The sequence below is a fragment of the Oligella urethralis DSM 7531 genome (genome assembly GCF_000372065.1).
GTDB lineage: Bacteria > Pseudomonadota > Gammaproteobacteria > Burkholderiales > Burkholderiaceae_B > Oligella > Oligella urethralis.
The window spans coordinates 1-57,671 of record NZ_AQVB01000015.1 but is presented as its reverse complement, the minus strand read 5'-3'; the positions used below and the strand labels follow the sequence as shown (position 1 = coordinate 57,671).

The window sequence follows — 57,671 nt, the reverse complement described above, 5'->3', positions numbered from 1 at the left end:
GCCAACATGGCCAAAGGGTGAGTTAGGGGTGCAACACCCTCGGTGTCAATGCTTTTTAAGCTATTAAATAGCGTCAGTAGGGAGTTAAGGTCACCTTCGTACTGCTGTAATTCCTCAGCTGAAAGCTCAATTGCCGCCAGCTGGGCAATGTGTTTAACATCTTGATTAGATAAGGACATGATTGTTTATCGATAGTGTTTTTGAGGGCTAGTCAGGAGGTATCCTGGGCCCTGGGATTATAGCGTTAAGGGTATTATTATAAGTTATCTAGGGCATTGATGTGTTGAGAAGCTAGCTGATTGCGGCATTGCTTCTTGGCGCTTTGCGAGGATACGCCTAGCTTAAGCCATGAGCGTAATTTTCGTGTGGATAGCATCAACGATAGAACGCAGATTAAGCGGCTCATGCATCTGGAAATCATCGCTGAGATTAGCTGAGTAGGCTAGGCGCTCAGTCTAATGTTACATCTTCAGAATTGAGGCGCAATCCTGTCGATTCGCTATCATAATACGTTATCATATGTTAACTCTCAGATTAGTATGGGCAAATGGCTCGTATTGATGGGCAGGTTTTGACTTTAAGTCGTGCCTTTTATTCTGCTATTGCTACCTATAAAGGCATTTCTCGACGCACTAAACGCCTCTGTTTCACACCGTAGGCACGTTATTGTTTGTAATCGCAAAGACTCTTAATCATGTTTGGATTTCTCAGAAGTTATTTTTCAACGGATATGGCGATCGACCTCGGAACCGCCAATACTTTAATTTATGTACGGGGTAAGGGTATTGTCTTAGATGAGCCTTCGGTGGTGGCGATTCGTCACGAGGGTGGTCCCCACGGTCGTAAGATTATCCAGGCCGTCGGTCAGGCAGCTAAGCAGATGCTAGGCCGTGTTCCTGGCAATATTGAAGCCATTCGTCCGATGAAGGACGGTGTGATCGCCGATTTTACGGTGACTGAGCAGATGATTAAGCAGTTTATCCGTATGGTCAATCCGCGTAGCTTGATCTCTCCAAGCCCGCGCATTATTGTGTGCGTGCCTTGTGGTTCAACTCAAGTCGAACGTCGTGCTATCCGCGAGGCGGCCTTGGGTGCTGGTGCTAGTCAGGTGTATTTGATTGAAGAGCCCATGGCAGCAGCAATTGGTGCTGGGCTTAATGTCTCCGACGCCAGCGGTTCAATGGTAGTCGATATTGGGGGTGGCACCACTGAGGTTGCCGTGATTTCGCTAGGTGGTATGGTGTATAAGGGCTCCGTACGTGTCGGCGGTGATAAGTTTGACGAATCGATCATCAACTATATTCGTCGCAATAAAGGCATGCTGATTGGTGACCCGACAGCAGAACTGATTAAAAAAGAGATTGGTTCAGCTTTCCCCTCCACCGAAAATAAGGAGATTGAGGTCAAGGGTCGTAATATGACCGAGGGTGTTCCGCGCAGCTTTACCATCAGTTCCAAAGAGATTTTAGAGTCTTTAAGTGATCCTTTAAATCAGATTGTGTCAGCGGTCAAAATTGGTTTAGAGCAGACACCACCTGAGTTAGGTGCAGATATTACGGAAAAAGGCATTGCCTTAACCGGTGGGGGTGCCTTATTGCGCGACCTCGATCGTTTACTGCAAGAAGAGACAGGTATTCCAGTAGTGGTGGCCGAGGATCCACTGGCTTGTGTGGTTAATGGTTGCGGTGAGGCCTTAGAGCATTTAGAGCGTTTAGGCACTGTTTTTGTTAATGAGTAAGTGTTAGCCATCGCTCTTTTTCTCCGCTTTTACAATGTCGACTAAAAAGTCACCACATCTTTTTAGGCAGGGAATAGCTAGTGAGGTGAAGCTATTCTTTCTAGCCTTGCTATGTGTTGCTCTCATGATTGTTGATGCGAATTGGTCTGTTTTAGAACCCGTTCGACGCCTTTCTGCGACCTTAATTTATCCTTTTCAACGGGTGGCGATTTGGCCCAAGGATTTGGTTAGCAGCGTCTATGATTGGTCACGCTTTGTGACCCAGACCGAGGCGCAAATTCGCACGAGCGAAAGCGCTCGCATCGAAAATGCCCGCTTAAGTATGCGGGCGATGCAAATGGAGGCGGAAAATGTGCAGCTGCGCCGTCTTTTGGGGGTTAAGGCCTCAGTTGAAGTGCCTTCGGTGGCGGTGGAGGTCTTGTATACACCAGCGCATCCCTTTAAGGAAACCATTATCTTAAATAAAGGCAGTCATGACGGGATTCAACCGGGTATGCCGGTGATTGCCGAGGGCGGTATTGTTGGTCAAATTCGTCGCGTCACTGCACAGACCTCGGAAGCGGCCTTGGTTACCGATGATAAGACCTCAGTACCGGCACTATTACAAAGGAACGGCATCCGAGTATTGGTGTTTGGAAGCGGTAGACCGGGACAGATTGAAGTGCGTTATTTATCGCTCGATGTTGATATCAAGGTGGGCGATGAGTTAGTCAGTAGCGGGATTGGTGGTTATTATCCCGCCGGGCTGATGATAGGACGTATTACCTCCATCGAAACGAATAGTGCCCAAGGTTTTGTGCGGGCCATTGCTGAGCCTAGTGCTCACCCAGACCGTCATCGTCATTTTTTGGTGTTATTACATACACCCCCTGATGAGGTGGATGAAGAAGCACTGTTCAAGGAGCAATAGCGATGGTACGTAGAGAAAATGAGCGCGAGCAGGGTCGTCGTAATTTAGAGAGTCTACGTCCTTTACGCGCCGTGCAGTATACCTTTTACGCTAATCCTTATTATGTGTGGATCAGTATTTTCTTTGCTGCAATGGCCTCGCTTCTGCCTTGGAGAAATTGGGAGGGCTCACCCGATTTACTGCTCGTGGTGTTAGCCTTTTGGGGGGCGCATAGTGCAGCTGGCGTAGGTTTGGTAGCGGCTTTTATCTTTGGTTATTTGCTGGACGTGCATGATACGACCATCTTAGGCAGTAGTGCATTGACCTATGTGTTTACCATGTATTGCGTGGTTAAAATCCGCAAAGTGATGATGAATTTTGACGTCATCGGTCAAATGGTTTATATGCTACCGGTTTTTTTATTGGTGCCGATGCCGCAGCATATGATTCATGCCTGGGCCGCTGGTACCTGGAGCGGTTGGGGCTGGATGTTGGGGGGCTTTCTTAATGTATTTTTGTGGCTCTGTGTACATCTGGTATTGAAGCTACCTTGGCAGCTAGCAAATGATGAAGATGCGGTAGTGTAGTGGGCTGAACGATGTTTGAACAAAGACGACGGATCAAAATCGAGCGTAGCAGAAATCGCTTGCGTGTTGCAGTGGCGGCGGTTTTTGTGTTGGCTTGTTTTACGATTTTGATTTACCGTCTTTGGGTGTTGCAGGTAGAACGTTATCAGGGCTTTTCTGAACGGGCCGATAATAACCGTATCTCCTTGGTGCCGATCACGCCCAAACGGGGTAATATCTATGATCGCAATGGCGAAATTCTGGCGCATAGCTATAGAGATTACACCCTTGAGGTGGTGCCCGGACAGGTTAAAAATATTGATGCGCTGATCGAGGAAGTGTCGAACATCATCCCTATCTCGGCCTTGGATATACGTCGCTTTAAGCAGCGGATGGAGGCCAATACCCGCTATACCTCAATTATTCTGCGCAGTAATTTGACGGATGAAGAGGCAGCCACCTTTGCAGTGCGCGCTTTTAAGTATCCAGGTGTTAGCATTCGCGCGCGTTGGGTGCGAGAGTATCCGCAGGGTGAGTCGGCTGCGCATTTAATTGGATATATTGGTCGTATTTCTGAAAAAGACCGTGAGCGCATTGAGGAGGCAGGCTTAATTGGTGATTATCGGGGCACCGATGTAATTGGTAAAAAAGGGCTTGAGCTCAGCTATGAAAAGCAGTTGCACGGTAAGCCCGGTTGGGAGCAAGTTGAAATTGCCGCCTCTGGCCGTCCGGTACGGGTGTTAGAGCGTAGTGATCCCATTCCCGGCGATAACCTCAGACTTTCCATTGATATGGGACTACAGCGCATGATTGAGGGGGTATTTAATGATGAAAAAAATCCTCAACGTGGTGCGGTGGTTGCGATTGATCCGAGAAATGGCCAGGTTTTAGCTTATGTATCGGCCCCATCTTTTGATCCCAATTTATTTGTTGATGGGATTGATGTAGAGAATTGGCGTCGTTTATCGGATTCACCCGATCATCCTTTGATTGATCGACCGATTTACGGTACCTTTCCCATTGGCTCTACCTATAAGCCTTTTATTGCCTTAGCTGCCTTAACCCTCAATGCGCGCGATGCTAAAACCCGTATTCATGACCCCGGTTATTTTGAATTTGGCGGACAGCGTTTTAGAAACGCAGGTAGTGCGGTGTATGGTTCGTTGGATATGCACCGGGCCTTAGTGGTGTCCTCAGATACCTATTTCTTTGGCTTAGGACCGATTTTGGGGGTCGATGCTATCCATGATTTTGCCATTCAGTTTGGCTTTGGTAAGCAAACCGGCATTGATTTGCCACATGAGAAAAAAGGTATTTTACCGTCACGCGCATGGAAGCAAAGTGCCTTTAAAAATCCGAAGCAACAAAGTTGGTTCCCGGGTGAGACGATTTCAGTGGCGGTAGGGCAGGGTTATAACTCCTTTACCATTATGCAATTAGCCCAAGCCACGGCGACCTTGGCTGCCAACGGTGTTTATACGCGTCCGCATATTGTTAATTGGTTGGAAAATCCGAGTCAACGACGAGCTGAGCAGGTGGTGCGAGCGCCTGAATATAAAATCGATCTAAGGCAGGCAGATATTGATGTGATTAAAAGGGCTTTGGCGGAGGTGCCAACCCATGGTACGGCGCGCCGCGTGTTTCAACGCACAAATTATAAGTCGGCCGGTAAAACGGGTACTGCTCAGGTCTTCAGCTTACGTGGCTCCACTTATAACGCCCGTAATCTTAATAAGCGTTTACATGACCATGCGTTGTATATGGGCTACGCACCGGTTGAAAATCCCACCATTGCGGTGGCAGTGATCGTTGAAAATGGCGGCTGGGGCTCTACGGTCGCCGCACCGATTGCCAGAAAGGTCTTTGATTATTGGTTAGCCGATGATGTACAGCATCGCAATCAACAAAGCTATGTGCCGAATTTCTTGGAGGAGGGCGATCTCTCCGAAAGTGTGTCACCCGATATCGAAATTCCTGCGGCACCGACAAATCTTGAAGAAGAGGATGAACAGCAGCCATTACCGGAGATTGTCGGTAATCCCACTACGAATCAGCAAACGCGTCGCCGTGCTTTGACGCCAGCTGAGGGAGGCGTTGGCGGATGATGACTAAGCTGATGAATCTAATACTGCGTTCTTTACGCAGTTTTGACTGGCCGCTACTGCTTATTTTATTGGCCTTTTTCGGTCTAAGTATGTTGGTGATGCATTCAGCAGTCGGTAGTACCGACTATCGTTTTGCGGGCCAGCTCAGAAACTTTGCCGTGGCCTTTTTTGCGATGTGGTTTATGGCCATGGTTAAGCCGCCTCTATTGATGCGTTTGGCCGTGCCAGTCTATGGCTTGGGGCTGTTGTTGCTGCTTGCGGTATTATTATTTGGTACCACTCAAAAGGGGGCGACGCGTTGGCTGGATTTAGGGGTGCTTAGCTTACAACCCTCAGAGATAATGAAGCTTGCAATGCCGTTGATGTTGGCCTGGTATTTTGACCGTTATCGCAACAGTTTATCCTTAATGGATTTTATGGTGGCGACGCTGCTTTTATTAGTGCCATTTGCTTTGATTATTAAGCAGCCAGATTTAGGTACGGCCTTATTGGTCTTTGCTAGCGGTTTTTTTGTGATTTATTTTGCCGGCCTTTCATTTAAATTGATTTTGCCGGTGTTTGTGATTGGCGTGACCGCTTTGACCCTGATTATCACATTTCAAGAAACACTTTGTCAGCCGGAGTTTGACTGGGTGGTTTTACGTGAGTATCAAAAGCATCGCGTCTGCACCTTGATGGATCCAGCTAAAGACCCCTTGGGCAAGGGCTTCCACACGATTCAAGCGATGATCGCGATTGGTTCCGGTGGGGTTTATGGTAAAGGCTATATGCAAGGTACGCAAACGCATTTGGATTTTATTCCTGAGCGTACCACGGACTTTATTTTTGCGGTTTATGCTGAGGAATTTGGTTTATATGGCTGTATTTTATTACTGGCGCTATATACCATCTTGCTGTTGCGTGGCTTTATCATTGCCTTAAAGGCCAAAACCCAGTTTGGACGTTTGTTAGCCGGTGCCATTACCATGACATTTTTTGTCTATATTTTTGTCAATATGGGCATGGTCATGGGGATTTTGCCGGTGGTGGGCGTGCCCTTACCTTTTATGAGCTATGGTGGTACCGCTTTGGTGACCTTGGGGCTGGCTTGCGGTATGTTAATGAGTATTGCGAATTATGTACCGAGTAGCGAGGATAAACGCGAATATCTAGAGCGCTAGCTTGCGCTGTCACTCAGCTCACTTAGGGTGTCTAGTAAGCTGCTCACCGGCTTGGGTAAAGGCAGTGTTTGCCATTGACTGAGAGGGTAAAATTGGCGCTCAGCTTCAAAGCTCTGTAGTTGATTGACTTCCTTAATCCTAACTAAATACGCTTGAATATGCAGCTTAAAATGACTAAAAATATGCTCAAAAGCGGCGAGTTTAATTAGCTCTTTTTTGCTTGTTGGGGCTAAACCGCGATGTTGTAAATAACGCAGCAGTGTTTCTTCGTCAGCAAACTCGGGTAATGATAACAGCCCACCCCAAATCCCTGCTTGCGGTCGTTGCTCTAATAGTATCTGCCCCTCATGCACTAACATTAACATGACCGTATGGCGTGTGGGCGTAGACTTCTTCGCCTTGGGTGTCGGTAGTTGCTGTTGCATATGATGCATTTTGGCATAGCAGTCTGCAGCTAGTGGGCAACGCTCACACTGGGGCTTTGAGCGAGTGCAGATCAAGGATCCAAAGTCCATCAGGGCTTGCGTGTAGCAAGCCATATCAAGCGTGTGCTGGTTTTGCTTAAGCGCCGTTTGTAGTGTTGCTTCTGCTTGAGCCCATAACTGCTTTTCCACGGCAGCGCTAGTGGTGGGACCGATGATGCCAAAGTAGCGGGTAAATAGCCGTTTAACATTGCCATCCATAATGGGCGTAGGGGCGTTATAGCAAAAGGCCATGATGGCATGGGCGGTGGAGCGACCGATGCCCGGTAGCGCCATGATCTGTTCCGGTGTCTGTGGAAATACGCCCTGATACTCCGCCACCACAATCTGGGCGCAACGGTGTAGATTACGTGCTCGTGCATAGTAACCCAGGCCAGCCCAATAGCTTAAGACCTCGCTTTGTTCGGCAGCGGCAAGACTAAAAATATCAGGAAAGCGCTCTAGAAAGCGTTGATAGTAATCAATCACTGTCGTGACCTGCGTTTGCTGCAGCATAATTTCAGAAAGCCAGACTTTGTAGGGGTCCTGGCTTTGCCACGGTAAATTATGACGACCATGTGCTTGTTGCCAAGCACATAGCGTATGCACAAAACTAGTCATTAATAATTAAAACTTGCTGTGGCGAGTGACTGACCAACGCGCCGCAACCGCAGCAACGATCATGGCTAACACAATGCTAAAAATCAGCCAAAAAGTCTCGGGGAGTTGCACCATAAAGGGCTGTTCATAGGTCTGACTAATTACTTCTTGAATCGAGTTATTGAGTAGCATTAGCGCAAAACTGCTTAATAAAATAGCCACGATCCCAGCCACAAAGCCGACCACCGCCCCAAAGTATAAAAAAGGACGACGGACAAAGCTCTCGGTAGCGCCAACAAGACGGGCAACGGAGATCTCATCCCGTTGAACCAAGGCCTGCATCCGTACCGTATTAAAGACGGTTGCGATAACGACCACGGAGACCCCGATAGCCAATAATATTAAGACGACCTTAATAAAGGTCATGATGGCCTGTAACTTTTGTACCCATTCGCTATCGAATTGCACAAGATCAACCTCATCGTATCCTGCAAACTCATCGGCTAATGCCAGTACCCGTTCGGAATTCACAAAGTCCTGACCGGAATTGCTGAGGGTGACGATAATGGCGTGGGGTAGGGGGTTTTTAGGGAGCACACTGAGTGACTCGGACCAAGCTGGGGTGTTTTTTAAATCCTCTAAGGCCTTATTCTTATCAACCACCTCAATCATTTGGATCAGATCTGAACTATCTGCACGGATGCGTTGAGATAGCTCATTCGTCTCGTCTAGACTGAGCGTGTCCTTCATAAAGAGCGTGATGGCTGGATTAACCGACACCGTGCGCGTGACCGGTTCCAGAGAGACCAGCAAGGAGGCGGCAATCAAGGGTAGGGATAGCACAAAGGCAATCACTAAGATATTGGCCAAGGAAGAAAAAGGCGTTTGGATAATGCGACGTAATGCCACCTTAAGGGCATAGCCGTGTTGTCTAAGCCAACTACGCATAATGTACCCCCAAATCAACAAAGCGACCCGGTTCAACTAAAAGTGTGCGGTTAGCGTGCTGCTGTAATAAAGGCTTATCGTGGGAGGCAATGAGGGTAGTCACACCGACTTGATTAAAGTCCTTAAACACATCCAGAATTAAGCGTGCGTTTTCTTGATCTAAGTTAGCCGTAGGCTCATCAGCAATCAAAATGGCCGGACGATTAACAATGGCACGGGCAATGGCTAAGCGTTGCTGCTCACCGCCTGATAGCTCAATTGGATTCATACGCTCCTTGCCACCTAAACCGACCTTGTAAATGGCAGCACGTGCTCGGGCCTCGGCGCTTTGCGTGCTGTGTCCCATCACCGCCATCGGCAGCATCACATTTGCCAAGGCACTACGATCGTAGAGTAGGTGAGTATCTTGCAAAATAATCCCGACTCGACGACGTAAAAAGGGTCGTTCACGGGACTGCATCTTGTCAAGGCGCTGACCCTTGATAGAGATCATGCCGCGGCTAGGCTTCTCTAAGCCGCCGATAAGCTTCAATAGCGTGGACTTACCTGCACCTGAAGGTCCGGAGACAAAAATAAACTCACCGGCATTAATTTTAAAATTAAGATCGGCGAGGATATTCGGTCCCTGTCCATAGGATTTGAAAACGTGTTGGAATTCAATCATTGCTGCCTGAGAAAAAGCTGTATAAAACTATTGATAGCATGATTTTAACAGTAAAGAGGGTTTTTTAGCGTAGCCCATGCCTTGCTTTCTGCTAAACTCTAAAATTACTTATGGTTATTTATAAAAGGAAATATGATGGGTAGTTATGTTTCTGATGTGACTCAGTTTATCAAGCAATACAAAAAGGATCACCCTGAGACCGAGCAAAAGCAGCGTGAGGGTCGTCTACGCCTGTGGGATAAGGCCATCGATTTAGAGCTGCAGGAGCAGTATAAATCCGCTCGTGTTCCTCAAAAACCCTATGTCTACTACAATAAATAAGTCCTGTCGTTAGCGCATTAAGCTCATGCCTGTTGATGAGTCTCAACTAGCGCAGCTACATCTTCCTCAGCATGATAGTACACCGGATACGGTTGATCATGTGGCGCTTGCTCGTCTTTATGGTGAGCCTTTATTCAATGTGCCGCAGGATTTATATATCCCGCCTGATGCGCTACAGATCTTTTTAGAGGCCTTTGAGGGGCCGCTGGATCTTTTGCTTTATTTGATTCGTAAGCAAAACTTTAACGTACTCGATATTCCAATGGCAGAGCTCACGCGACAGTATCTAGGCTATGTGCAGCAGATTCGTGAGCATAATTTGGAACTGGCGGCAGAGTATTTGTTGATGGCAGCAATGCTGATTGAGATTAAGTCGCGCATGCTGTTGCCGGTTAAAAAGGCGGATTCAGATGAGGAAGTGGAGGATCCGCGCGCCGAGCTGGTACGACGCTTATTAGAGTACGAGAAGATGAAGTTGGCAGCGCGTCATTTGGATGAGTTGCCCCAAATTGGTCGGGATTTTCAGCGAGCCAAAGTGCATAAGGACGTGGTCGTGGCACAGCTTTTGCCCGAGGTTAGCGCTGAGGATCTGCGTGATGCTTGGGCAGAGATTATGCGTCGAGCCAGTTTAAATAAGCGTCACCATATTAGCCGTGAGCAGTTCTCGGTGCGTGAGCATATGGGTCATATTTTGCGCCGTTTGGGCGGGGTGCGCTTTATGGAGTTTAAGGAGCTTTTTATTGAGCGCATTGAGGCCGGAGAAGCGGCGGCGGTGGTAGTTGTTCATTTTTTAGCATTATTAGAGTTGGCTCGTGAAAGCTTGGTAGAAATTACGCAAGTCGAGCCCTATGCCCCGATTTATGTTCGTCTCGCATATATCAGCGTGACGGAGGTCATGGAGAATTAATTTGAAGGTTGTTCGCACAATTGAGGAACTAAGGCAGCAATTAAGCGGCCAATTGCGTACGGCTTATGTGCCGACCATGGGTAATTTGCACGAGGGGCATTTATCCCTGATGCGCATGGCGCGTCAATATGGTGATCCAGTGGTTGCCAGTATTTTCGTGAATCCCTTGCAATTCGGTCCTAATGAGGACTTCGATAAGTATCCGCGCACGCTTGAACAGGATATTGAAAAGTTAGAGGCCTTGCGCGATGTATACGTGCTGTTTGCGCCGACTCTCGATGAGATTTACCCAGAGCCACAGAGTTTTAGTGTACAAACACCAGATAATTTAGGGCATATTTTGGAAGGTGAGTCGCGCCCCGGCTTCTTTGAGGGAGTGTCGACCGTCTTAATGAAGTTTTTTTCCTGTGTGCAACCTAAAGTCGCTGTTTTTGGGAAAAAAGACTATCAGCAGCTGATGGTGGTGCGCCAAATGTGTCGTCAGTTTCAACTGCCAGTTGAGATTGTGGCTCATGAAACGGTGCGTGATGAGCATGGTTTAGCCCTGTCCTCCAGAAATCGTTATTTATCGGATGCGGAAAAAGCAGAGGCGATTCAGCTCTATCAAACACTCAAGCAAATGGAGGCTCGTTTAGCCGCTGGTGTGCTTGAAACTGAGCAAATCGAGCGTGAGGCCTGTGCCTATTTGAGTGAGCGTGGCTGGGTCGTAGACTATTTGAGCGTACGCCGTCAGCGTGACTTATGGCAACCCACCCCCGAAGAGCTCGCCAACAAGGAACCTTTAGTGGTGCTAGGTGCCGCTAAATTGGGTTCGACTCGATTAATTGATAACTTAGAAGTTAACTATTAAGAGGATGTATTGCCAATGAATTCATTATTGACTTATCCAAATATTCTTTGGGTTGCCTTGGTTCTGGTGGCTTTTTTGATCATTATTCACTTAGTGACGATGAAGATGCTAGCCAATCATTTTCGTAAAAAATACCCCGAAGCTTTTGATAACGATGGTAAGTTAAAAAAAGCGCAAGAGCAGGTGGCAGCAGTTGGTCCCGCAGCCGCAGTCAAATTGGCATCGGCAGAGGGTGAGAAAGCGGTAGCTGAAAGTGCTACTGAACAGAAGTAGTTGTAGGATGTTTGATGAAAAAATTTTTTAAGGCTAGTGTAGTTGCTTATGGTTTAAGTGCTTTATTCGGCGTTAATACTGTCGCTGCTAATGAGCAGTTGAGTGTTGCCGCCACCCCAGTGCCAGCAGCGGAGATTCTCGAGTTTATGACGGCACAAATGGCGGAGCAGGGCGTGGATCTAAAGGTGCATGTCTTTACCGACTTTATCCAGCCTAATCAACAGGTGGTGGAAAAGCAAATTGATGTCAACTGCTTTCAACATTTGCCGCACTTAGAGTCGTTTAATAAAAATGAGGGTCAGAATTTACAGCCCCAAGGCTACATGTATGTTCTGCCTTTAGGTGCTTATTCCACCAAGATTAGTTCGTTGGCTGAACTTAAAAAGGGCGCCACGGTAGCGATTCCCTCAGATACGACCAATGGTGCCAGAGCCTTATTGTTATTGCAAAAAGAGGGTTTAATTACGCTTAAGGATCCAGAGAATTTATTCGCCACTGCGCGTGATATTGCCGACAATCCCCAAAAATTAAAGTTTTTAGAATTAGAGGCGGCCACCATTCCTCGTGTGTTAAGCGATGTGGATTTAGCAGTGATCAATACCAATTATGCGCTAGATGCTGATTTAAATCCTAAACGTGATAGCTTATTTATGGAAGCGGCAGACTCTCCCTATGCCAATCTTTGCGCAAGTCGAGAAGATAATAAGGACAGCGCAGCCATTAAAAAGCTAAATCAGGTATGGCAAAGTGCTGAAACCGTGAAGTTTATTGAGGATAAGTATCAGGGTACGGTGATACCTGTTAAGGCGCCTTAAAACCTTTTTTCGTAACTCAAGCAGTTTTGTTTGGGACATTATGATCTTCCTAGTTGGAGCTTGAGTTTTGGCCCTTTTTAAATGCCCATACATACATCATGTTTGTATGGGCGTCTTGTTTTGCAGGATCTTGTGATTAGATTAGTTGACCGAAGCTACCTTTGATGACACCTAGTCCAATCAAAATTAAGGTAATAAAGCACATCCGTCTCATATTGTTAGGGCTTAGCGGCGGTGGAAATTTTTGCCCTATTACGGTAAAAATAGCCACACAAGGGATAGCCATTGTCGCAATATAAAGTGCTTCGGCAGGAAGTCCATAGGCTGTCGCTTCATATAGCGTTCGTGTAAATGAGGTGGCGCAAAACAGTAATAACAGCATATTACGCACCACCGCTATACTTAATGGTTGACGATACATATGGAAGATTAATGGTGGTCCCGGCATTCCAAATAAACCCCCACATAGTCCAGAAATAAAACCAACAATAAAGAAGGAACTGTCGCTAGAGATAGTTTCTCTTTGCTTTGGGCGAAGCGCAAAGCGCACGCCACTATAGACAATAATTACGCCAAGTAACAGCTCTAAGGCTGCACTTGCTTGATGACCTAAATAATCTAATAAAATCACCCCCAAGATGCTTGAAGGAATTATTCCCGCTAAACAAATAAAGGCGCTGCGCCATTGAATCTTATGTAAGTGTTTAGGCAGCGCAACGCCACTATTGACAATACTGATTAAACTGACAACAGTGGCAATAAAAGCTACCTCTGTGATTTGAAAGCCACTGACCACACCGATGACGATCATGGCTAATCCAAAGCCAGTAACCGTCTGAAAGTAAGTGGCTACGGCAACAATCAGTAAAAGTAAACTGACTATGCTCAAACTCATCACAGCACCATCCATTAAACGATTGATTTAGGATTTAGTTATTAACGCTTTGCGCTTGTAGTGAAGTTATCGCTATAACATAAAAGATATCATTCACATGACAGCCGCGAGATAGATCGTTGGCTGGCTTTTGTAAGCCTTGAAGTAAGGGACCGATCGCCGTCGCACCGCCAATACGTTCAGCAATTTTGTAGCTGATATTACCGGCATCTAGGTTTGGAAAAATAAACACGTTTGCCTGACCGTTAACACTGGAATGTTTGATTTTTTTAGCCGCAATGTCAGGTACAAAAGCCGCATCAAATTGTACCTCACCGTCAATGGCGATGTTGGGGAGCTTGTCTTTAATCAAGGTGGCTGCTTGTGTAACTTTATCGACAGCAGGATGTTTAGCACTTCCGGCAGTAGAAAAGCTCAACATTGCAATACGGGGATCAACATTCAAAAGATCCTTTGCGCTTTTTGAGGCAGCAATAGTAATCGCAGCTAACTCTTCGGCATCGGGATCAATGATTAGACCGCAATCACTAAAGATAACAGGTCTTTCTTGTGCGTCCGGCGACTGTTTTAAAAGCATCAAGAAAAAGCTCGACACAATCGCTGTATCAGGTCTTTTTCCTATCAATTGCAAAGCGTTTCTGACGACATCTGCGGTGCTATACACAGCGCCTGCCACTGAGCCTTGAGCTAAGTCACTGTGTACCATCATATTGGCAAAACATAAGGGATCGTCAAGCGCGTGTTCAGCTTGTGCCGCTGTCATACCCTTGTGGGCACGTTGTTTTACTAGGGCGGTCACAAGTTGTGGACGATTTTTTGAGCTTTTAGTATCTTCGATTTCGAGAAGAGAAATATCCAGCTCATATTCTTTTGCCTTATTTTGGATTTTATTCTCATCTCCCACTAAGATGATCTTTGCTATACCTTCATTTTGAGCTTTTAAGGCTGCATTTAAAATGCGAATATCTTCAGCCTCACATAGCGTAATGGTCGCAGGAGCTTGTTTGGCTCTGTTGATGATTTGTTGTAATATTGACACGAATAATCCCTAATCTCATTTAATGATACTATTTATATCGAATTTTATGATTATATGTAAAATCTACCGTTTATTAATATTTAAGTCAAGTTTTTATATTAAAATAATCTAATAACAAGGGATTGTTAAGGAGGATATTTGTTTTTATGGACAATTTATCAGATAGAAAATTTGTAGAGCAAATCAGTATTGCGGGCGATACGCCGACCTTGCGCTTGTTGAGCCTTCTAGAGTTGATTGCTAGTCAGGAGCAGAAGTTTTCCTTGCAAAGCTTGGTTGACAGTACCGATTTGCCTAAGCCCACCCTGCATCGTATGCTGCAACAGTTAGAAGCTTCAGGTATGTTGGCGCGAGAAGTTGATGGGCGTCATTATTGTATTGGTTCGCGCCTCCGGCGCATGGCAGAGGATCTGCTGATCAATGACACTCGCTATGGCGCACGCCATATGATTTTGCGTGCATTGGGGGAGGAATTGGGTGAAAATTGCAATCTGACGACACTGTCTGGGAATGAGGTCTTATATGTTGATCGCATTGAAAGTGATGAGCCCTTACGGTTTTATTTAAGGCCCGGATCTAGAGTGCCAGTACATTGTTCAGCGAGCGGTAAGGTTTTGTTATCTCAATTCTCTCCTTCGCAACGTAAGCGCATGCTGGGTAATGCTAATTTTAAGGCTTATACAAAGAATACGATTACGGAGCTCGATGCATTAAATAGCGAATTGTCCCGCGTTAAAGAACAGGGTTACGCTTTTGACAACGAGGAATTTTTACCTGGATTGTTTTGTGTAGCGGTTTTAGTGCCACGCCGTGATGGTAGCCGTTCAAATTTGGCAGTGGCAACGCAGGCACCGATCATGCGTATGACACCTGATAAGGCTTTGGCAGCATTGCCTGCCTTGCAACGTGCCGCAAAGTCTTTGATGATGGTCGAGGATGATTTTGAGCGCGGGCTTGCTTAATAAGCGCGCCTAAATGGGTTAAGGCTTTGTACAAAGTCATCTATAAAGTGATTGTCCAAGCCTTTCTCTAGATCAGCAATTAGACAGTTCCGATACAAATGCCCCAGGTCTAAGCCGATACCAATACCCCAAATCTCAATACCCAAGTGTTGTTGTTGAGCCAAAACATGTTGTAAGTGATGGACAAGGTATTTGTCATGATTGGCTAGTGCAGTGGCGCTATCCATTGGTTCTCCGTCAGAAATAACATATAACACCTTGCGTTTACTGTCTTGCTCTAATAGACGTTGTACAGCCCATATCACAGCCTCACCGTCCACACCTTCACGATACAAGTCTTGTTTTAGTAGTGCCATGATACTGCGATTGGCTTGTTGCCAATTCGTGGTAGCGTCTTTGAAGATTCGGAAGTCTATTTCATTTAAGCGGCCTGGGTTGGCTTTGCGACCGGTTGCTTGCCAACGGCGATAGGGACGACCGCCATTCCAAGCATTCGTAGAAAAGCCTAAAACCTCGGTTTTGGTACCAGTTTTTTCCAAGGCTTCAATCAAGATATCTATCATAAGAGTAAGTGTTTCTGCGTGATGCTTCATGGAGCCAGAGCAGTCGATCAAGAAACTGACGCTACATTCATTTCTCCATTGCGGTAGCATTTCTTTAAATAAGCGTCGCTCTGTTGGTGAACTGATGAGTTGACTTATTCGTCGTCCGTCAATCAAGCCTTCTTCACGATCCCATTCCCATTGTGTGGCGGTAGGTGTTAATAATACTTTACGTAGACGTTGAATCAGCAGGTGAAAAGAGATTTGTTGGTGCTGTCGACGTTGATTAATAAGTTCTCGATATTGCTCCAGTAGCTCTGGACGTATACCTTCCGCTACATAGGTAGTGGTGTCAAAATCACGCATAAAAACTTGGTAATCATGACTCACGCCATCGCTCAAAATGCGAGAGGTATTACTCTCATGTGTCGGTTCCTGCTCGGACTCATCAAAATCGTCCATGTCCAGGAGTAACGCAAAATGCTCCTCTTCGGTATCCTCCTTATCATCTATTGTTTGTTTTCCATGGTTTTGATGTGCATGTGCTACGGATGCGGCAATAAAATCGGCAATGGATAGCGCATAGGGGATGTAGTCAGCTTGACTGCTTTTAAAGCGTCTTAAACCAGCTAAATCTGCGCCTAAAGAGGCGCTTAACGCTGCTCTCGTTGACTCAATAAAATCTTCTGTTTCAGGATACACTGGTAAAGCTAGTAAGCGACTCCAGCACATTTGAGCAGTGGTGTAGAGTAGAATGCCGATCTCGGTTTGACTTTGGGCGGCATGATGAAAGCCCGCCGACCAATGATAAAAGCGTTGCTGAAGATTGTGTTTTACACCAGGTAAATTATCTGGCACCAGTGATTCGCAACGTAATGTTTCTAGCCAATCAAAGATAAGGCGAGCAATGGGTAATTCGGGGCGGTGCTTTTGATGCAGTTGTTTATCGCTATAGTTCAAGCGCAGTGACAAGCTGTCAGCCACACCACGCAAGGAGTCCGCTTCTTCTACTTCCTGCAAGCGTAAATGCGGACCGTAATTTAGCACGTGATTGCCCTGATAAAACTGCTGTTGTCGTATATGCACCTTGGGATCGGCTGTTAACGCTCTCGTTGTGGAGGCATTCAATTCACGCAGTCGTCGTTGTTGTCTTAACTGGTCGGTGGTGTTCATGACAATAACTCACTATTTATAACCGAGGTTTTAGCTGTAACTCCTCATTAAAACAACGCTGATAAAGTTCTGCTACCAAGGCGTGTTCAGATTCATCACATTTATTTAAAAATGACACCATAAAAGCATGCTGCTTATTTTTAAAAATCGTACAGTTTTCAGCCCAAGTGATGACGGTACGAGGCGACATAAGGGTGGATAGGTCGCCGACGGCAAAGGCATTGCGCGTGAGGTTGGCTAAAGCAACCATCGCATTAATATCTGCTAAGCCCTGTGCATGATTCTTGATGGGTACGCGAGCTGCCACAATGGCGACCTCTTCTTCAGGGCTTAAGTAGTTTAGGGTCGTCACAATATTCCAGCGGTCAAGTTGTGCATGGTTAAGGCTATGCGTGCCATGATATAAACCAGTGCTATCACCTAAGCCTACTGTATTAGCAGTAGCAAATATACGAAAATAGGGATGTGGTGTTAAGACACGATTTTGATCAAGTAAAGTAAATTGTCCATCATGTTCTAAGATTTGCTGAATAACAAACATCACATCGGGGCGCCCAGCATCATACTCATCCAGAATTAAGGCGACGGGTCGCTGTAACGCCCAAGGAATTACGCCTTCCTGAAAAGCTGTAATTTGTAGACCATCTTGAATACGAATCGTGTCCTTGCCCACTAGGTCCAAGCGACTGATGTGTCCGTCCAAATTTACTCTGATACATGGCCAATTTAAGCGCGCTGCGACTTGTTCAATATGCGTTGATTTACCGGTGCCGTGTCTGCCTTGAACCATAACGCGACGGTTGTTGTTGAAACCGGCCAGTATCGCCAAAGTGACCTCCGGATTAAAACGATAGGCCTCATCAATCGCAGGCACATACTCATTTCTTGCGCTAAACGCCTTAACTTTCAAAGCGTTATCTATACCAAACAAATCAGTTATTGATACATCCAGTTCTGGTTTTTCAAGAAAATCATTCATGTCTTACCCCAAATCAAATATTTGCATTAGTTTGTCTCGTTTATATTCATTATGAACGATTTTCATGGAATAAATCCTAGGGTTTTCCCGTTTTTCAATAAAAAATGGAATATTTTGTTCCTTTTTTTGATTTTATGTGTTAGTTTTGATTCTGAGTTGTATAAATATCACTTTTAAATCGCTTGGTGTTTCAAGCACATTAAACTTATGTGTTTTTAGTCTGTCCGCTTAAAGCGACAGGTTTTTTAGGAGACGAAAAAATGAGTCAAGAAATTGATAATCGCAAGCCTGTTACCGGTATGACAAAGATGACTCCTTCGGAGGCATTCGTTGAGACTTTGGTTGCTAACGGTGTTAGAGATATCTTCGGTATTATGGGTTCAGCGTTTATGGACGCAATGGATATTTTTGCACCAGCAGGCATCCGATTGATTCCTGTAGTTCATGAGCAGGGCGCAGCGCATATGGCGGATGGATATTCTAGAGTATCGGGTCGTCACGGTGTTGTGATTGGTCAAAACGGCCCTGGTATCAGTAACTGTGTGACTGGTATTGCTGCAGCCTACTGGGCTCATAGTCCTGTCGTGATGATTACCCCCGAAGCTGGTACCAACACCATGGGCTTAGGCGGTTTCCAAGAGTGTAATCAATTGCCGATGTTCCAAGAATTTACCAAGTATCAGGGTCATGTCACTAACCCAAGTCGTATGGCTGAGTATACAGCACGTTGTTTTGATCGCGCTAAGAGCGAAATGGGTCCTACACAGTTAAATATTCCACGTGACTACTTCTATGGTGAAATTACGTGTGAGATTCCATTGCCGCGCGAGATTGATCGTGGCTATGGTGGTGAGCAGTCGCTTCAAGAGGCGATTGAGCTTTTGAAAAATGCGAAGTTCCCAGTCATTATTTCTGGTGGCGGTGTGGTGATGGGTGATGCCGTCGAGGAGTGTATTGCTTTAGCTGAGCGCTTGGGTGCACCCGTTGTTAACAGCTATCAGCACAATGACTCATTCCCAGCCAGTCATCCTCAGTGGTGTGGTCCTTTAGGCTACCAAGGTTCTAAGGCAGGTATGAAGCTGATTTCTCAGGCTGATGTCGTGATTGCTTTAGGTTCACGTTTAGGGCCATTCGGTACCTTACCGCAGTATGGTATGGATTATTGGCCTGCCGATGCCAAAATCATTCAGATTGATGCGGATCACAAGGTGCTTGGTTTAGTTAAAAAGATTGCCGTCGGTATTTGCGGTGATGCCAAAGCAGTAGCGCAAGAATTGGTTAAACGTTTAGCTGATGAAAACTTAGCGAGCGATGCGACTAAAGAAGAGCGTGCCAAGAAAATTGCAGCTGAAAAAGCAGCGTGGGAAGAAGAGTTGGATAATTGGACTCATGAAACTGACCCGTATAGTTTGGACATGATCGCTGAAAACGCCAAGGAAAAAACGTTTAACGGTGGTGATTATCTCCACCCACGTCAAGTGTTACGTGAGTTAGAAAAGGCAATGCCAGAAAATGTGATGGTGTCGACTGATATCGGTAACATTAACTCGGTTGCACATAGTTACTTGCGTTTTGAAAAGCCGCGCAGCTTCTTTGCGCCGATGAGTTTTGGTAACTGCGGCTACGCTTTACCTACAATTATCGGTGCCAAGGCCGCCGCTCCTGATCGTCCTGCTATTGCCTATGCTGGCGATGGTGCTTGGGGGATGAGCATGATGGAAGTTATGACTGCGGTGCGTCATGATATTCCAGTGACTGCTGTGGTGTTCCACAACCGTCAATGGGGCGCAGAGAAGAAAAACCAAGTTGAGTTCTATAATCGTCGCTTTGTTGCGGGTGAACTTGATAACTCTTCTTTTGCAGAAATCGCTCGTTCAATGGGCGCTGAAGGCATCGTCGTTGATCGTCTCGAAGACGTTGGTCCAGCACTGAAAAAAGCGATCGATATGCAAATGAACGAGGGTAAGACTTGCGTTATCGAAATTATGTGTACTCGCGAATTAGGTGATCCGTTCCGTCGTGATGCGTTACGTAAGCCTGTGCGTCTATTAGACAAGTACAAAGATTACGTATAAGCTTATCGAGCGAATTTTTGGGCGAGTTAGTGGTGTTTCCACCTCGCCTAAAAAGTTCTCAAAAGGAGGTATATAGTGAGTAAGAATAAATTAGATATTTTAAGAGCCTACACCCAAGCTTGGAATGATCATGATATCGATACCATTATGAGCATGATGGCGGAGGATTGTGTTTTTTACACCATTGCCGGACCCACGGCGATGGGAACTGAACATCGTGGGACTGAACAAGTACGCGCTGCTTTTGAATCAGCGTGGAAAAATTTTCCGGATGCAGCTTGGTTAGATGGTCAGTTTTATCTACTTGATGAAAATAAAGCGATGTCTACTAGTCGATTTAAAGGAACTGATTTAAACGGTGCCAAACATGATGCTCAAATGGTCGATTTGTTTGAGTTTGACGGCGATAAAATTAAGGTCAAAAATGCGTTCCGTAAAAATCGTCCACCAATCAGCGGAGAGTAAGTTATGGTCATGCAGATAAATGAGGTGACCACTACCGAGAGTGCAACCCAGGCGCGGGTACCCTATGATCCAAGCTATGACCCTTTGATGGACAAGACGCCTGGACTGGGTCGAGACTATGCGCCCACCTATTGGATTGGTACGGCGGGTGAGCCACCGGCAGATGATGGTCCGGTGACTCAAACGATGGAAGTAGATGTAGCCATTATCGGTGCTGGCTTTACAGGGCTGACAGCAGCCATCTTTCTAGCTCAAGAATATGGTATCAAAGCAACTGTTTTAGAGGCTAATCGCACTGCTTGGGGATGTAGTACACGTAATGGCGGTCAAGCGCAATGTGCGTCAGGACGTTTAAAGCGTTCTCAGTGGATTCAACGTTGGGGTTTAGAAACGGCCAAGAAAATGCATCAGGAATGCGTTGATGGCATGGAAACTTTTAAGGAGTTAATCAAAGATATTGATTGCGATCCTCAGCCAGGCGGTCACTTCTATATCGCACACCGAGAAAGAATTATGTCAGCCCTAAGGCAGGAGGCGGAGTTGCTGCGTAATACTTTCGGCTATAACGCACAAATTATAGATGCCGCCACATTGCGCAATGAGTATGTCAATGATCATGAGGCTTGCGGTGCTATGCACGAGCCAGAAGGGATTGGTATTCATGCTGGTAAACTCGCTTTTGGCTATGTCAAAAAGGCACGAGCCTTAGGTGTAAAAGTGCACCCCTCCAGTCCAGTGCAATCCTGGGAAACCCGTGATGGTTATCACTTTTTGCATACGCCTGGTGGCGTAGTTAAAGCAAAAGCCGTTGGGGTGGCTACAGGTGGCTATACTAACAACAGTTTACATAAGGAGTTTAAAAATCGGTTATTGCCAATTTTATCCAACTCCGTAGTGACTCGCCCCTTAACAGCTGATGAAATTGAGGCGTGCCGCTTTTATACGCATCAAGTTTTGACGGATACACGAGTGCTTCGTCATTACTATCGATTATTGCCCGATAATCGATTGCAGATTGGTAGCCGTAGCGCAATTACAGGTCGTGTAGCGCCTGAGCAAAAGTATGAAGACTTGCTTAGAGCTTCAATTAAACGTAAATTCCCCGAACTAGGAGATATTCCATTGGAATACTCATGGTGGGGTTGGGTTGATGTTAGTCATGACATGATGCCACGCATTACACAGCCCGATCCTAAGCAGAGCATTTATTATGCCTTAGGATATGGCGGTAACGGGGTCATGTATTCAGCGCAAGCTGGTAAGCGCTTAGCTCAGTGGATCGCTGGTCATGGATCGGAATTGGATCTACCAATTTTCAATAGTCGACTGCCTTTTCCTAACCTATTTGAAAGAGTGGAGTCTGAAACTTTTGCGCCATTCCGCCGACTTGGTCAACGCTTTCTTTATCGTTGGTATCACCTTAAAGACGAGGTGTTGTAGTCAGTAGACGGTGCAGTTTAAATAAATAATAACTATAGTTACTTAACATAGTACATAGTACGGAGACAGAAAATGAAACTTAATAAACTATTCAAAAAAACCGTGGTCGGTGCTTTCGGCTTTTTTCTAGCAACTGCGGTAAGCGCAGCGACATTTAAAGTCGCAATCGGTGATGCGGCTGGCGGTACCCAACACGAATTGGGTAAGGCATTTGCGGCTAGCCTTAAAGAAAAAACTGATGGCAAATACACCGCAGACCTATTTCCTAATAGCCAACTAGGTGACGAGCAAGACACAGTAAATGATGCGGCCATGGGTTTACTTGATTTCTCGATTTTGGCCATCAATAATATCACGCCATTTTCACCCTCCGTTGCTATTTTAACGCTACCTTACATGATTCAAAGTTTGGAAGATGCTAAGCAATTAACACAAGGGGATGTTGGTAAGGAGTTGACGGAAAATACCATCCGTGATGCGGGTGTGCGCATTATCGGTTGGTCTTATTCAGGCTTCCGTGTGTTAACAAACTCCAAGCGCCCGGTTAAAACGTTAGATGATCTAAAGGGCATGGTTATCCGAGTTCCTAAAAATGAATTAATGATTGCAACCTATAAGTCTTGGGGTATTAATCCCAGCCCCTTAGCCTGGAATGAGACCTTTACAGCATTACAACAGCGTGTCGTGGATGGTCAGGATAATCCGTACATCACCGTTGCTGCAATGAAGTTTGATGAAGTCCAAAAGTACATCACCAATATTCGTTATTTATTCTCCTTAGAGCCCTTAATTGTGAGCGAACAAGTGTTCCAGTCACAATCACCAGAAGTTCAGCAGGCAATTTTAGATGCCGGTATGGAGGCTACTGAGCATAGCTATCAGTTTTTGCAAGACACTGAGCAAAAGATTAAAGAAGAATTAGTGGCTAAGGGCATGGAAATCAACGATCCTGCCAATGATGAAAAAGAATGGATCGAGGCGGCGACTAACCAAGTGTGGCCTAAATTCTACGACCAAGTGGGTGGTAAAGAGCGCTTAGATAAAATTCTGAAATCGTTAGGCCGTTAATTAAATCAATTAATTTTCCGGTAAAGCTGTCCGACCGCATCATGTGGTTTTCGGTCGGACGGTGGTCGCCTAAATAGCGGCAACTGATTATCAGCGTAGCTATTTTAAGACGGAGATTTCAATGAGTTTTAAAAAGTTCTTTCTGCATCTTGTTAATCACATCGAAGAGTATGTTTGCGGTCTGCTTCTCTCAACTTTTGTGATTATTCTTTTCGCGCAAATTGTCATGCGCTTTTTCTTTGCGTATTCCATCCCTTGGGCCGAAGAAGTTTCGACCTATATGTTTGTCTGGTTCGCTTATTTGGGTGCGGTGGTTGCCGCCAAAATGTCAGCGCATAATCGTGTAACTGTGCAATTTAAGCTATTCCCACCCATTGTTAAAAAAGTGGTGGAAACGTTTGCCGATTTATTATGGGTAGCTTTTAATATTTTCTTTACCTATTTAAGTTATGACTTCGTCTTTAATCGCATGAATATGTTTTGGAAGTCTCAGACAACCGGTATCCCCATGAAGTATTTCTTTATGGTATTGCCCTTGGCTTTTGCTTTAATGTCCATCCGTATTTTATGGAATAACTATCTTACTTGGTTTAAGCACGTTGAAATCATCGATCCTGAGGCGCAGGAACTCGCCAAGATTCAAGAGGAAGCATCTAAAAATCAACTGGTTAAAGGGGCGTAACGATGGAACAACAAATTGTCTTATTGCTATTTGGTGGCTTTATTTTCTTGCTGCTGATAGGCGCACCGATTACGGTCTCCTTAGCCGGTGCAGCGATGGTGGCATATCTGGTTTTGGACAAAAATCCTATCTCATTTGTACAAATTGCTTTTACCTCCGTAGGTAATTTCCCCTTAATGGCTTTGCCGGCCTTTATATTGGCCGGTGCGCTCATGGAAGCGGCGGGCATTTCTCGGCGTTTAGTCGATATTGCAGAAAGTCTTGCTGGACCGATTACCGGTGGTTTGGGTCTTGCAACAGTAATAGCGTGTTTGTTTTTTGGTGCCATTTCCGGTTCGGGTCCGGCTACCACAGCCGCAGTGGGTATGTTAATGATTCCAGCCATGACCAAGCGTAATTATAATTTAAGCTATGCTTCGGCGATTACAGCTTCGTCTGGCGGTTTAGGCATTATTATTCCGCCATCGATTCCCATGGTGATTTTCGGTATTTCTGCGCTTGGCTTAAGACCGCCGGCTGAGGCCGTTACACTACACGGAGAGTTTGCCAGTGTTTCCATTTCGAAATTATTTATCGCCGGCGTTATTCCTGGTCTGATTATGGCTTCTAGTATTATGGTGATGAATTATTTTATCTCACGCAAGCATGGCTATAAGGGTATGGATAGCGGTTGGAACGGTGCTGGTTTACGACGTTCACTGGTACAAGGGGTTTGGTCTTTATTAGCTCCGCTCTTTATTTTGGGCGGTATTTATGCCGGTTTTTTCACGCCGACAGAATCAGCGGTTGTTGCGATTTTCTACACATTATTCGTTGGTATTTTTATCCACCGGGAAATAACTTTCAAAAAAGTCTTTAACTCCTTGCGTACGACAACTTGGATTACTGGTCGTGTTTTGTTAATTTTATTTGCTGCTACCGTTTTCGGTCGCTTGTTAGTGGAGCAGAAAATTCCTGCTCACATTGCCGAGACCTTGATTAATTTGACGGATAATATGTACCTTATCTGGACTTTATTGATTCTGTTTTTGCTCTTTGTCGGCATGTTTATGGAAACCTTAGCAGCGATTATGATTCTGGTGCCAGTTTTGTTACCAGTGACTTATATGTTGGGTGCGGATCCGACACACGTGGGTATCGTGGTTATCTGCGCCTTATCGGTGGGCTTTATCACACCACCGTTAGGTGAAAATATCTTCGTTGCTTCGGGGATTGGAGGTGCATCTGTCGAGTCAATTGTGGTTAAGGTTCTACCGTTTATTCTGGTCCTAACGATTGCTATCTTTACTATTGCCTTCGTTCCTGGGTTGTCTTTGTGGTTGCCGAGTTTGATGGGGTACTAATATGACAAAGTTTACAAGAAAAGCGATGCTCGTCAGTGTCTTGGCATTGGCTTTCTCAACAGTAGCAACAGCTGAAAACTCGCCTGTGCAGGCTGAAAACGATACGGTTGATATTGTTAAATCCGAGGAGTCTACTCGGGCGCGTGTTGCTCAGTTATTGGACAAGGCTGTGGCGCATATTCAAGAAAATGGCTTAAGCGGCGTTAACGACTTTAATAATGACGAGCGTTTTACTGATCGAGACCTCTATGTGTTCAGTCTAAGTACGGAGGGGATCTTACTTTCCAGCGGCGGTTGGTCTGCTGGTATGGTTGGTGATAATGTGATTAATTACATTGATGCTCAAGGTGTTCCCTTGTTTCAACGTATTATTGATATTGCTAAAGCAGAGGGGGCCGGGGAGGTTGAGTATCTCTGGTACAGCATGAGCTTAGGTAGGGATGAAAACAAACTGACCCGTTTTAAAGTAGTCGATGATATTATCGTTGCCGTAGGCTATACGCCTCACGTTGCCACCGATTCGGAAGTTGTTGATTTGTTAAAACAGGCAGTGAGTGAATATCGTAAGAACCCGATTGCTGCCATGCGTAAGTTCCGTAATCATCAGAGCGGTTTTAGAAATCCAGATAAATATATTTTTGTGTTGGACACTAAAAGTCGACAGATCATTTTTGCCCCGAGTCAGCGTGATTTAGTTCATACTTCTCTAGATAAAGTGCTTGATGTCCAGGGGAAGCCCTTTTTAACAAAAATTGCTGATAGCGCTAACGCTGAAGAGATTCTAAATGAGGAGTACTGGTGGTTTAGTTCAAGGAATAAATCAGTAGAAAAAAGGCATGCCTACTATCAATTGGTAGATGACGACGTTGTCGTTGTTAGCGCTTTTGCAGCCGAACAATAAACTCTTGTTTTTAGTGAACCCGATATAAGACAGCGTTCTTATATCGGGTAATTTTATGGTGAATTTTCCTTTAAACGCTTTGTTTAAAGCCTACCAGTTTCAGAGTAATTTTCCTTGAGCGTAAGTCTTTCTTAAACGTGTATTGTTTCTTTGTGCGTCAAATGCAGAATGGCTCCTCGTCATAGATGGCGACTCTGGGCTCTTCATTTTGATACGCAAATGCCCTATACATACCACCAGAGTTAAAGGGCAAGCTGATATTGCCTTGACTATCAACAGCTATGAGGCCACCGACGCCGTTAATTGCTGTTAGCTTTTCAATCACTTTGTGTGCGGCGTCGTTAATGGTGAGCTGACAGTATTCAATAAGTGCAGAAATGTCATAGGCTGCAACAAGCTCAATAAAACGCTCTCCTTCACCAGTGCATGAGACTGCACAGGTTCTATTGTTAGCATACGTGCCAGCGCCGATGATGGGAGTATCACCTACTCGTCCTATTTGCTTGTTAGTAAGGCCGCCAGTTGAGGTTGCTGCGGCTAAATTACCATAGCTATCAAGAGCTACAGCTCCTACCGTGCCCATTTTGTTGTTTTCATCCAGAGGTGCCTTTCTCTTAGACGTTAATGTTTGAGCATTATGATCTAATACTGCTTTTTTAGTATTAGTTTTCTTTAAATGCAACAATTGCTCATATCTAAATTCAGTATTGAAAAAGTCAGGGCTTACCAACTCTAACCCATGTTCTTTAGCAAAACGATGAGCACCCTCACCAACAAAAAAAGCATGATGACTGTGTCGTAGCACTGCTCTTGCCGCTTGAACAGGATTCTTAATTCGGTTAACGATGCTTACGGCGCCAGTTTTTAATGTTAAGCCATCCATGATGGCTGCATCTAATTCATGTGTCTCGTCAGCGGTAAAAACTGAGCCCTTTCCAGCATTAAACAGCTCACAATCTTCAAGCAATGAAACAGCATGTGTGACGGCATCAACAGCACTGCCTCCGTTTTCGATTATCTCTATTCCCGCCTTAGCAATATTGGCTAAACTCTCGGTGTAATTTTTAGCCTGTTCAGTGGTGATTACTTCTTTTGAGATAGCGCCAGCTCCTCCGTGAATCACTAGAACAGGGCGAAAAGATTCAGTCATAAGTTTAAGCATCCTTAAAATTAAAATGGTCGTAGAAAGCTTGAGGCAATATGGTAGGCATGTTGATACAACCAGCTGTTAGTCGCATCCCTACGGGACAATCTGGTACCTTGATAGGCATAGGGTGTGCAGGTGTGGTAAACCAAACGCCTAAATCTACGTTTAATTTTCGTTCAAGCTCAAGTATGTTATCTTTTACATGCTTGCCTGCATAAAGCGGGTAACGCAAAAATGTGGGTCGACTATTGTTCACGACCAGTGGCTTTTCATAGCCATTGTTATCACACCATTGGTTCCAAAACCGTGTCGCCTTATCCCGTTGGCTTTGAAACTTCTCTAGTTTAGAGAATTGTTTTAAGAATAATGTAGCAATGGCTGGGCTCATTAATTCCTTGTAATGAGCTATGAATTTGCCTTCTAGCTCATCCGTAAACATTTGCGGGATAGCATGCTCTTTTTGTATGCTTAAGGGCAGGTTATTGTTTTGTTCATATAATAATAGAAAAGTTTCTAATAAACTTTTAGTCTTTTCTGTGGAGATTGTTGGTGATTGTCTTTTTAAGGCTAATAAAGACTCACTGATAGTGGGGTTGTCAGTAGAGCTAATACCACCATGGACCGTGTTGATGATTTTTGAACGCTCTGAACTGAAAATGGAGATATCTCCTAATGCACCGAGTTTCTGTCCTTCCCATTCAGCTCCTAAGGCATGGGCACAATCTTCAATGATCCATAAGTCGTTCTCCCTTGCCCAAGCTATAGTTTCTTTTATATCTTTAGGAATAAGACCAAAGGTATACTGCAGGAGTATTCCTTTGGTTCTAGCGCTTAACTTTTTGCGCACCTCTGTGATGGAGAGCCCATAACTCTGTTCTTCGATATCAGCATAAACAGGCACCACCTGCTGAAACTTGAAGGCATTAATCACGGCCTGACAGGTGAAAGCAGGCACAATAACTTCATCGCCAGGTTGAAGATTAAGTGCCTTAATCGAAGCATATAGGGCAGTTCTGCCACCAGTCCAAGCAATACTTGTATTAACGCCAAGCCATTTGGAGAATTCTGACTCTAGCTTTAAAACATCGTCCCCAACATGGGTCAGGGACTCAATCTTTGCTAAAAGCTCTTTAGCTAGCAGATAGTCATCTTCCTCAATAGTTGCAGAAAGAATGGGAACAGCTGGAAAAGCAAATTTTGACTCGTTAAATCCAGTCATTTTCTAAAGCCTCGCGAGTTTCTAAAACGCCTATTTGCCAAATTTTTTCCATACTGAGATCATCTTTTTGGTAGTCGCCACCATAATTACCATCTCCGCAATATTCCCGCACCTGTTTGGCACTTAAAAGCTTATTGGTTTTTAAATTAATCATAGGTTTTTGCACTGTAGGCATAGTTACGCCTTCTATACGGGTGATGGGAAAGTTTTCCATCCATGACGCATGCGATGCTATGGGATCTATCTCAGTGACTGTTGCCATAGTTTTTGGCGCTGCCCACCAATTATGAATTTTGACTTGCATCTCATCACGAGACTTTAGCCACTCTTGAATCTCAGCAGCGACAGGGCTGTTGCCACCATGTCCATTGACAAAGAGAATGCGTCGAAACCCCTGTAGTTGTAGGCTGTCAAGAATGTCCCTTATTAATGCAAAATAGGTGGCTGGTTTTAATGAAACGGTGCCTGGGTATGCACTAAAGTATGGTGTCATGCCAAATGCAACGCCAGGCATGACTGGGACGCCAAGGGGTTCTGCAGCTTCAAGAGAGATGTTCTCTGCTAGGAGTAGGTCTGTACACAAACTTAAATAAGCATGCTGTTCGGTGCTGCCTAGCGGAACAATGATGCGGTCATCTTTACTGAGGTATTCCTCAACTTGCATCCAATTCATATCTTTAATAAACATAACATCCTCCTTTAACTAGTCATGGATTGGTCTTTAAAGTGCCTTTCGACAACAGCTGCATTGACTGGTTTGGTTATTAGACTAATGGCAATAGCGACAATCATACCTAGCAGCCATGAGGCAACTAGAGAATCTAGCTTTAAAGCATAGAGAGAGCCATCTAAACCATTAAGCTTAAGATAAACATAATAGATTTCTGCAACGATAATACCTGCAATAACCCCAGCGGTTGAGACACGTCGCCAATACATGCCTAGAATGACAGCAATAGCCCAAATGCCTAAACCACCAAATGCAAAGCGCACAATAGCAAAAATGCCTGCGGGTTTATAGATACCAATAGCAATGCCGCACAGACCAACGATTACTGTAATGATGCGCGATAGCTTTAAGACGGTATCATTACTAGCGTTAGGGTTGATGAGTTTTTGGTATATATCTCGTGAGATTCCACCTGTTGCCACCACCATTAACGCAGAGACAGTTGACATTCCAGCAGAGACAATGCCAGCAATCATAATCGCTGCTAGAAGGTTAGGCAGGTTTTGTTGGATCAGAATAGGTACGACAAAATCCGCCTCGGAGCCTTTTAATCCTGGGATAGAAATATAGGCATTGACACCAGACCATTCAATAAGTGTGGCTGACACAAACATGCCCAAGGTGCCTAATAGAACCCCTTTGAACATGACTCTATAGTTCTTCATAGTGTAAAACTTGGTGAAAAGCGTTGGCTGTGCAATGCTGAAAAACGACCAGAGTAAAATCATAGAAACATATACGCCAAAGCCAAATCCGCCCTCTGCGCCAGGGTGGGTCAGGTGCGAAACACTGGTGTCAGCCAATTCTTGCGTGATCTTTTCTAAACCACCGCCAGCTTTTAAGGACATAATAAAGGTCATTATTGCTGTAAGAATCATTAGTCCGCCCTGCAACACATCGGTTAGCATAGCACCCCGCATACCTCCGAACATACAATATAGAATTACAATGACACCAGTAATGAGTACGCCGGTCCACTCAGGAAAACCAGTGAATGTTTTTACGATTACCCCAGCACCGACCATTTGGGCTCCCATCATCGCTATTAAGAAAACAACCATAATCACTGCGTGAGTTACCCGGATAAGGTTTGATTGATAGCGGTCACCTAGATAGTCGGTCATGGTAAAGAAATCATTTTTTTTGGATAATTGCATTAGCTTTTTGCCAACGATTAATGCTGGGATTAACATGGAGAAGGCAATGCCTGGAACTGAAATACTTAACCCTGCAAAGCCTTCTCTGTAGGCTATAGCGGGCACGCCCATAAAGGTGCTCACACTATACTGAGTGGCAAAATAAGCAATGCCTGAAACGATAAAACCCGCTTTACCTCCCATAACAAAGAAATCTTTAAGACTCTTTGTCTGTTTTGCGGCAATATATCCAATAGCTCCAATTAAGCCAAAGTAAATTAGCATAATGAAAATAAAGGAGCCCGCCATAGGCTGGATTAACTCATCAACAGTACTACTCATTTTTTTCTCCTAAGTTTTCAAAATAACTGTCTTGGTATTCAGGTCTTTGTAGACATTGATAAGCATAAATGGCGATAAGTGTGATTACTATAGCACCGTGAATCAGCCAGCCATAAACAAAAATTGGTACTCCAAACCAACCAGCAACATACTCCGTGTTGAAGTAGAAGGGTAGGGGTAGCATGATTAAGAAATAGCTGATTGCGAAAACAATCATCCATTTTTTTTGGAAATTATCTTTTTTGCGCATGATAGTTAACCTTTATAAAAGAGCGGATAAATAACCTCAGTTTGTCGTTTGAGTAAATCGTCTAACTCAGGGGTACGTAGTGCTAAAACATAAGAAATGGTCTCAATGATCGCAATCATTGCCACATTTGATGCATATAGCACTGGGTGTTCAGTGCCCACAAAAATACATTCATTGGCATAGGGAGCTATAGGTGAATGTATTGAGTCTGTTATCGCAATAATCGTACATTGTTTTTCTTGAACTGCTTTTGCTAAATCAACAATGGTTTGCGAATACCTCGGAATGGAGATTATGATCACCAAATCGTCGTTTGTTAAATGACTGATTTGCCTGAAGGCGCTTTCATAGCCGTAGAAACCAATTAACTCCTTGATATAGCTATCGGGCAAAAAAGGCTCAATAGCATTTGCTAAAAAAGAAGCAAGCATTGAGCTGACTCCTATGCCCGCAATAAAGACTCTTTTTTTTGTAAGTAATTGACTGCATAAGGAGTTAATTTTTTCTTGATTAAGCTCGTTTCTCGTTAAAGTAAGATTGTCCATTGCGTTATTAAAAGAAGTGTCGAGACTGGTAGCGACCTCATGTGGTCCTGTTCTTACTCTTTTGGCTTTTTCAATAGGCTCATGGATTTTGGAAAAATAGTCAGTTATAACTTTTTTAAATTCTAAAAAACCAGAAAATCCACAGCGTTTTGCGAATCGATTGACTGTGGCAATAGATACTTTAACCTCATCCGCTAGCTCATTAATGCTCATATGGGCAACCTTATAGGTATTGTCGAGCGTATACTGCGCAACTTTTTTTTCGCTGGCAGTCATCAGTTGACTCTTTTCTCTGATTTTAGGAAGAAGACTTAAATACTGTGATGAGTTAACCATCTATTTCCACTGGTAAGTAAATAGCTAAATATATACAAAGAGTAGCATAGCTGTTGATAGCTCTGTAAGAGTATTTACCCTAATGTAAATAAATTTACATAAAAGCGTAAAAAAAGCCACGATACCTAATGAATTAATGACATAGGTTCGTGGCTAGATAAATGTAAGAAATGGAGAGCAGGCTAAGTGATGAATTGTTGTGCAATCAGTGAGGCTAGGGCATGATCGTTTTCAAGGCTCAGACCGCTTATTCCAACAGCAGCGACGGTTTTACCATCTTTAAGCAAGGGGACTCCTCCTGGCAATGAGCATAGTTTGTCATCCATAAAATCAGATGTTGCCAGGCTCTCACGTTCTAATCTCTCTTTGAAGCTAATTGTGCTCATTGACATTCTCGCTGCTGTATAGGCCTTAGCTTGGGCAATGTTGATAGTTCGAGCTGGGGCCTCGTCCATTCTTGAAAACAAAAGAAGTTCGCCATTTGCATCACAGATGGCGATACATACGGGCGTTTTAAAAGCTTCGCTTGAGCGTTGCATTGCCCAATTCATAAGTTCTAAGCTTTCCTGAATGTTCATTACTAGTCCTTATATTAAGAAGAGGGATATTTGAGGAACAAATGAAATTATGATTAACGCTAAGATCATCATGAGTAAAAAGGGAATAGCAGCTTTTGCCACAGTCTCAATTTTGACTTTTGAGATACTACTTGCGACAAAAAGGTTCACACCAACTGGCGGCGTAATAAATCCAATGGCCAGAGCTGTAACCATCATGACACCGAAATGTATTGGGTCAATACCAATGCGTGTGGCTAAAGGTAGTAAAACAGGCGTTATGATGACAATAGCAGCTAGTGCCTCCATAAAGAGCCCTACGAGAAGCAGAAGAGCCAGCATAGAGAGAATAATAATAGCTTTGCTTTCAGTTAAGCTAAGAACACTGGCAGCTACAGTTTCAGGAATTTGTTCCAATGTCATTAAGTTACCGAAGATAGTAGCCATGGCCATTAAGACAATAATAATTGAGGAGGTTAAGGCTGCCTCTATGGTTGAGCTCCATAAGCGCGTCCAAGTCAACTCTTTGTAGACAAACATGCCTATAATGATGCCGTATAAGGCTGCTACGGCAGCAGATTCGGTAGGTGTCATAATGCCACCATAAATTCCACCCAAAATGATAACAGGTACAAGTAGGGCCCATTTCGCATCATAGGCCGCTTTCAGGATAGACTTAAGTGAGTTGTCTGTCTTTTCGCCTTTCCAACCATTCTTTTTTGAAATGAAGTATGTGGCTAGCATTAATAAGAAACCTATCAGAAAGCCAGGGATAATACCGGCAATGAATAGTTTTCCAATAGAGGCTTGAGCAGATACACCATAAACAACGAATGGATTGCTTGGTGGAATAATTACACCAATCGCGCCTGCGCTGGCCACGATCGCTGCGGCAAAGTATATGTTATAACCTCGACGTGCCATTGCTGGAATAGTGATAGCACCAATAGCAGCTACAGTCGCTGGTCCTGAACCACTAATTGCAGAGAAGAACATACAGGTCATGATGCTTGCAAGAGCAAGACCACCAGGTAATGAACCTACTAATTTATCGGCTACATTCAATAAGCGTTCAGATAAACCACCTGCCCCCATGTAAACGCCAGCTGCAATAAAGAAAGGAATTGCCATAATTGGAAAGGAGTCAATCGACACGAATGCAATCTGAGCGGTATAGTCGATGGGCAATGCTTGGGATACAACAATAGTTAATAGGCTTGCTAGGCCTAGTGAAAAAGCAATGGGTAAGCCGATAATAATAAAGATAGCAAAATAGCCAAAAAGCACTGCAGCAGTGCTAACAAAGTAATCTTGTAGTATCCAAGCGACGCCCACTAGGACGATGGCAATAACGATACCTAAAACTATTTCTCTAATTCTTGAGTTACGCATCACTTCAATTAAGCATTGAATTGTGCGAATAGCGATTAAGCTAAATCCTAAGGGTAGGATAAAGTATGGAATGGCGTAATTCAGTTTTAAAGAAGGAGTGGTTTGTTTAAACTCTAATTGCATCTGGAGATGCGAAAAACCAAGCCAGAATAGTGTTAATGCTAAAGCTAATGTCAATAAGTAGATTGTCACCCACAATGCGTTTTGGTTGCTAGGCTTCAACCAATTGTGGAAGGCATCAACTCTAATTAAGCCTTTATTTAGGATGGCGATTGGAACAGCTAAATAAGATATCCAGATAAAAATATATCGAGCAAGCTCTTCTGACCATACTGCCCATCCAATTTTAGCCTTTAAAGAAGCAAGAAAATACTCAGGATCAACAAAGGTAGATATCAATGAATGATTTGCTGGGTTAGAGGCAAATGATATCAATCCAGACATGAAGTACCTAAAAAAGGTTTGATAATTAATGACAAGAATCATTAATATCAAACCAATCACCAGCAGAGGCTTTTCTAGGTTGTTATACCATCGGGTTAAATGGGGATTTGTGCTAGATTCATTCATGATTTATACCTGCTCTTATAAATAAAGACAAGAGTCCCCGATCTTTGAGATAAGAAATCGGGGACTGCTTAAGCAATTAGTTGCGTGTTATTCTTGAGTAGCCCTTATAAGCTCGATAAGCTCGCTTGGTAACTGCGCAGCGTATGAGTCGTAAACAGGTTGGGTTAGCTTCTTGAATTCTGCTAGATCTTCTTCCGTAGCATCATGAATTTTTATCCCTTTTTCCTCAAAGCTTGCGCGTGCTTGTTTTTCATTTTCAGGCCACAAGACCTTGCGTTGGTGAGTAACAGCCTCTAATGCGGCCTCTTGAAGTACTCTGCGTGTATCAGGGTGTAAGCCGTCCCACCATTTTTTGTTTGCCATTGCTACCTGCATGCCGTAGTTATGAGCAGAGGTAATAGCGTATTTCAAGACCTCATCGTGTTTAGCTCCAGTTAGATGTGGGAAAGTGTTCCCCTCTGCGTCTACTGTGCGTTGTTGCAAGGCGGTATATACCTCTCCCCAAGCGATAGGTGCTGGATTTGTATTGAGAGCTTTAGCTACATCAATCTCAACGGGAGAGTCGGTGGTTCTCATTTTTAATCCCGCTAGATCAATTGCGCTATTTAATGGTTTATTGGCCGATACAAAATGGCGATAACCATATTCAGCATACATAATAGGTTGTAAACCAATCTTGTTCGACTCTGCCTCTAGATATTCATATATAGGACCACCAGGGTTAATAGCTTCATAGAGTTTGTTTTGGTTTTTGATTGATGTAATATAAGGCAAATCAAAGGTTTGAAACGCTTTAGAGAAGTTTGCTAGATTGGGTGTTGAGCTCACGCCAATCTCTAATGTCCCACGTTGTGCACCTTCGATTAGAACTCTATCGCTACCTAGAATTGCATTAGGTAAAACTTGAATTTGAATTTTATTATTAGATTTTTCTTTAGCTAGATCTGCGAACTTTTGATAGGCTAGGGTGATGTGATTACCAGGTGGCGCCGTATGAGCTAGTCTAAGCTTAAGTTTTGGTCCTTCATAATCAGCTAAGGCTAACGGTGCCATTAAAGATAGGCATCCTCCAACAATGGCCGTGAGTAACCTTTTAGTTGTCAAACCTCTCATCAAAATCTCCTTTAGTGAAACTATATGTATCAATTATTGATATTTAATCTAGTTTATTCAGATGGTATAAGAAGTAATAGTAGTAATTACCCCAAAGGGAAACAGTCAAGGTGGTTTAAATGTTTGCAGAGGGTTTAGATAGGAGAAACGTATTCTTAAAGTTTTTATTGTTTGTAGTATTTAGGTCTGGTGTAGGAGTTACTGTTAACAGTTACGATGGTTTAAGTCAGCCTGACTCAACAATCAAGTTATGAGTCAGGCTGCTACCAAGCTTAAATTTAACAATTTATGCGAGATTAGGTTTCAGAAGTATACCTTTAGCATCAGCTTTCTTAATAGACCATGCACTATACGCTGAGATGAGGCCCACCACAAAGACATAGGTCGCGATATACCAAGGTTTATGGTCATTAGCATGTAGTAGTGCAGTTGCGATCATTGGCGTGATTCCCGACGCGAATATACCTGAAAATTGATATACAAAAGAAATACCTGTATATCTAACATCCGTGTCGAATAACTCGCAGAACAAAGCTGCTTCAGGACCGTATACTGAAGCATATAAAATACCAAATGGGATAATAATGGATGTCCATACGATTAGGGTGCTATCAACATGCATTGTCATGAAAAATAGAGCGGGGAAAGCTGAAACACCAGTGATTAATGAGCCCAAAATATAGGTTTTAGCTCTGCCTACTTTATCAGATAGGGCTCCGAATAGTGGAATGAAAAAACACATGATAAAGGAAGCAATCAATACGCCCGTTAAGGCAGTTGTTCTATCCATATTAAGGTCATTACTCAAATAACTAATACTGAAGACACCAAAGACGTTGAAGATAACACCATCTATGTAACGTGCGCCCATTCCGCGAAGAATGTTTTTTGGATAGTTTTTGAGCATGGTGAAGAAAGGAATTTTTGTTTCTGCATTTCTAGCTTTCATTTTCTGGAATTCTGGGCTTTCTTTAATATGCGTGCGAATATACAAGCCCACGCATACCAACAAGGCTGAAAGAAGGAAGGCAATACGCCAGCCCCATGCGAAGAAGGCCTCAGGACTTAAAACAGCCGTTAATATAGCAACTACAGCTGATGCAAGGCAAAGACCTAGTGCTAAACCGATTTGTGGTAAGGAAGAATATAGGCCACGCTTATGCTTGGGGGCGTACTCATATGCCATCAATATTGCGCCACCCCATTCGCCTCCCATGCCGATACCCTGTAGAATACGCATCAATAAGAGTAGAATGGGTGCCCAGATGCCGATAGTTTCATAGGAAGGGATTAAACCGATAATAAAAGTGGCAACACCCATCAATAATAAAGTCGCTACTAGCGCCCCTTTACGGCTTACTTTGTCGCCAATGTGGCCGAAAATAATCCCTCCAAAAGGTCTCGCCAAGAAGCCGATTGCGAAAGTAGTGTAGGCTAACATGGTACTAACAAACTCATTGTCTGATGGGAAATAGAGTTTGTTGAAAACTAGTCCAGCCACAACACCGTATAGGAAAAAATCATACCACTCGATTGTGGCACCGATTAAAGATGCCCGTATGACCTGGTGCACCTCTTTCTTTTGTTCTTTAGTCATATTGCTCATTTTTGTCTCCTGGGTTTTTAACTATTTAGTTTTTAAGCGATAGATTTTTCTAGGTAGGATGTAGTTAACATACTCTCAGCATCATTGAGTATCATCTCAGAGGCTTTTTCGGCGATCATCACTACAGGTACGTTAGTGTTGCCGGAAACTAGCGTCGGCATAATGGATGCATCAACTACACGTAAGCCTTGGAAACCGTGGACTCTAAGTCTGTCATCCACTACCGCTGAGCTATCATTCGCAGAGCCCATTTTTGCAGTACCTGCTGGGTGGAAAATAGTGGCACCGTAGTTTCTGCAGAACTCTAAGATTTCGTCATCACTTTGCTGCTCAACACCAGGGCGGTGTTCTCTAATCAATAAGTCAGCTAGAGGGCCTGTTGTGGCGATGCGTCGAGCTAACTTAACTGAGGCAACAGCAGTGCGTCTGTCTAAGTCAGTGCTTAAATAATTTGGATGAATCGCTAATGGCGTGGAAGGGTCAGAGCTTCTGAGCTCCATATGACCTCTAGACTCTGGACGTAATTGACAAACAGAAATGGTGCAACCTGACCATGGGTGAACTGCACCACCTGCCTGATCGGCAGAAAGAGTGCCGAAGTGGAATTGTATATCTGGCGTTTTGGCTTCATCTGGTAGTGCATAGCAGAAAGCAGCTCCCTGGTTAATACCAATAGCTAAAGGACCAGATCTAGAAAGTAACCACTGTAGGCCAATTTTACTCTTGGTCCAGACGTTTTTTAATTGATCGTTATTAGTAATGGGTTTAGACACCTCGTAGATTAAACGTAACTGCAAGTGGTCTTGTAGGTTTTTACCTACCCCATCTAGATTCTTGAGCAAGGGAATGCCCTTGTCTTTTAAATGATCAGCGGGACCGATACCAGATAGCATCAATAGTTGGGGACTTTGAATAGCGCCAGCACTTAGAATTACTTCTTTATTGGCCTTAATAGTGTATTTGTTCTTGTTTTTATCGCTTACTTGAATGCCTACAGCACGATTGCCTTCAAATAAAACTCGATGCGCCAAGTGCTCGGTTTTAATGGTCAAATTGGTGCGCTCTTTTGCTGGGCGTAAATAAGCGACGGCCGTTGACTGACGCAGTCCATTCTTGGTGGTTAACTGGAAGTAACCAACACCGAACTGATCGCCTGAGTTGAAGTCATTAACGTGCGGAATTCCCTCTAATACTGCTGACTTAATAAAGGCTTCTACCAATTCATGTTTAGCAGGTATTGTTGTAGCGCTTAGGGGGCCATTTTTAGCGCGAGTTTCAGAAGTAGGTAAGTCATTGTTTTCTAATTTTCTGAAATAAGGCAAACACTCATACCAGCTCCAGCCTTTATTGCCTAATGTAGCCCAGTGGTCGTAGTCTTCCTTTTGGCCTCTAATATAGATTAGACCATTAATAGAACTACTGCCTCCTAAGGTCTTACCACGTGGCCAATAGAACTTGCGGTTGTTCATGGATGGGTCAGCCTCAGTTTCGAACTGCCAGTTTAGCTTTTTGTTAAACATGGTTTTCCCATAACCAATAGGAATATGGATCCAAATGTTTTTATCGGCAGGTCCAGCTTCTATTAAACAAACACTGTGCTTTCCATTTTCGCTAAGTCTATTCGCCAATACACAACCTGCGGAACCCCCGCCAACCACGATGTAGTCAAATTGCTCTTTCATTAAAGTCTCCTTTGTAATCAGTTGTTTAATCAATTTAAGACATGAAAAAATTTGACATCATAGGGTTTGTGCTAAAAAAACCATTTTTGACACAACAAATTGTTTTTTTGATTTATTTTCGGTTTATGGTGAGCGTGTTTTGCTGATCATCGTCGATTGAAGGATATAAATGTTGTGACTACAAATTCAGCAGCAACTAGAGCATTAATGATCGTTGAGGTACTTGCTAACTCAGAAGAACCGTTATCGCTAAATGCTTTATGCGCCAAGATAGCAATACCCCGAAGCACTTTAATGAGAAATTTAAACTCCCTATGTGAGGCGGGCTTTGTTGTTCGCTTGCCCGAACAGTTGGGTTACACGGTGGGCGCGAGAAGCGTGAGCTTTTGCGTTAATGCTTTGAGAACTACAAGATTTAGTGTTGCTGCTCGTTCGATTTTAAGGAGGACCGTCAGTAAGATTAATGAGACTTGCAATTTAACGGTATTAGATGAGGATTCGGTGCGTTACTTGGTTAGAGTAGAGAATACAGCGCCATGGAGTTTGCAATTGAATGTTAAGCCTAATACATCTGTGCCCTTGCATTGCACAGCGAGTGGTAAGCTGTTTTTGTCAAACTTATCTCATTTTGAACAAAGCACTTTTTTAAAAAATATCGAATTAACCGCTTTTACTGATAATACGATTACTGATTTAGAAGAGTTTAAAAAAGAGTTAGCAAAAACCAAGCGCCAAGGCTTCGGGCTTGATAAAGAGGAGTTTGTTACTGGCATGGTGGCATTAGCTGTGCCTGTTTATGATCCGTATCATAAATCGCGTATTATTGCCACCGTTGCTTGCCATGCCGTTACTGCGAGAACCTGCTTGAGTCGATTGTTGTCTTGCCGTGTAGTTATGGAGGAAGCGGCAGAGGAGGTGCGTGAGTTATTGGGATTTAACACCTAGAGCTGGTTTGGTAACTAGGATTGCTGCTGACTTGAGATCTTGTATTTACGACTTGATCTGACACGTCACTTAATAAAAGAGAGTTACCGCTTCAAAATACTAGATGTTTAAACCGTGTAAACCTGCTACATTATTCACACACCCTATTTTTAATAAGCGTAGCCCCTTATCAATCCTCTTTGCCTTTTCTCTGCGCCCTTGGATGGGCAGCATCATAAGCTTTAGCCAAATGTTGATAGTCTAAACGGGTGTAAATTTGTGTAGTGGAGATATTGCTGTGCCCTAACAGCTCTTGCACTGCCCGCAGGTCTTGTGCCGACTGCAGTAGATGACTAGCAAAGCTGTGTCGCATCATATGTGGGTGAATAGCACTGTCGGCGCCGGTTTTGAGCGCCATGGCCTTTAAGCGAAGTTGCACCGCCCGAGGGCTAATGCGACGACCTCTAGCACCTAAGAATAAGGCAGCCCTATCGCTTTCATTAGCCTGTGGTGCCAAGCTAGCCTCACGCATTGTCAACCAATGACGAATCGCCTCAGCAGCTTTTTCGCCCAAGGGAACAATGCGGGTTTTATTGCCCTTACCGACGACTTTAATCTCTTTTTCAGTTAAATCAATCCAACCGAGGGATTCATAACTCGCTGTTTTGACATAGTGGCAGTCAAGCTGCACTAATTCCGAGAGCCGTAAGCCACTGCTATAAAGCAATTCAAACATGGCCACATCGCATACATCCTTAGCCTCAGTGGCGTTGCTAAGCTGTTGACTACGGTCTAAAAAGGCGGTGGTCTGATCGACCGTCATCGCCTTGGGTAGCGGTCGGGGAACTTTGGGCGTCTTGAGATGCGCTGCGGGGTTACTTTTAAGTTCAACCCGCTCGCTAAGCCATTGATAAAAAGAGCGCCATGCGGCAACGATACGGGCGATGGAGCGAGGGCTGTAGCCGCTGGCATGCAAACGCGCCACCGCACGCCGCAATAAGTCATGACTGAGCGCTTGGAGATGGTGCTCAGGATAAAGTGCTATCAAAGCCATTAAATCCCGCCGATAAGCAGCTAAAGTATGCTCGGAGCAGCGACGTTGCTGCTGCATATAGTCGAGCCATTGATTTAACTGCTCACGGTTAAGCGCCTGATTCATGCTATTTATCACTCACTAAAGGGAGTAAATAACCATAGCCGGCCGCCTCCATCTCGGCTTTAGGGATAAACTTTAAGGCAGCGCCGTTAATGCAATAACGTAAGCCGCCACGATCGCGCGGACCGTCAGGAAAAACATGTCCTAAATGCGCGTCGGCAACGCGACTACGCGTTTCAATGCGCTGCATATTATAGGAAGTATCCAGATGCTCGGTAATCACTTCTGGCACAATGGGCTTGGTAAACGAGGGCCAACCGCAGCCGGAATCGTATTTATCGTCCGAACTAAAAAGAGGTTCACCGCTCACAATATCCACATAAATGCCCGCTTCAAATAAATGATCATAGGGGTGAGTAAAGGCACGCTCAGTGGCATTTTGTTGAGTCACCTGATAGGAAAGAGGACTTAGCGTTTTGCGTAGTTCCTCCTCCTTGGGTACATGATAGTCCGCAGGGTTCACTGTGATCGAGCTTTGTGCGTTATGCTCTTGCATAGCTTTAGTGTTACTGCCGTTTTGGAGATTCAATGGCGTTTTTTCCTCGGCTAATGGCTTATCAACTAGGTTTAAATCGATATGACAATAGCCATTAGGATTCTTAGCAAGATAGTCTTGATGATATTCCTCAGCCTCATCAAAAGCGATTAAGGGCTGATTTTCAACCACAATTGGGCGCTCCCATTTGCTTTGTTCACGTGCTAGCACGGCCGTAATGATGTCTTTATCGCTCGGCTCGCTGTAGTAAATACCAGTGCGGTACTGGGTGCCGCGGTCATTACCCTGACGATTTAAGCTGGTGGGATCGATGATGCGTAGATAGTGACGTAAAATCGTTTCTAAGTCGATACGCTCAGGATCGTAGACCACCTTCACCGTTTCAGCGTGACCGGTGTTCATATAGATGACTTGCTCATAGGTCGGCTGGCGGGTTTTGCCGTTAGCATAGCCAGAGACGGCATTGACAACCCCAGGGATACGTTCAAAATACGCTTCCACGCCCCAAAAGCAGCCGCCTGCTAGATAGATTTCCTTTGTTTTCATAAGATTTGCCTTGTCCTTTTGTTGCTGTGCCGTGTCCTTACTCGGTCGATAAAAATCGGGGATCTTGCGCTTAATTTCGTAGTCTTTATCCGCCACGAGCGCAAGTGCTTGCTCCTTGGTAATATGACCTTTTACCACACGTTGTAAACGACCCTCAGCATCAATTAAGCCCCAGCTAGGATAGGCCGAGATACCGATGGCACGAGTTAGTTCACCACCATCATTCACAATGACCGGTAAATTGTCAAAATTAACCCCGCGGTACCATTGTCTAAATTCCTTGGGGCTTTGCTCATTTAAATAGCCGGGGGAGGCGAGGCTGATGATATTGACCCCAGCAAAATCGGGATCCGGCCGCCAGTCACGGGTTTCTTCAAGCGTAGCTAAGCATAGCGGGCACCAACTGGCCCAAAACTTCACCAAGCTTGGCTGCCCTTTTTTAAGATAATCCGTCGCTGGTTTACCCTGGAAGTCTTTGAGCTTAGCAATGCGTTGACCTACATGTTGCTGGCTGCTTGCGCCGACGCTATGCGCTGAAAAACTAAAGAAACTGAGACTTAGAAATAACAAGGTGCTCAGAATACGAAAAAGTGTGTGCATGATAGTTCTCCCCGTCCGCGTGCTGTCGAATCACCATCGGTCCCTTAGTAGAACTTGGGCGCGGCTGGATCTGGGCGGGTTTTAAAACGTCTATGTACCCAGTAGTATTGACTCGGATCACGCAGGATGAGCTTTTCAATTAATTGATTAATAAAAAGGGTTGCTTCTTCGACTGATTGCTCCCCGGGAAAGTTCAGCAAAGGCGCTAATACTTCAACTTCATAATGACCGCTTTGTGGATCCCAATGGCTATAAATAGGGATAATGGTGGCTCCCCATTTCTCTGCCAGTACAGCGGTGGTGGGTAGGGTGGCGACAGGGATATCGAAAAAGGGCACAAAAATACTGCCTTTACGGCCAAAGTCCATGTCCGGTAAGTAGTACACGGGAAAGCCTTGCTTTAGGTAGCGTAACATGCCCCGCACACCCTCTTTGCGCTCAATCATATGCACCTTATTAAAGCGGGCACGACCATCACGGATAATGGCATCAATATGTGGGTTGCGCTGTGCTGAATAAATGGTTGCACTCTCCGGCACAATCATGGTCATGCGCGAAGCGGCCACATCCAATCCGATAAAATGCGGTGCTAAAAGAATAATCGACTCCTGATTATCCATGGCTTGTTGCAAGTAGTGAAAATTCTTCAGCTGAACCTGTGCTTTGATTTCTTCCTCTGGCCCATACCAAATTAACCCCCGGTCCACAATGCTTTGGCAAAGCGCACGAATATGTTGTTTTTGCCATTGGGCGCGCTCTGCTTCACTGGCCTTAGGAAAGCTTAATTCTAAATTTTTCTTAACAATCCTAATGCGTCGTCGCATCACCAAGGGTGCAATTAGACTTAAAAAAGCCCCCACACGTAAGCGATTTTTTAGGGAGAGTTGCCCTAAAAAATGAAATAACTGATTAAGTGCTTTATATTTAAAGGAATGCTTCATGAACACTGGAAATGCAGCGAATGGTCATCGTGCTAGGTTAAAAATAGCAGTATACAACAAGACGATTGATTAGATGCCAGCTGAATAAATTGCGCTGGATGTGCAAGCCTAAGTGAAGAGCTAAGCCATGGCAGTTAGGGCGCTACCACCATGCCTCAGCACCAATCAAGTGATAAGAAAAGCGCAATCCGCCCACTCTCAGCGCTATGGCTTTGTCAATTGGTATACAATACCAAATTAATTTTCTACTGTTTTTTTAAAAAATATAAGGACGCTACTTAAAATGGCGCATAACGATTTTTTATTTACGTCAGAATCTGTTTCTGAAGGCCATCCGGATAAAGTTGCCGACCAAATTTCTGATGCCGTGCTAGATGCTATCTTAGCGCAGGATCCTAATGCACGTGTCGCCGCTGAGACGCTTTGTAGTACTGGTTTAGTGGTCTTGGCCGGGGAAATTACCACCACGGCGAATGTGGATTATCAAGCAGTGGCGCGTGAGACACTAAAGCGTATCGGCTACGATAACCCCGAATATGGTATAGATTATAAAACATGTGCAGTGCTGGTGGCCTATGACCGCCAGTCACCTGATATTGCCCAAGGCGTTGATCGCAGCGAGGAGAACATCCTCGATCAGGGGGCGGGTGACCAGGGCTTGATGTTCGGCTTTGCGTGTGATGAGACTGAGGATTTACTGCCAGCACCGATTTGGTATGCTCATCGCATTATGCAGCGCCAGAGTGAGCTACGCAAGGATGGTCGTCTCCCATGGTTACGCCCTGACGCTAAGGCACAGCTAACCTTCCGCTATATCGATGGTAAGCCAGCCGAAGTAGATACGGTATTAGTTTCTACTCAACATCACCCGGATATCACGCAAGAAGCGCTTAAAGAGCAGGTTAAAAGCGAGATTATTTTACCGAGTATTCCGGCTGAACTAATTACACCGGATACGAAGTTTATTGTTAACCCTACCGGTAAGTTTGTGATTGGCGGTCCTCAGGGGGATGCGGGCCTAACTGGTCGTAAAATCATCGTGGATACCTACGGCGGTGCTTGCCCACATGGGGGTGGCGCTTTCTCTGGTAAGGATCCCTCTAAGGTCGACCGTTCTGCTGCTTATGCAGCGCGCTATGTCGCTAAAAATCTGGTGGCTGCCGGCTTGGCGCGCCAGTGCGAGGTACAAGTCAGCTATGCTATCGGTATTGCTGAGCCGATTAATATCACCGTCTATACTAAGGGTACCGGTGTGATGCCGGATGATGAGATTGCAAAGCTAGTGCGTAAGCACTTCGATCTCAGACCGCGCGGTATTGTCGAGATGCTTGATTTGCTACGTCCGATTTATAACAAAACAGCTGCTTACGGTCACTTCGGTCGTAATGAGCCTGAGTTTACTTGGGAGGCCTTAGACCGTGTGCCTGCCTTAAAAGCAGAGCTCTAATATAATCTGCTATAATTATCAATTACTTAGGCTGACGAGGGGCGTTGCGACAGATTGATTATCTGCCAGGCTCGTCAGCACTAAACCATCTTATTATCCTAACGGCGCTCACCATATCTCTAGATTCAGAGTTGGTGGGCGTTTTTGTGTCTACTGACTCTCAATTTTATTTTTTAAAAAATTCTTAGGAGTATCAAATGGCCGATCAACTGAGTGCCAATATCAAGGCCCAGGACTATGTGATTAAGGATATTAGCTTAGCCGACTGGGGGCGTCGTGAGTTATCCATTGCTGAAACAGAAATGCCAGGTTTAATGGCAACGCGTGAAGAATATGCAGCCAGTCAGCCACTAAAGGGTGCGCGTATTGCGGGTAGCTTACACATGACCATTCAGACCGGCGTGTTAATTGAGACTTTGGTTGCCTTAGGTGCCGAGGTGCGTTGGGCTTCGTGCAATATTTTTTCAACCCAAGACCATGCGGCTGCCGCGATTGCTGCTCAAAATATCCCGGTTTTTGCCATTAAGGGTGAGACCTTGGACGAGTATTGGGCTTATTGCCATGAAATCTTTAATTGGCCGGGCGGTGCCGATCAGCAGGCAAATATGATTCTAGACGACGGTGGCGATGCGACGCTGTTATTGCATTTAGGTGCTAAGGCCGAAAAGGACCCGTCGGTGTTGGATAATCCAAGCAGTGAAGAGGAAAAAGCCTTATTTGCTTCGATTAAAAAGAAATTAGCCGAGGACGCTTCTTGGTACTCAGTCCGCCTTGCTCAAATTAAGGGTGTGACCGAGGAGACGACTACTGGTGTTAATCGTCTTTATCAAATGTCTAAAAAGGGTGAGTTAGCCTTCCCAGCCATTAATGTGAATGACTCCGTAACCAAGTCTAAGTTCGATAATCTTTACGGCTGCCGTGAGTCCTTGGTCGACGGCATTAAGCGCGCAACCGATGTCATGATTGCCGGTAAAATCGCCGTGGTAGTTGGCTTTGGTGACGTCGGTAAGGGCTGCGCCCAAGCACTGCAGGCGCTAAGAGCCCAAGTATGGGTAACGGAAATTGACCCAATCTGCGCCCTGCAAGCCTCAATGGAGGGTTACAAAGTCGTGACCATGGAAGAAGCTGCCGCTAAAGCAGATATTTTTGTGACCGCTACCGGTAATTACCATGTGATTACGCGTGAGCATATGGAACAAATGAAAAACGAAGCGATTGTATGTAATATTGGCCACTTTGATAATGAAATCGATGTCGCTAGCTTAGAGTCGCTGGAGTGGGAAGAGATTAAACCGCAGGTGGATCATGTGATTTTCCCTGATGGTAAACGGATTATTCTACTCGCGCAGGGTCGCTTAGTAAATTTAGGGTGTGCTACCGGTCACCCATCCTTTGTGATGTCTGCTTCCTTTACCAACCAGACCATTGCGCAAATTGAGCTCTTTTGTCATGGTGATAAGTATGAAAATGGTCAAGTCTACGTGTTACCTAAGCATTTAGACGAAAAAGTGGCGCGCCTTCACTTACAAAAACTCGGTGTTCAACTCACCACACTGAGCCAAGAGCAAGCCGACTATATCGGCGTGTCGGTGGACGGACCGTATAAGCCTAACCACTATCGTTACTAATGGTATAGGAAATTTTTTTCCTAAGCGTTCATACTATCAATGATTTAAGGTGATCCTGATTGCAATGCAGTCGGGATCACTGTTTTAGATTTTTTTACTCAATCTGAGGATAGGAGCATACCATGGATTTTATTATTGTTTGGCTGTTAAATGCCTTTGCCTTGATGGCGGTAGCCTTTGTGCTCAAGGGCGTGCACGTTGAAAACTACTTCTCGGCCTTTATTGCTGCAGCCGTGTTGGCTTTGCTTAATACTTTGGTCAAACCGATTTTGGTGATTTTAACCATTCCCATCACCATCGTGACCTTGGGGCTGTTTTTATTGGTCATCAACGGTTTTTTATTTTGGTTAGGTAGTAAGTTTTTAAAAGGCTTTGAAGTACGAGGTGGAGTTGCCTTTTTCTTGGCGCCAATCCTATACTCCCTCTTTACTTCCATCCTCAGCTATATTTTTATGAGATAACAGCATGAATCGAATTGAGACTGAGGGCTCTCGTTTTTTTAGTTTGGAGTATTTCCCGCCGCGAGAGCAGCACGCTCGTGAGCGACTGGTAGAAACCACCAAGCAGCTACTTGAAATTGATCCAGCGTATATCAGCGTGACCTATGGTGCGGGTGGTTCCACCCGTGAAGGCACTGAGGATACTGTGCAGATGGTGTCGAACTTAGGCTGTGAGGCGGTACCACATTTAGCCTGTGTGGGCAGTCAGCCGGAGGCAATTAGGGAGATTCTCGATAGTTATCAGGCCAAAGGCATTCGTCGTATTGTGGCGTTGCGGGGGGATATGCCTTCCGGTATGGGTTTGGCCGATTCACCCTTGCGTAATGCCGTGGATCTGGTGCGTTTGATTAGGGAGCACAGTGGCGATTGGTTTAGTATCAAAGTGGCCGCCTATCCAGAGATGCATCCCCAGGCGGAAAGCTTTGATGAGGACCTCGATCATTTTGTGGCCAAGGTCAATGCTGGCGCCAATATGGCGATTACACAGTATTTTTATAATGCCGATGCCTATTGGGATTTTGTGGATAGAGCGCAGGCTAAGGGCGTAACCATCCCGATTGTGGCAGGAATTATGCCAATTACCAACTATAGCAAATTGGCGCGTTTCTCAAAAATGTGCGGTGCTGAAATCCCACGCTGGATTGCTAAGCGCCTAGAGAGCTATGGGGATGATGTGCAATCAATTCGTGACTTTGGTCATGAAGTGGTGAGCAGGCTATGTGATGATCTACGTCGTGGTGGTGCGCCGGGCATACACTTCTATACGCTCAATCAAGCAGAGCCAGTATTGAAAATTTGCCGTGCCTTGCAAGCCCAGTAGTAAAAATTAAGCCCTTAGGTCGCTTGTCCTAAGGGCTTAATTGATTGATTAAAAACCGAGGGGTGCTTTATTAAGCTCGGAGAGCTTATCATTAATGGCAAAGATTCGACCGCGGATATCCTTGATGCCGACCGCGGCTAGACGGGCTGAATGCATTTCCAAATACTTCTGGGCATTGTGTCGGCTATCGAATAAATAAATCCCGCCCGCTGACTTATCGGCTTGGTTCTCAGTCCAGATTTTCCAGATTAAGCCCGGTTCATTATTAATTGACTTTGCTAAATCCTGCATCGCCGTATACATGGCCTTATCCCACGGTCCATCAAATGGAAAATCTACTTGCAAAATATAATTCATAACATCTCTCCGCTAGTTATCTAGTGTCAGACCTTAGTCTAAAGCCTATAGCACCATCGCCGCAATCCAGCCAAATACTAAGAGCGGGATATTAAAGTGAATAAAGGTCGGGATCACTGAATCGTAGATATGGTTATGCTGACCGTCCACATTTAAACCCATGGTAGGCCCGAGGGTTGAGTCTGAAGCGGGTGAACCCGCATCACCGAGGGCGCCGGCGGTACCAATTAAGGCGACGGTAGCAGCGGTTGAAAAGCCCATGGCCATGCAGATCGGCACATAAATTGCCGCAATAATGGGTAGGGTGGAAAAGGAGCTGCCAATACCCATGGTCACCAATAAACCAACCAATAACATCGCTAGTGCAGCCATGCCTTTATTACCGGCAAAGAGCTCAGCCGAGGCACTAACCAGGCTATTGATTTCGCCGGTAGTTTTCATCACTTCGGCAAAGCCCTGAGCAGAAATCATAATAAAACCAATCATTGCCATCATGCGTAGGCCGTCATTAAACACGGCATCAGCATCACGCCAGCTGATAACACCGAAGGCAATAAAGATGGTAAAACCAATCATCGCACCTAATAGTAAGGAGCCGGTGCTGAGTTGAATCGCAAAGGAACCAATAATGGCGATTAAAGCAATTAGATTGTTGTAGCGCTGGCTTTTATTATTGCCACTTTCTTGCTTGTCATTACTGGTGTTAGTCAGAGGTTTATTTTCATAATGGCGTGGTTTACGATAGCTAATAAAGAGCGCAACCAATAGACCAAAAGCCATTCCAAGGGCAGGGATTGACATCACGCCCATGACATTTAGACCAGAGGTGTCCATGCCGGCTTTATCGATATTACCTAAAAGAATTTGCTTTAAGAAAATCTCACCGAAACCGTAAGGTAGGTACATATAGGTCGTCACTAAGCCAAAGGTGAGTACGCAAGCAATCGCGCGACGGTCGATATTTAAGCGATTAAATACCATAATTAACGGTGGAATAATCAAAGGAATAAAGGCAATGTGAATCGGTACTAAGTTTTGGCTCATCACACCCATAATCGCCAGAATAGCAATTAGCAACCACTTAACCCGAGCACCGGCACTTTGCGTTTTATCTAAGCTCTCAATAACACGATTGGCAATGGCACGTGGTAAACCAGAGTAGGCAATCGCCATCGCAAACGCCCCAAGCATCACATAAGAGAGGGCGATTTGAGCGCCGTTAGCTAGGCCGGTTTGAAAAGCTTCCAAGGTCGCTTTAAGACCTAGACCCGCTAGCAGTCCGCCTGATAAGGCACCGACTAATAAACTTAAAACAACGTGTACTCGAGCTAAGGATAGAATCAGCATAACAAGTACCGCGAGGACGACAGCATTCATGACATACTCCGTGAGTGTGTAATTCAAATTGTAAAGCTTGAATCATAACGTAAGCAAAGAAAGCTGTGTTTTAAACTGGCGCCTGTGGAGAAATTTTTGTCAAAGGCGCTGCCTGAGGGACGGCAGTTGTGCGCACATTGGCAGCGAGGTGATGCATTGCATCATTTGAATGGTGGTGAGGGGTGATATGAAGCACCCCTAGGGTGCTAGCAGTGAGAGGCTGAAAATACGGATGGCTGCAGCGCAAAACTTGCGACTCGCTATGCTAGTAGCGTTGAAGATCAGACCCGATTCCAGGGGGCTAACATCAACAGTCTGGCTAAACCGCAGAACCCGGTTAGACCAGCGACTAATAAACCCGCACCGGCAAAGGCGCTTAAAATGTACCAAGCTGGATTAATCCATGTACCTAAAACAACCCCTAAAATTACCATCAAACCCACAGCGATTTGAACTTGGCGCTGTAGCTCTAACGGTGCATTAGCGACGACTTCCACAGGAAGACCTTGCTTTTGCCAGCTGTCAATACCGCCCTCAAGAATGTAAAATGCCTTTGCTTGTTGTGCGGCGGCAGCTAGTTTATTTGCATTTGTGCGGGTACGCATACCGGATTGACATAAGAAAATCACAACGCGGTCAGCCGGTAGTTGGACGGTTGATAACTCGTCTACCGTGTGATTAATGGAGTCAGGAATATGGCGATTGCGATATTCAGCCGCTGAGCGAATATCAACTAAGATAGCGCCTTCTTTAACCAGTTGAGCAGCCTGCTCGGCAGTAATGAGTGCTAAAGTCATAGGTCAAATCAAAAATAAATAAGGTTAATGGTGTCCTAGTGCGGACTAGGGACAGAAAATCTCCTTGAGCGAAGTCACGATCTTAAACACACGCTCATCGATAATACGATAGTTAAGCGTTTGCGCCTGGCGACGGTAATCAATCAAACCCTCTTTGCGCATAATCGCAATATGTTGGGATAAGGCGGATTGGCTAAGACTCGAATACTGATGAATCTGACCAACACTCATCTCAGCATTTTCAGCGAGTAGACAGAGAATTAACAGTCGATGCGGATTACCTAGGGTTTTGATAAAATCCGCAGCGTCTTTGGATAAAGTTTCTAAATCTTTGGCTTCAATGTTCATATTATCTTTTGCTATTTTAGTATATTGTGAAATACAAATCAAGGTTAAAGGGAAAACTCCTAACAGCAACTCTAAATTATACTGTTTCTCAGGCTAATTCAGCGTCTTAACTGTCAATAGGATGCTTCAGTTTGTAAGCTTTTATAACCGCTTTAATACGCCAATCTGCGACTAAAGTATTAGGCTGGTTATAGCCACTACAGATTCTATCATTAGCAGCTGAAAATTTACAGATCAGATAAAGCACTAAGCATGATTTTTCGCATGCTTAATGCTTTTCTGAGATTGATGCCGATTTGTATGGCGGGAGGTTGGCTTAAATGAGTTTTTGTCTGAGCTTCATTGTCACCCACTCGCTCACGATCACCGTCGCAAAGATGACGATAAGAATCATCGTCACTTTAGGCCAAGCCAGTGTATTGAGGGCTGCATTCAGCTTTAAACCCATACCACCCGCACCGACTAGACCGAGTACGGTGGATTCACGGATATTAATATCCCAACGGAAAACGCAAATACCAGCTAGGGTAGGTGCGATTTGCGGAAACACGCCCCATGTAATCACCTGAGATGGTTTGGCACCCGTGGCGATAATTGCTTCCACTGGTTCTTGACGAATTTCCTCAATCGCCTCATACAGCAATTTACCGATAAAGCCGATCGAACGTAGTGCAATCGCAATGATGCCGGCTAGTACCCCGGGGCCTAAAATTGACACCAATAATAAAGCCCAAATTAATGAGTTAATCGAGCGTGAAGAGACGATAATCAGTAGCGCAAGGGGTCTTAATAGCGCTGCACTCGGTGTGGTGTTACGTGCTGCTAAAAAGGCCACAGGCACTGCCAAGATTGCGCCCAATAAGGTACCTAGGGTAGCGATATTTAAGGTCTCCCAGAGAGGCCACCAAAGCTCTTTCATGGACTGCCAGTTGGGCGGGAACATGCGACCACCAATATCCTGCATTTGGCGTGGCGCATCCATTACAAAGGCCCAAATCGTGTCTTTGGTCATTACTTGGAAGGTCCATAGCACAAAGGCAATGGTCACCAACCAAAGCATAAAAACAGTGGCATTTTGTACGGGAGTGCGCTTATGCCATTGGCGCATTGTTTGAGTATTAACACTTAAACTACTACTCATAACATTTTCCTACGAACAATACTGGAGCAGTATTCAGCAATCATGACGACCGCAATAATTAAGAGCAAAATCGCCGCAGCAGAGCTGTACTCATAGCGATCCATGGAGGTGCCCAAGGTACCACCAATACCGCCTGCACCGACAATACCAATGACCGCCGATTCGCGGAAATTAATATCGAGACGATACAGTGAGAGACCGACTAAGCGCGGCAGACATTGAGTCAATACGGCAAAGTCTAAGGTTTGTATGAAACTAGCACCCGTGGCTTCCATCGCTTCCAATTGAGAAGTTTGGATTTCTTCAATATCCTCTGCCAAGAGCTTGGCTAAAAAGCCGATAGTGGCAAAGCTTAGGGTTAGAAAACCCGCAAAAGCCCCAAAGCCAAATAAAGCCACCATAAAAATGGCCACGATAATTTCATTTAAGGTTCTGGAAATAGCGATAATGCCGCGGCATAATAGATAAATCCAGGTGGGGCTCAAGTTTTTTGCGGCACCGATGGCAATGGGAATAGAGATAATGATGCCGGCCGCGGTTGAGGTCAGCGCCATTGTTAAGCTCTCTACCATGCCTTGCCAAATATCGGCACTGCGGGTAGTGAAGTCAGGGCTTAAAAAGCCTTTAATAAAAATCCACGCACGCTCCCAACCTTGGCTTAAGCGGACCCAGTTAATCTCAAGGGAGCCGATACTTAAGGCCAAATAAATAACAGCCCCAAGCAGTAAGCCATAGCGAGTTAATGGATTACGAATAAAAGGTGGCTTTTTCCATTGGCTAGGATAGGCGGGCGGCATCAAGGAATTAGACGGATTATTCATCAATGTCAATCCTTTAAGCCGCAGAGACGGCAGCATCTTTTAGCGCCGTTGAGCTATCTTCGGTTTCAGAGTCAACGGTGCTTTGAGCAGCGATTTTCTTACAAATAGCGGTCCAGTCCTCATCGCCATAAATGGTACTGAGTACGGTGTCATTGAGCGCTTTAGCAGGCCCATCAAATACCACTGAACCGGCACGTAAACCGACGATGCGTGGCAAGAACTCGCTTGCTAGCACCACATCATGAATATTAATAATGGCAGCAAGGCCACGTTCACGACATAGTTCGATAATGAGACGCATGATTTGCCGCGAGGTCTTAGGGTCTAAGCTAGCAGTCGGTTCATCAATCAGTAATAGATCGGGGCGCTGAATTAAGGCACGGGCAATACCGACACGTTGACGCTGACCGCCGGACAGCTCATCAGCACGGTTGTTTTCTTTACCTTTTAGACCAACGCGGTCTAATAATTCATAGGCTTCGCTAATATCTTCTGGGTTAAAGCGACGAAACCAGCTATTCCAAAAGCCCATCTGTCCCAAGCGACCGGATAGGACATTTTCCATCACCGTTAGACGCTCAATCAAGGCATATTCTTGGAAGATCATGCCAATACGGCGACGTTCATGTCGCAGTTGCTTTTTGGATAATTTGTTGAGATCGTTACCTTGAAGCAAAATAGCGCCATTGCTGGGCTCGACTAAGCGATTAACACAACGGATAAGGGTTGATTTCCCTGCGCCTGAAGGTCCAATCAGGCCAATTACTTCACCTGATTGGACTTCAAGGTTGATCCCCTTAAGCACTGGTTCATTAGTGTTGTAGCGCTTTTCAAGGTCAACAAGTTTAAGCATTAATATACCTTTAAATTATTTGCAGTCGTAGCTGACGTTCATGGCGGCATCAATGTCACGCACAACTTTCCAGTGTTCTTTAAAGGAAATAGGCATGAATTTTTCCTGTGGTGGGTTCACATGGTTAAATTCCTTAGCTAAGCCTGTACCTTCCCAATTAAAGTTGAAGAATGCAGCTTTTACTTTTTCAGCTAACTCTGGCTTTAAGTTATACACATAGCCATAGCCTGTGGTTGGGAATGACTGCGATTTATAGATAGATACGAGCTGATCAGCTTTTACAACATCACGCTCAAGCATACGAGATAAGACGGAGTTGGCAATGGCAGCAGCAGGGTAGTCTTTATTGGCAACACCTAAGATAGAGTTATCGTGCTTACCGCTAAATACGGGTTCAAAGTCTTTGCCGGCCTCCATCTTAAACTCTTGTTTTAATAGCGCTGAGGGCGCTTTATAACCAGAGTTGGAAGTTTCTGAGGTAAAGGCTAGTTTTTTGCCACGAATATCTTCTACTTTTTCAATGCCGCTACCGGGGTAGGTTAGGATTTCCATTTCATAGCCATAACGGTCGTCGTTAGAAGCCATCATGGCAAACGGTACAAAACCAGCGCAGTTAACAGCTAATGGGTTAGAGCCAGTGTTAAAGCCCGCAACGTGTAAACGACCAGCGCGCATCGCCTCTAATTGAGCGGCATTGCTTTGTACTGGGAAGAATTGAACTTTTTTACCGGTTTCGGCAGCTAAGTGATCAATAAACTCTTTCCACACTTCAGCGTAAACAGCCGGATCCTCAACGGGTGTATAAGAAAATACTAAGGTCGCTGGGTCAATCCAATCTTTAGGATCGGTTGGCGCATCTGCCACTAAATCACCGTCCGCATCGGTAAAACGTGAGTCGAGGGCGTGGCTGCTAAAGGGTAAAACAGCAAGTAAGGTGGCTAGTGCCAGGTTTTTGAAGTTGAACATTCCGTGTCCTTTTCAGTTGGTTGTAAGTAAAGTGTCGATTAATGACATGATGTTAGCAATGTATTATTTCAGTTTCATGAATGGAAAAAGAGGAGTCCGGGAGAGCTCAGTGTCTTGATTCGAAACAGCAAGTTAAGGCTTTCGAATTTCAGCCGGTGTGCAGTGAAAATATTGTTTAAAAGCTTGAGTGAAATTAGAGACGTGCTTGTAACCGCATTCGTATGAGATTTCACTGATGCTGAGTGTGTTTTGCCTTTTATATGGTTTAGGAGTTTGGCAGCGCTATTTACGTGAGGCGAAAACTTCGATATTGATATGATGGGAGATTAATTCAAAACGGCGTGAATTAACTCACGCCGTTGATTGCTGTAAAAGGGATGAATGATTACGCCGCATCTCTATGGTAGTGGCGCAAAGCATGCTCTTTACGACGTCCCTCGCTAAAGGCTGAGATTCGTTTCAAGTAACCAATGACGCGGGAGCCGTAATCAATGTCCGTCGAGCCACAATGGCTGCAAGTCTGTAAGGTACGTTTATCAATGTGATTGCAGCTATTACAAATAGTGATTTTGACGTTAATGCAAAAGTAATTGCAACCTGTGCGAGCAGCAATATCAAAGAGTGATTTATAACCCTGTTGGCTTAGTGCTTCATCTAGGTTTAAATGTAGTGCTGAGCCACCATCTAGGTAATCGACTAACTCGCTACCATGCAGTAAAAATTTATCTAGCGCATTAAGCCGTTCATCCTCGACCGGATAAAAATAGGAGTTATAGCATTCGCGAGAAACTTTATAGCCGTCTTCGCTATCCCATTTGGCATTTTTAACACCTAAGTTTTCTGCTGGGACAAACTCCGTATTAAAGCGGACACCATAATGTGCCGATGCTTTTTTATTGGCTTCAAAAATTGTTTTTAAGCGGCTTTGTACAAAGTCAATATACTCGGGGTTATAGCTCGCTTTAATGCCTTGAGATTCTGCTGCCTCAACCATACCATTAATGCCAATCGTGAGAAACTGTTTGTCCATACTGATAAAACCGGCATCATAAACTGAGAGCATACCAGCTTTTAAATAGTCTTCCATTAATTGGCGGTAGGCGTATTGATAACGGTGGATTTTATCTATTTCAGTGGCAAGATCACGTCCATCTTGCTCTAGTCTATTCATATTAAGTGTGATGACGTTGATTGATCCGGTCGCAACACCACCTGCACCTAAGGTATAGGAAAAGGTGTGGTCTTCGATTTCGTTGCGTAAGCGGCAGCAAGAGGCTAATGAATCTGGGTTGTCGGAGAGGTAAATAAAAAAGGAATTACCTTCTGACAGCTCCTTTGCCAAGTGTTCGGCAAAGCTTTGATCTTTGCATTGACCGTTTCCTGTTAGCATGGCCGCTGTTACGACGGGAAAGGTCAGAATAGATTTTGTGCGCTCTTGATTAAACCACGTTAGGAAAAAGTCCTGCAAGCGCGAGACACTTTCCCAAACCGGTTTGCTGAAATCCGGAAACACAAAGTTGCCGAACATAGCATCAAAGTAGTATTTATCATAAATAGAGATATTCCAAAAAACACTTTGATAACCTCGTGCGGCAGCTGGTTGGTTGATACTATAAACAACATGCTGTAAGTGATTGGCTATTTCGTTGGAGTGTGTATCTAAGTAATTATCGCCATAATCTTGTCGAGCAAAATAGTCAAAATAGCTTAGAAACTCAACTGTGGCTACGGCACCGGCAAACTGTGCACTGATTGCGAAGACTAGATTGACAAATGAGCCACAAAAAGAATCTAAATGCTTTGGTGCTTTTGATTCACCGCCCAGTTTAGTTAAACCATCATGTAAAAATGGATAAAGCGTTACGGATACACAATAGGGCTTTAAGCTGGTTTCATCGTGCACATAAATTTCATGCGCTTCAATTTGGCGAATATATTCATCAGCCCATTCTTGGCCAAAAATCTCGTTGATTTTTGCACTCACCTGTGCACGATTAATTTGAATAAGAAAGTCTTTAAGTAGCTCACTTTCCATGGTAGCAATATTTTTATGGGTGACATTAGCATTGGCATCCATGGTTGAGCCGTCGGCCGCATTATGAGCGGCCATATAGTTCCGCATAAAATCGAGTTTAGCGCTGATTTGAGTGGGGCTGAGGCGTATCATTTTTAATATCCTTCCAATAAGTAGATGAGTGGGTAACTGACTATTTGTAAAATAAGTGATTTAGGAGCGTGCCGTTTTTTAAATCGATAAAGCGTTGGTTAGTGCTTGATTGATCTAGGCCACCAAGTTCCGGAATCCATGGCCCAGTTTTTAAATAATCTAATAGCGGCAGTAATTGCGCAGGTACTTGCTCTTTTTCTAAACCAGTATATAAACAAGTTTTTAAATTAGCTTGGCGGGACAAGGCTAAATAGACTGTTAATTCATCGGGGAGCCATTCGCCGCCCATAAATAAAACACAAGAGATTAAGTTACGATATTGCTGCAAGCGTCGACTGAAATGTTCAATGCTTAATATCTCACCTGAGTTCGCTTTCCAAGTGTCAGCGCTATGACACCCTTTGCAACGTAGTGGGCAGCCTGTAAACTGATAGGCGAGTGATACTTCACCAGGCACCTCAATCCACACAACCTCCTCATGTTGGTATCTTAAATTTCTCATATCACTATATATTGTGGTTGTTTATAAAAAATAACTATATGTAGTGTTTTAGTGATTATTACTAGGTGTATTGATAAAAACAAGCAAGGAAACTTTGGCTTGTTGACTCAGATCAAGATAAAATAAAAAGCCAGAAAAACACGAGATGATAAAAGTCTCAAAAGTACTTGTTTTAATTGAGAAAAAGGCTATACTAAAAGTGATTCATGGATGATGTGTGTGTTTTTACACAACAATAATTCAGCCACAAAAGCTAATACGCTTGACAGCATAAAATATATAGCTCATAATTCATATCTTTCCCAGTTAAGGGAGCTAGGGATAACCCCTAGCGAAGCAAAGTTTCAGTCAGATGCGGTGGCTTCAAAGCAACACGCTAAAATTTATTTTCAAATATTTTTTAAAAAAGTGTTGACAAATAGATTTAGATGATTCATAATTTAAATCTTTGTTGCTCACGAAGCAGCGCTGATGGCAACAAGCTAAGCGATTCGTTAGGATGGTTTAGCTGGTTGAAATCAACCAAGTGTTCTTTAACAATTTAAACAACCGATAAGTGTGGGCACTTAACATGGTGAGCGACCGCCGTTTCACGACGGTGAGCGAAATAAATTATGTTTTAAGTGCTTATGCTTAAGTTATGAAGAAATAGTAAGGTTATATCCTTGTGTGATATGANCTGTTTTATTTCTTTTGAGTACTAAAGTAATTAAGCGAAGATAGGTAGTTGCTACGGTGATTATCTATCGCAGTCAATGCAGAGATTAAACTGAAGAGTTTGATCCTGGCTCAGATTGA

At 44.5% G+C, this 57,671-nt stretch carries 56 protein-coding genes and 1 riboswitch (1 of these 57 running past the window's edge); of the genes, 23 read left to right on the top strand and 33 right to left on the bottom strand.

The genetic code is table 11. From position 1 onward, the window contains the following. Positions 1 to 179: the 5' portion of an Asp-tRNA(Asn)/Glu-tRNA(Gln) amidotransferase subunit GatC gene (gene gatC / locus A3GA_RS0108945; protein WP_018027064.1), read on the bottom strand. It extends 130 nt beyond the left edge of the window; only the first 179 of its 309 coding nucleotides appear in the window; it begins with the start codon at positions 177 to 179; the stop codon falls past the left edge of the window. A gap of 515 nt (positions 180 to 694) precedes the next feature. On the opposite strand from gatC, the gene A3GA_RS0108940 reads away from it, so the two are divergent. From A3GA_RS0108940 to rodA, 5 genes are read left to right on the top strand one after another with little or no spacing between them, the layout of a single operon-like run. Beyond that, the gene (locus A3GA_RS0108940) at positions 695 to 1,738 is read left to right on the top strand and encodes a rod shape-determining protein (protein ID WP_026156915.1); all 1,044 of its coding nucleotides are present in this window, start codon (positions 695 to 697) and stop codon (positions 1,736 to 1,738) included. A gap of 34 nt (positions 1,739 to 1,772) precedes the next feature. Then, complete coding sequence (gene mreC / locus A3GA_RS0108935; RefSeq protein WP_040614232.1) at positions 1,773 to 2,648, top strand: rod shape-determining protein MreC; 876 nt, start codon at positions 1,773 to 1,775, stop codon at positions 2,646 to 2,648. 2 nt (positions 2,649 to 2,650) lie between these two features. Further along, positions 2,651 to 3,214 (top strand): rod shape-determining protein MreD, encoded by a 564-nt coding sequence (mreD, locus tag A3GA_RS0108930; protein WP_018027061.1) that lies wholly within the window; start codon positions 2,651 to 2,653, stop codon positions 3,212 to 3,214. Between the two features lie 11 nt (positions 3,215 to 3,225). Continuing rightward, complete coding sequence (gene mrdA / locus A3GA_RS0108925; RefSeq protein ID WP_018027060.1) at positions 3,226 to 5,298, top strand: penicillin-binding protein 2; 2,073 nt, start codon at positions 3,226 to 3,228, stop codon at positions 5,296 to 5,298. Beyond that, complete coding sequence (gene rodA / locus A3GA_RS0108920) at positions 5,298 to 6,458, top strand: rod shape-determining protein RodA (RefSeq protein WP_026156914.1); 1,161 nt, start codon at positions 5,298 to 5,300, stop codon at positions 6,456 to 6,458. Before mrdA ends, rodA begins: the two co-directional genes overlap by 1 nt. Here the strand turns inward: rodA and mutY are convergent. Genes mutY through A3GA_RS0108905 form a run of 3 tightly spaced genes read right to left on the bottom strand, consistent with a single transcriptional unit; the run spans position 6,455 to position 9,131 of the window. After that, positions 6,455 to 7,540, bottom strand: a complete 1,086-nt coding sequence (gene mutY, locus A3GA_RS0108915; protein ID WP_018027058.1) for an A/G-specific adenine glycosylase — start codon at positions 7,538 to 7,540, stop codon at positions 6,455 to 6,457. The genes rodA and mutY overlap by 4 nt on opposite strands. Before the next feature lie 6 nt (positions 7,541 to 7,546). After that, on the bottom strand, positions 7,547 to 8,467 hold the full coding sequence (locus A3GA_RS0108910) for a cell division protein FtsX (RefSeq protein ID WP_018027057.1): 921 nt from the start codon (positions 8,465 to 8,467) through the stop codon (positions 7,547 to 7,549). Further along, on the bottom strand, positions 8,460 to 9,131 hold the full coding sequence (locus A3GA_RS0108905) for a cell division ATP-binding protein FtsE (protein WP_018027056.1): 672 nt from the start codon (positions 9,129 to 9,131) through the stop codon (positions 8,460 to 8,462). Before A3GA_RS0108905 ends, A3GA_RS0108910 begins: the two co-directional genes overlap by 8 nt. Positions 9,132 to 9,263: 132 nt before the next feature. On the opposite strand from A3GA_RS0108905, the gene A3GA_RS0108900 reads away from it, so the two are divergent. From A3GA_RS0108900 to A3GA_RS0108880, 5 genes are read left to right on the top strand one after another with little or no spacing between them, the layout of a single operon-like run. Then, entirely contained in the window at positions 9,264 to 9,452 is a 189-nt protein-coding gene (locus A3GA_RS0108900) for a DUF3460 family protein (protein WP_026156913.1), read from the top strand. Positions 9,453 to 9,477: 25 nt separating this feature from the next. Further along, entirely contained in the window at positions 9,478 to 10,359 is an 882-nt protein-coding gene (locus A3GA_RS0108895) for a segregation and condensation protein A (protein WP_018027054.1), read from the top strand. A 1-nt stretch (position 10,360) separates the two neighbouring features. After that, entirely contained in the window at positions 10,361 to 11,209 is an 849-nt protein-coding gene (gene panC / locus A3GA_RS0108890) for a pantoate--beta-alanine ligase (protein ID WP_018027053.1), read from the top strand. Between the two features lie 15 nt (positions 11,210 to 11,224). Beyond that, positions 11,225 to 11,482: a hypothetical protein gene (locus tag A3GA_RS0108885; RefSeq protein WP_018027052.1), complete on the top strand. Its 258-nt coding sequence runs from the start codon at positions 11,225 to 11,227 to the stop codon at positions 11,480 to 11,482. Positions 11,483 to 11,496: 14 nt separating this feature from the next. After that, complete coding sequence (locus A3GA_RS0108880) at positions 11,497 to 12,297, top strand: MetQ/NlpA family ABC transporter substrate-binding protein (RefSeq protein ID WP_018027051.1); 801 nt, start codon at positions 11,497 to 11,499, stop codon at positions 12,295 to 12,297. Positions 12,298 to 12,433: 136 nt separating this feature from the next. Here the strand turns inward: A3GA_RS0108880 and A3GA_RS0108875 are convergent, their stop codons facing one another. Both A3GA_RS0108875 and pta read right to left on the bottom strand, forming a co-directional pair. Then, complete coding sequence (locus A3GA_RS0108875) at positions 12,434 to 13,192, bottom strand: sulfite exporter TauE/SafE family protein (protein ID WP_026156912.1); 759 nt, start codon at positions 13,190 to 13,192, stop codon at positions 12,434 to 12,436. Between the two features lie 34 nt (positions 13,193 to 13,226). Further along, the gene (pta, locus tag A3GA_RS0108870; RefSeq protein ID WP_018027049.1) at positions 13,227 to 14,231 is read right to left on the bottom strand and encodes a phosphate acetyltransferase; all 1,005 of its coding nucleotides are present in this window, start codon (positions 14,229 to 14,231) and stop codon (positions 13,227 to 13,229) included. 146 nt (positions 14,232 to 14,377) lie between these two features. Here pta and A3GA_RS0108865 point away from each other — a divergent pair, with 146 nt between their 5' ends. Beyond that, entirely contained in the window at positions 14,378 to 15,193 is an 816-nt protein-coding gene (locus A3GA_RS0108865) for an IclR family transcriptional regulator (protein WP_018027048.1), read from the top strand. On the opposite strand, the gene A3GA_RS0108860 is transcribed toward A3GA_RS0108865, so the two are convergent. Together A3GA_RS0108860 and A3GA_RS0108855 are read right to left on the bottom strand one after the other, a co-directional pair. After that, entirely contained in the window at positions 15,190 to 16,908 is a 1,719-nt protein-coding gene (locus A3GA_RS0108860; protein ID WP_018027047.1) for a cobaltochelatase CobT-related protein, read from the bottom strand. The two genes, A3GA_RS0108865 and A3GA_RS0108860, sit on opposite strands and share 4 nt — an antisense overlap. Positions 16,909 to 16,924: 16 nt before the next feature. Then, a complete protein-coding gene (locus tag A3GA_RS0108855; protein WP_018027046.1) occupies positions 16,925 to 17,887 on the bottom strand; it encodes an AAA family ATPase in 963 nt (320 codons plus the stop codon). Between the two features lie 260 nt (positions 17,888 to 18,147). Here A3GA_RS0108855 and xsc point away from each other — a divergent pair, with 260 nt between their 5' ends. The 7 genes from xsc to A3GA_RS0108820 all read left to right on the top strand — a co-directional run bounded on the left by xsc (position 18,148) and on the right by A3GA_RS0108820 (position 25,861). Further along, on the top strand, positions 18,148 to 19,962 hold the full coding sequence (gene xsc / locus A3GA_RS0108850) for a sulfoacetaldehyde acetyltransferase (RefSeq protein WP_018027045.1): 1,815 nt from the start codon (positions 18,148 to 18,150) through the stop codon (positions 19,960 to 19,962). A gap of 75 nt (positions 19,963 to 20,037) precedes the next feature. Continuing rightward, entirely contained in the window at positions 20,038 to 20,427 is a 390-nt protein-coding gene (locus A3GA_RS0108845) for a nuclear transport factor 2 family protein (protein WP_018027044.1), read from the top strand. A gap of 3 nt (positions 20,428 to 20,430) precedes the next feature. After that, positions 20,431 to 21,867: an NAD(P)/FAD-dependent oxidoreductase gene (locus A3GA_RS0108840; RefSeq protein WP_018027043.1), complete on the top strand. Its 1,437-nt coding sequence runs from the start codon at positions 20,431 to 20,433 to the stop codon at positions 21,865 to 21,867. 72 nt (positions 21,868 to 21,939) lie between these two features. Continuing rightward, on the top strand, positions 21,940 to 22,935 hold the full coding sequence (locus A3GA_RS0108835; protein WP_018027042.1) for a TRAP transporter substrate-binding protein: 996 nt from the start codon (positions 21,940 to 21,942) through the stop codon (positions 22,933 to 22,935). Positions 22,936 to 23,056: 121 nt separating this feature from the next. Beyond that, positions 23,057 to 23,617 carry a TRAP transporter small permease gene (locus A3GA_RS0108830; protein WP_018027041.1) on the top strand — a complete coding sequence of 187 codons (561 nt, stop codon included), beginning with the start codon at positions 23,057 to 23,059 and terminating at the stop codon, positions 23,615 to 23,617. Between the two features lie 2 nt (positions 23,618 to 23,619). Continuing rightward, a complete protein-coding gene (locus A3GA_RS0108825; RefSeq protein ID WP_018027040.1) occupies positions 23,620 to 24,960 on the top strand; it encodes a TRAP transporter large permease in 1,341 nt (446 codons plus the stop codon). A 1-nt stretch (position 24,961) separates the two neighbouring features. Continuing rightward, positions 24,962 to 25,861 carry a cache domain-containing protein gene (locus tag A3GA_RS0108820; RefSeq protein ID WP_018027039.1) on the top strand — a complete coding sequence of 300 codons (900 nt, stop codon included), beginning with the start codon at positions 24,962 to 24,964 and terminating at the stop codon, positions 25,859 to 25,861. Positions 25,862 to 26,018: 157 nt separating this feature from the next. Here A3GA_RS0108820 and A3GA_RS0108815 read toward each other — a convergent pair whose 3' ends face one another. The 11 genes from A3GA_RS0108815 to A3GA_RS0108765 all read right to left on the bottom strand — a co-directional run bounded on the left by A3GA_RS0108815 (position 26,019) and on the right by A3GA_RS0108765 (position 38,486). Then, positions 26,019 to 27,011, bottom strand: coding sequence for an isoaspartyl peptidase/L-asparaginase family protein (locus tag A3GA_RS0108815; protein ID WP_018027038.1), 993 nt, complete (start codon positions 27,009 to 27,011; stop codon positions 26,019 to 26,021). Positions 27,012 to 27,015: 4 nt separating this feature from the next. Then, complete coding sequence (locus A3GA_RS11550) at positions 27,016 to 28,227, bottom strand: aminotransferase class I/II-fold pyridoxal phosphate-dependent enzyme (RefSeq protein ID WP_018027037.1); 1,212 nt, start codon at positions 28,225 to 28,227, stop codon at positions 27,016 to 27,018. Further along, positions 28,214 to 28,915 (bottom strand): creatininase family protein, encoded by a 702-nt coding sequence (locus A3GA_RS0108805; protein ID WP_018027036.1) that lies wholly within the window; start codon positions 28,913 to 28,915, stop codon positions 28,214 to 28,216. The genes A3GA_RS11550 and A3GA_RS0108805 overlap by 14 nt, the downstream gene beginning before the upstream one ends. Positions 28,916 to 28,926: 11 nt before the next feature. Further along, positions 28,927 to 30,435 carry a sodium:solute symporter family protein gene (locus tag A3GA_RS0108800; RefSeq protein ID WP_018027035.1) on the bottom strand — a complete coding sequence of 503 codons (1,509 nt, stop codon included), beginning with the start codon at positions 30,433 to 30,435 and terminating at the stop codon, positions 28,927 to 28,929. Then, positions 30,428 to 30,685, bottom strand: coding sequence for a hypothetical protein (locus A3GA_RS0108795; RefSeq protein ID WP_018027034.1), 258 nt, complete (start codon positions 30,683 to 30,685; stop codon positions 30,428 to 30,430). The genes A3GA_RS0108800 and A3GA_RS0108795 overlap by 8 nt, the downstream gene beginning before the upstream one ends. Positions 30,686 to 30,690: 5 nt before the next feature. Next, positions 30,691 to 31,566, bottom strand: a complete 876-nt coding sequence (locus tag A3GA_RS0108790) for a MurR/RpiR family transcriptional regulator (protein ID WP_081606607.1) — start codon at positions 31,564 to 31,566, stop codon at positions 30,691 to 30,693. Positions 31,567 to 31,748: 182 nt separating this feature from the next. Further along, the gene (locus A3GA_RS0108785) at positions 31,749 to 32,144 is read right to left on the bottom strand and encodes a GlcG/HbpS family heme-binding protein (RefSeq protein ID WP_018027032.1); all 396 of its coding nucleotides are present in this window, start codon (positions 32,142 to 32,144) and stop codon (positions 31,749 to 31,751) included. A 9-nt stretch (positions 32,145 to 32,153) separates the two neighbouring features. Next, positions 32,154 to 34,085: a TRAP transporter large permease gene (locus A3GA_RS0108780; protein ID WP_018027031.1), complete on the bottom strand. Its 1,932-nt coding sequence runs from the start codon at positions 34,083 to 34,085 to the stop codon at positions 32,154 to 32,156. 87 nt (positions 34,086 to 34,172) lie between these two features. After that, complete coding sequence (locus A3GA_RS0108775) at positions 34,173 to 35,198, bottom strand: TRAP transporter substrate-binding protein (protein WP_018027030.1); 1,026 nt, start codon at positions 35,196 to 35,198, stop codon at positions 34,173 to 34,175. Between the two features lie 286 nt (positions 35,199 to 35,484). Then, a complete protein-coding gene (locus A3GA_RS0108770; protein WP_026156910.1) occupies positions 35,485 to 36,795 on the bottom strand; it encodes an MFS transporter in 1,311 nt (436 codons plus the stop codon). A 41-nt stretch (positions 36,796 to 36,836) separates the two neighbouring features. Continuing rightward, positions 36,837 to 38,486 carry a GMC family oxidoreductase gene (locus A3GA_RS0108765; protein ID WP_018027028.1) on the bottom strand — a complete coding sequence of 550 codons (1,650 nt, stop codon included), beginning with the start codon at positions 38,484 to 38,486 and terminating at the stop codon, positions 36,837 to 36,839. Between the two features lie 156 nt (positions 38,487 to 38,642). On the opposite strand from A3GA_RS0108765, the gene A3GA_RS12045 reads away from it, so the two are divergent. Further along, entirely contained in the window at positions 38,643 to 39,431 is a 789-nt protein-coding gene (locus A3GA_RS12045; protein ID WP_026156909.1) for an IclR family transcriptional regulator, read from the top strand. Between the two features lie 169 nt (positions 39,432 to 39,600). Here A3GA_RS12045 and xerC read toward each other — a convergent pair whose 3' ends face one another. From xerC to A3GA_RS0108745, 3 genes are read right to left on the bottom strand one after another with little or no spacing between them, the layout of a single operon-like run. After that, the gene (gene xerC / locus A3GA_RS0108755) at positions 39,601 to 40,569 is read right to left on the bottom strand and encodes a tyrosine recombinase XerC (protein ID WP_026156908.1); all 969 of its coding nucleotides are present in this window, start codon (positions 40,567 to 40,569) and stop codon (positions 39,601 to 39,603) included. 1 nt (position 40,570) lies between these two features. Continuing rightward, entirely contained in the window at positions 40,571 to 42,208 is a 1,638-nt protein-coding gene (msrAB, locus tag A3GA_RS0108750; RefSeq protein ID WP_018027025.1) for a bifunctional peptide-methionine (S)-S-oxide reductase MsrA/peptide-methionine (R)-S-oxide reductase MsrB, read from the bottom strand. 44 nt (positions 42,209 to 42,252) lie between these two features. Next, on the bottom strand, positions 42,253 to 43,149 hold the full coding sequence (locus A3GA_RS0108745; RefSeq protein WP_018027024.1) for a lysophospholipid acyltransferase family protein: 897 nt from the start codon (positions 43,147 to 43,149) through the stop codon (positions 42,253 to 42,255). Between the two features lie 283 nt (positions 43,150 to 43,432). Here A3GA_RS0108745 and metK point away from each other — a divergent pair, with 283 nt between their 5' ends. The 4 genes from metK to metF all read left to right on the top strand — a co-directional run bounded on the left by metK (position 43,433) and on the right by metF (position 47,544). After that, on the top strand, positions 43,433 to 44,596 hold the full coding sequence (gene metK / locus A3GA_RS0108740) for a methionine adenosyltransferase (RefSeq protein ID WP_018027023.1): 1,164 nt from the start codon (positions 43,433 to 43,435) through the stop codon (positions 44,594 to 44,596). Between the two features lie 30 nt (positions 44,597 to 44,626). After that, positions 44,627 to 44,713, top strand: a riboswitch (S-adenosyl-L-homocysteine riboswitch). A gap of 80 nt (positions 44,714 to 44,793) precedes the next feature. After that, a complete protein-coding gene (gene ahcY / locus A3GA_RS0108735) occupies positions 44,794 to 46,224 on the top strand; it encodes an adenosylhomocysteinase (RefSeq protein WP_018027022.1) in 1,431 nt (476 codons plus the stop codon). 122 nt (positions 46,225 to 46,346) lie between these two features. Continuing rightward, positions 46,347 to 46,685 carry a phage holin family protein gene (locus A3GA_RS0108730; RefSeq protein WP_018027021.1) on the top strand — a complete coding sequence of 113 codons (339 nt, stop codon included), beginning with the start codon at positions 46,347 to 46,349 and terminating at the stop codon, positions 46,683 to 46,685. 4 nt (positions 46,686 to 46,689) lie between these two features. Further along, entirely contained in the window at positions 46,690 to 47,544 is an 855-nt protein-coding gene (metF, locus tag A3GA_RS0108725; protein ID WP_018027020.1) for a methylenetetrahydrofolate reductase [NAD(P)H], read from the top strand. Between the two features lie 48 nt (positions 47,545 to 47,592). On the opposite strand, the gene A3GA_RS0108720 is transcribed toward metF, so the two are convergent. The 11 genes from A3GA_RS0108720 to nrdG all read right to left on the bottom strand — a co-directional run bounded on the left by A3GA_RS0108720 (position 47,593) and on the right by nrdG (position 56,873). After that, positions 47,593 to 47,901, bottom strand: a complete 309-nt coding sequence (locus tag A3GA_RS0108720) for a monooxygenase (protein WP_018027019.1) — start codon at positions 47,899 to 47,901, stop codon at positions 47,593 to 47,595. A 45-nt stretch (positions 47,902 to 47,946) separates the two neighbouring features. Beyond that, on the bottom strand, positions 47,947 to 49,278 hold the full coding sequence (locus A3GA_RS0108715; RefSeq protein WP_018027018.1) for a Na+/H+ antiporter family protein: 1,332 nt from the start codon (positions 49,276 to 49,278) through the stop codon (positions 47,947 to 47,949). A 281-nt stretch (positions 49,279 to 49,559) separates the two neighbouring features. Then, positions 49,560 to 50,075: a rhodanese family protein gene (locus A3GA_RS0108710; RefSeq protein ID WP_018027017.1), complete on the bottom strand. Its 516-nt coding sequence runs from the start codon at positions 50,073 to 50,075 to the stop codon at positions 49,560 to 49,562. 45 nt (positions 50,076 to 50,120) lie between these two features. Further along, a complete protein-coding gene (locus A3GA_RS0108705) occupies positions 50,121 to 50,423 on the bottom strand; it encodes an ArsR/SmtB family transcription factor (RefSeq protein WP_018027016.1) in 303 nt (100 codons plus the stop codon). A gap of 316 nt (positions 50,424 to 50,739) precedes the next feature. After that, positions 50,740 to 51,564: a phosphonate ABC transporter, permease protein PhnE gene (gene phnE / locus A3GA_RS0108700; protein WP_018027015.1), complete on the bottom strand. Its 825-nt coding sequence runs from the start codon at positions 51,562 to 51,564 to the stop codon at positions 50,740 to 50,742. Further along, the gene (gene phnE, locus A3GA_RS0108695) at positions 51,561 to 52,385 is read right to left on the bottom strand and encodes a phosphonate ABC transporter, permease protein PhnE (protein ID WP_018027014.1); all 825 of its coding nucleotides are present in this window, start codon (positions 52,383 to 52,385) and stop codon (positions 51,561 to 51,563) included. The genes phnE (A3GA_RS0108700) and phnE (A3GA_RS0108695) overlap by 4 nt, the downstream gene beginning before the upstream one ends. A gap of 13 nt (positions 52,386 to 52,398) precedes the next feature. Further along, positions 52,399 to 53,238, bottom strand: coding sequence for a phosphonate ABC transporter ATP-binding protein (gene phnC / locus A3GA_RS0108690; RefSeq protein ID WP_018027013.1), 840 nt, complete (start codon positions 53,236 to 53,238; stop codon positions 52,399 to 52,401). Between the two features lie 15 nt (positions 53,239 to 53,253). After that, positions 53,254 to 54,204 (bottom strand): phosphate/phosphite/phosphonate ABC transporter substrate-binding protein, encoded by a 951-nt coding sequence (gene phnD / locus A3GA_RS0108685; protein WP_018027012.1) that lies wholly within the window; start codon positions 54,202 to 54,204, stop codon positions 53,254 to 53,256. 132 nt (positions 54,205 to 54,336) lie between these two features. After that, on the bottom strand, positions 54,337 to 54,441 hold the full coding sequence (locus tag A3GA_RS12475) for a helix-turn-helix domain-containing protein (RefSeq protein WP_081606608.1): 105 nt from the start codon (positions 54,439 to 54,441) through the stop codon (positions 54,337 to 54,339). Positions 54,442 to 54,589: 148 nt separating this feature from the next. Beyond that, positions 54,590 to 56,371: an anaerobic ribonucleoside-triphosphate reductase gene (gene nrdD / locus A3GA_RS0108680; RefSeq protein ID WP_018027011.1), complete on the bottom strand. Its 1,782-nt coding sequence runs from the start codon at positions 56,369 to 56,371 to the stop codon at positions 54,590 to 54,592. 40 nt (positions 56,372 to 56,411) lie between these two features. Beyond that, positions 56,412 to 56,873: an anaerobic ribonucleoside-triphosphate reductase activating protein gene (nrdG, locus tag A3GA_RS0108675; RefSeq protein WP_026156904.1), complete on the bottom strand. Its 462-nt coding sequence runs from the start codon at positions 56,871 to 56,873 to the stop codon at positions 56,412 to 56,414. Positions 56,874 to 57,671 lie beyond the last annotated feature (798 nt).

Bases quoted from the DNA above. Each gene is read 5' to 3' on its own strand.
- A3GA_RS0108940 (WP_026156915.1), top strand. From the start codon at position 695: ATGTTTGGATTTCTCAGAAGTTATTTTTCAACGGATATGGCGATCGAC.
- mreC (WP_040614232.1), top strand. From the start codon at position 1,773: ATGTCGACTAAAAAGTCACCACATCTTTTTAGGCAGGGAATAGCTAGT.
- mreD (WP_018027061.1), top strand. From the start codon at position 2,651: ATGGTACGTAGAGAAAATGAGCGCGAGCAGGGTCGTCGTAATTTAGAG.
- mrdA (WP_018027060.1), top strand. From the start codon at position 3,226: ATGTTTGAACAAAGACGACGGATCAAAATCGAGCGTAGCAGAAATCGC.
- rodA (WP_026156914.1), top strand. From the start codon at position 5,298: ATGACTAAGCTGATGAATCTAATACTGCGTTCTTTACGCAGTTTTGAC.
- mutY (WP_018027058.1), bottom strand. From the start codon at position 7,540: ATGACTAGTTTTGTGCATACGCTATGTGCTTGGCAACAAGCACATGGT.
- A3GA_RS0108910 (WP_018027057.1), bottom strand. From the start codon at position 8,467: ATGCGTAGTTGGCTTAGACAACACGGCTATGCCCTTAAGGTGGCATTA.
- A3GA_RS0108905 (WP_018027056.1), bottom strand. From the start codon at position 9,131: ATGATTGAATTCCAACACGTTTTCAAATCCTATGGACAGGGACCGAAT.
- A3GA_RS0108900 (WP_026156913.1), top strand. From the start codon at position 9,264: ATGATGGGTAGTTATGTTTCTGATGTGACTCAGTTTATCAAGCAATAC.
- A3GA_RS0108895 (WP_018027054.1), top strand. From the start codon at position 9,478: ATGCCTGTTGATGAGTCTCAACTAGCGCAGCTACATCTTCCTCAGCAT.
- A3GA_RS0108885 (WP_018027052.1), top strand. From the start codon at position 11,225: ATGAATTCATTATTGACTTATCCAAATATTCTTTGGGTTGCCTTGGTT.
- A3GA_RS0108880 (WP_018027051.1), top strand. From the start codon at position 11,497: ATGAAAAAATTTTTTAAGGCTAGTGTAGTTGCTTATGGTTTAAGTGCT.
- A3GA_RS0108875 (WP_026156912.1), bottom strand. From the start codon at position 13,192: ATGAGTTTGAGCATAGTCAGTTTACTTTTACTGATTGTTGCCGTAGCC.
- A3GA_RS0108865 (WP_018027048.1), top strand. From the start codon at position 14,378: ATGGACAATTTATCAGATAGAAAATTTGTAGAGCAAATCAGTATTGCG.
- A3GA_RS0108860 (WP_018027047.1), bottom strand. From the start codon at position 16,908: ATGAACACCACCGACCAGTTAAGACAACAACGACGACTGCGTGAATTG.
- A3GA_RS0108855 (WP_018027046.1), bottom strand. From the start codon at position 17,887: ATGAATGATTTTCTTGAAAAACCAGAACTGGATGTATCAATAACTGAT.
- xsc (WP_018027045.1), top strand. From the start codon at position 18,148: ATGAGTCAAGAAATTGATAATCGCAAGCCTGTTACCGGTATGACAAAG.
- A3GA_RS0108840 (WP_018027043.1), top strand. From the start codon at position 20,431: ATGGTCATGCAGATAAATGAGGTGACCACTACCGAGAGTGCAACCCAG.
- A3GA_RS0108835 (WP_018027042.1), top strand. From the start codon at position 21,940: ATGAAACTTAATAAACTATTCAAAAAAACCGTGGTCGGTGCTTTCGGC.
- A3GA_RS0108830 (WP_018027041.1), top strand. From the start codon at position 23,057: ATGAGTTTTAAAAAGTTCTTTCTGCATCTTGTTAATCACATCGAAGAG.
- A3GA_RS0108825 (WP_018027040.1), top strand. From the start codon at position 23,620: ATGGAACAACAAATTGTCTTATTGCTATTTGGTGGCTTTATTTTCTTG.
- A3GA_RS0108820 (WP_018027039.1), top strand. From the start codon at position 24,962: ATGACAAAGTTTACAAGAAAAGCGATGCTCGTCAGTGTCTTGGCATTG.
- A3GA_RS0108815 (WP_018027038.1), bottom strand. From the start codon at position 27,011: ATGACTGAATCTTTTCGCCCTGTTCTAGTGATTCACGGAGGAGCTGGC.
- A3GA_RS11550 (WP_018027037.1), bottom strand. From the start codon at position 28,227: ATGACTGGATTTAACGAGTCAAAATTTGCTTTTCCAGCTGTTCCCATT.
- A3GA_RS0108805 (WP_018027036.1), bottom strand. From the start codon at position 28,915: ATGTTTATTAAAGATATGAATTGGATGCAAGTTGAGGAATACCTCAGT.
- A3GA_RS0108800 (WP_018027035.1), bottom strand. From the start codon at position 30,435: ATGAGTAGTACTGTTGATGAGTTAATCCAGCCTATGGCGGGCTCCTTT.
- A3GA_RS0108795 (WP_018027034.1), bottom strand. From the start codon at position 30,685: ATGCGCAAAAAAGATAATTTCCAAAAAAAATGGATGATTGTTTTCGCA.
- A3GA_RS0108790 (WP_081606607.1), bottom strand. From the start codon at position 31,566: ATGGTTAACTCATCACAGTATTTAAGTCTTCTTCCTAAAATCAGAGAA.
- A3GA_RS0108785 (WP_018027032.1), bottom strand. From the start codon at position 32,144: ATGAACATTCAGGAAAGCTTAGAACTTATGAATTGGGCAATGCAACGC.
- A3GA_RS0108780 (WP_018027031.1), bottom strand. From the start codon at position 34,085: ATGAATGAATCTAGCACAAATCCCCATTTAACCCGATGGTATAACAAC.
- A3GA_RS0108775 (WP_018027030.1), bottom strand. From the start codon at position 35,198: ATGAGAGGTTTGACAACTAAAAGGTTACTCACGGCCATTGTTGGAGGA.
- A3GA_RS0108770 (WP_026156910.1), bottom strand. From the start codon at position 36,795: ATGACTAAAGAACAAAAGAAAGAGGTGCACCAGGTCATACGGGCATCT.
- A3GA_RS0108765 (WP_018027028.1), bottom strand. From the start codon at position 38,486: ATGAAAGAGCAATTTGACTACATCGTGGTTGGCGGGGGTTCCGCAGGT.
- xerC (WP_026156908.1), bottom strand. From the start codon at position 40,569: ATGAATCAGGCGCTTAACCGTGAGCAGTTAAATCAATGGCTCGACTAT.
- msrAB (WP_018027025.1), bottom strand. From the start codon at position 42,208: ATGCACACACTTTTTCGTATTCTGAGCACCTTGTTATTTCTAAGTCTC.
- A3GA_RS0108745 (WP_018027024.1), bottom strand. From the start codon at position 43,149: ATGAAGCATTCCTTTAAATATAAAGCACTTAATCAGTTATTTCATTTT.
- metK (WP_018027023.1), top strand. From the start codon at position 43,433: ATGGCGCATAACGATTTTTTATTTACGTCAGAATCTGTTTCTGAAGGC.
- ahcY (WP_018027022.1), top strand. From the start codon at position 44,794: ATGGCCGATCAACTGAGTGCCAATATCAAGGCCCAGGACTATGTGATT.
- A3GA_RS0108730 (WP_018027021.1), top strand. From the start codon at position 46,347: ATGGATTTTATTATTGTTTGGCTGTTAAATGCCTTTGCCTTGATGGCG.
- metF (WP_018027020.1), top strand. From the start codon at position 46,690: ATGAATCGAATTGAGACTGAGGGCTCTCGTTTTTTTAGTTTGGAGTAT.
- A3GA_RS0108720 (WP_018027019.1), bottom strand. From the start codon at position 47,901: ATGAATTATATTTTGCAAGTAGATTTTCCATTTGATGGACCGTGGGAT.
- A3GA_RS0108715 (WP_018027018.1), bottom strand. From the start codon at position 49,278: ATGAATGCTGTCGTCCTCGCGGTACTTGTTATGCTGATTCTATCCTTA.
- A3GA_RS0108710 (WP_018027017.1), bottom strand. From the start codon at position 50,075: ATGACTTTAGCACTCATTACTGCCGAGCAGGCTGCTCAACTGGTTAAA.
- A3GA_RS0108705 (WP_018027016.1), bottom strand. From the start codon at position 50,423: ATGAACATTGAAGCCAAAGATTTAGAAACTTTATCCAAAGACGCTGCG.
- phnE (WP_018027015.1), bottom strand. From the start codon at position 51,564: ATGAGTAGTAGTTTAAGTGTTAATACTCAAACAATGCGCCAATGGCAT.
- phnE (WP_018027014.1), bottom strand. From the start codon at position 52,385: ATGAATAATCCGTCTAATTCCTTGATGCCGCCCGCCTATCCTAGCCAA.
- phnC (WP_018027013.1), bottom strand. From the start codon at position 53,238: ATGCTTAAACTTGTTGACCTTGAAAAGCGCTACAACACTAATGAACCA.
- phnD (WP_018027012.1), bottom strand. From the start codon at position 54,204: ATGTTCAACTTCAAAAACCTGGCACTAGCCACCTTACTTGCTGTTTTA.
- nrdD (WP_018027011.1), bottom strand. From the start codon at position 56,371: ATGATACGCCTCAGCCCCACTCAAATCAGCGCTAAACTCGATTTTATG.
- nrdG (WP_026156904.1), bottom strand. From the start codon at position 56,873: ATGAGAAATTTAAGATACCAACATGAGGAGGTTGTGTGGATTGAGGTG.